This window comes from Marinimicrobium sp. C2-29, assembly GCF_038419845.1.
GTDB lineage: Bacteria > Pseudomonadota > Gammaproteobacteria > Pseudomonadales > Cellvibrionaceae > Marinimicrobium.
In genome coordinates, this window is the sequence record NZ_JBCAQT010000010.1 from 57,009 (window position 1) to 114,679 (window position 57,671).

Consider the following 57,671-nt stretch of genomic DNA (forward strand, 5'->3'; position numbering starts at 1 on the left):
GTGTTAATTACTGCAAAGATCGCGGCGACCACCCCCACCAACAAAAGGCTGTAATCGCTGGTCAGACCCAGCCAATAGGCCACCAGCCCCGCCTTGAATGACCACACCAGCGGCAGAACCCAGAGTAGCCAGTGTGCCCGGACACGCAGCAACAGAGCGAAAGTGACCACCACGGTGGGACCGGGTGCCGTGCCAAACCAGCGCGCCGCCGACAGTGCCGCAGGCCATTCCTGCCCTGCATTCAACTGGGCCACAAAATCCCACAGCGGCAACCCCAGCAACCCGATACAACACATTACCCCGGACAACCAGGCCGAGCCGGGGGCCCGAAAGGCGGCGCCAGATCGCAAGCCCCAGCCACCGGCCCACAGAAGCCCCAGCGTCTGTGCGAAGAACAGCCAGGCCTCGTAGCGGGCGAGAAAATCATAGTCGAGAAACGTCTTCACGAAAAACAATTGCCCGACGAGTGCCCAGGCGAGAGCGAGCACCCACAGCGCCCAGAATCGGGCCACGGGCCCCGGTGCCGCGCGGATCAACCACCAGAGTCCGGGAAGCAGCCCGAGGTAGAACAACACAATGAGCCAGCCATAGGAGGACTGGTAACTCTGAAAGACTGAAAACAGTATTTCTCGACTGTAAGGCAGCATTACAGGCTCTGAACGTACTGGGCCATGCGTTCACGCTGGCGGGCATCCGGTATCACACCGCGCATGGCCGCCATATTCTCACGCATGTGTTCCACCTGTGTGGTGGCGGGAATGGCGCAGGTGAGTGCGGGATGGGAGATGATGAATTTCAGGAAAAAGTCCGCCCAGGTTGTGCAACCCACCTCATCGGCCCAGTCGGGCAGTGGCTCGCTCTGGTAACGATGAAACAGCTGTTTCTGCCGATAGGGCCGGTTGGCGATGACCGCAACACCCCGATCCTGAGCCAGAGGTAGCAGCCGGTCTTCGGCTTCCCGGTCAACGATGTTATAGGTCAGTTGGACAAAATCCAGCGGCTCTTCTTTCAGGATTTCCTCCAACTCCCCGTGACGTCGCCCATGAGAGGTGGTCACCCCGATGTAGCGCACCTGCCCCGCTTCTTTCATATCGCGCAAGAGCGCCAGATGCTCGCGCCAGTTGACCAGATTGTGAACCTGAAGCAGATCAAACGCTTCCAGCCCCCACAGATCCAGGGAGTCGCGGATCTGCGGCCGACCTTCATCGCGGGTCCAGACCTTGGTGGCGGAAAACAGCGAAGACTCCTGCTCCGGCAATTGCTCCATAAAATAGCCCATCACCGCTTCGGCGGTCCCGTACATGGGCGAGGAATCCACCAACTGCCCACCGAGTTCAAAAAAGGTTTTCAGCACCTCCAGGCGAGCCTTGCGCAGGGTCTCATTTTCCCCGACATTGAAGGTGATCCAGGTGCCCATGCCGACACTGGGCACCGACTCTTCGCCACCGGGAATGGTTTTGGAGAGAAAACGATCGTCCTGCGCCAGTAGCGATGAAGCTCCGAGGCTCAGGCCGGAAAAGGCCCCCAGCCGAGCTATGGCCCCGCCGGCCACAAGATTGCGGCAGTGGGAGAGAAAGCGTCGACGTGCCCGGGATGATTCATTGACCATGGGGACCTCCAGTTGCGCTTTGTTACCTGCACTCGGTTGCATTCACTCGATCGTGACGGGCTGCCTCAGGGTCACGAACTCCTCGGCCAGCGTGGGGTGAATCCCGATGGTCCGGTCAAAGTCGGCTTTGGTGGCACCGGCGGTGAGCGCTACGCCCAGCCCCTGCATGATCTCCGCCGCCTCCGGGCCCACCATATGGCAACCTACCACCCGATCGGTTGCCCGATCCACAAGCAGTTTGACCAGAGCCCGCTCGTCCAGATCCGTCAGCGAATACTGCATGGGTCTGAAGGCGCTCCGATACACATCAATCTCGGTATATTCTTCCCGCGCCTCCCGCTCCGTCAAACCGACCGTCGCCATCGGCGGCTGACTGAAGACGGCTGTGGGAATATCCCGGTAGCTGATCGGCCGGTCATCACCGGAAAACAGATTGCGCGCCATAGCCATGCCCTGGGCCAGGGCCACCGGCGTCAGCTCCATCGGACCGGTCACATCACCCAGCGCGTAGATCGAGGGCTCGGCGGTCTGAAAATGCCCGTTCACCGACAGGTGGCCGTCATCGGCGATGTCCACCGCGGTGTTCTCCAGCCCCAGCCCCTCGGTTTTGGGCTTGCGACCGGTGGCGTACATCACCAGATCGGTATTCCAGGGCGCGCCCTCCTTGGGCGTCACCCGATAGTCACCCGCCCCGGTCTGTTCCACCGCACTGATGTCGGTGTTGAAGTGCAGATGAACGCCTTTTTTGGGCATCTCACTGGCCAGATGATCCCGCAGATCCTGATCGAAACCCCGCAGAAACAGATCCCCCCGATAACACAGATGGGTTTCAACGCCCAACCCATTGAAGATACCGGCAAACTCCACGGCAATGTAGCCGCCCCCGACGATCACCATCCGCTGGGGCAACTCGTCCAGATAAAAAGCCTCATTGGAAGTGATCACATGCTCGCGCCCGGGAATATCCGGCACCCAGGGCCAGCCACCGACCGCAATCAGAATCCGCTCGGCACTGATTTCACGCTCCCCGACACTCACCCGATGCGGCCCGAGCAGACGTGCGCTGCCATCGATGATCTCCACCCCGGCCTTGTTCAACATCCGCTCGTAAATACCGTTGAGCCGCTCGATTTCGCGATCCTTGTTCCGACGAAGCTCGCTCCAGTCGAATTTGATCGAGCCGGCGTGCCAGCCGTGACCCAGAGCGGCGTGGAAAGCCTCGCGGTAGTGGGAGGCGTAGACAAAAAGTTTCTTGGGCACACAGCCGACATTGACGCAGGTGCCGCCCAGGTAGCGCTCTTCCACCACCGCGACCTTCGCCCCGAGTTGCGCGGCAATACGGCTGGCCCGCACCCCACCGGAGCCGGCGCCGATGACCAGAAGGTCGTAGTCGTAATCAGCCATTGTTGTGTCTGCTCCCAGTGTTGTTTGTTGCGTTAGATGTAGTTGTGCGGCATCCGTGTAGTTTTCTTGCCTTGTTCAAGTCGGATGCGCCTTAGGCTTATCCGACCTACAAGGTCGCACAGTGGTTTCTACAAAGTGCAGAGGACCGCTTCGGGGTGGACGTTATGCCACCACTCGAGTCACTCCTGCCAACTGGTTGATTCCTCCTCTGAGAAAGCCTCCTCCAGCGATACCTGCAACTGTTCTCTGACCCAGCTTACCAGAGCATCCTGGTGTTTTGGCTGCCACCGGTCCTGCTGCAACAGCTTGGCCCAACTGAGCAACTGCACCTGCTGATTGCGCCGCCACTGAGCCGCCTCCGCCCGCAGCGCAATCGCACTGCGCTCGGCATGAGGCTTGAGCCATAACTGCCGGGTGAAGGTCAACGCCCGGGCCATGACCACCAGCGGAAAATTGGGGTGCTTCACCGGCCCCAACACTTGTTGCTCGTACGCCAAGGGTAACCACCCCAGACGCCTGCCCGGCAACTGGCGGGACGCCAGCCAGCCCCCCACCGAACCCAGCACCCCACCCCCGAGCGCACCCGCAAACAGCGAACTGCCCCCCAGGCCCAGATCCACCATCAGACCCGTGGCGGCGCCGGCACTGCCGCTGACCACCAACAGATCCCGCTGCTTCAGGCCCCATAGATACCAGGTTTGAGTATTCATCAGACTGTCCGTGTCCAGCTCCCACTGGGCATCGCGCTGCAGCTCGCTGGCGGTGTGCCCCCATTCCTCTCGCAGGCGCTGGAAATAATCCGACTCCCGCGCATCCAGAGCCGCCTGTAGGCGCTCCTGGGCGCGCTGACGACCAATAGCCCCAGGGACCCTGACCGACTCAGACTGAAGCAGCTGCTCGCACCAGTAGGCCGCCAGCGCCTCGCTGACGCTGTCCAGGCGTGCCCGGTCGCGCCGCTCCAGCCCCTCGATCAACTCGCGGACCGGCGCACTCCAGCCCGGCTCCAGCTCACCCAACGCCCGCAACAGCGCCCGCCGGGCGGGCATGGTCGCCGTCAGCGGGTTGAATACCCGCACCCACTGAAAAAACTGCCCCAGCGTACGCTGCCAGGATTCGCGTTGGCCCTGGTCGTCCATGGGGTTGATCAGCGCCAGGCGGGGCTGACCGGTCCAGCGCAGAATCTCCATTTCCGCCTCGTCCAGCGGCGAGGGAGGCTGGGCGCCATCGACAACGTACAGGATGCCCGCCCCATCCATGATCGGGGCGAGCAGCGCGAGTTCGTCGGGAAAGCGCTCCCTGTGACCCGGCTGGTCGAGAAAGGCCCGGACCCGGGCGGGCCGGTCGCCGGGGCTGACCTCTTCGGCCTCCAGCCAGGCCAGCACCTGACGCGCCCGCTGAAAGCCCGGCGTATCGACCAGGGTCAGCAGAACGCGACCGTTCAGGGCGAATTCAAAGGCATCCGCATGCCGGGTGGTGCCGGACTCGGGACTGATACGGACGCTGTCGTTTTCCGTCAGGGTGGAGACAATGGAGGATTTGCCCCGATTGGGGTGGCCCACGACGCAGAGCTTGGGGGCAACGGCGGCTCGGGTCATGGCGTCACCCAGGTGAGCTGGTGCTGTTGAGCGAAGCGGCGCCAGCTGGCCAGATGACGCTCGGTTTGAGTCTGGCGGTCGGTCAGGGCGAGAAGGCCCTGCTCCACCACATCATTCTGGCGGGCCCGCTCGATCAGGTCGGCCATCTCCCCGACCGGCGAGCGATTGGCACTCACACGCCAGAGCAGACGCTCGGGAGCAGCGACCAGAAGCTCGTCCAGCGCCCGTTTATCGTCCTCCCAGGAGGCGCGGCCGAATTGGGGACCACTGACGTGAGATTCAAGCTCCCAGTCGGCGGTCACGGCCGCCTCCCAGGCGTGCAGAGGCGTTTCTTTCAGCGGCGTTTCAGTGCCCGCCCGGACCGGTGTCATCGGCGGCGCGGTCACACTGGGTGCCCGTGCGGCCCGGGCCAGGCGCCACCAGCGCCCGTAGCTCAAGCCGGCCAGCAGCGCCCGGGGCAGCAGGTTGTAGCACAGGAGGCTCGCCATCAAGAATGGCCACCAGTCGCCCGCACGCTCTGTCGCCGTCGCCTCGGGGTCAATGCGCCGGTAGCGGGTGGCTTCCATCAGGCCGCTGTCGGGAACGGCTGCGGGCCAGAGGTTCTCCCAGGGACGGGCGCTGGTCTCGAGGATCGATAGCAGCGTGTGCTCACCGCTCAGCAGGGTCGAGCTCCAGCCAAAGGCCAGATCGGTGAACAGCAGCAACACCAGAAAGCCCAGCAGAATCCCGGCGCCGAGCCAGAGCCAGAAGGCCTGGAGCAGCCAGAGCATGTGCCAGCGCTGTGTGCGGTTGGGGTACCAGTGCAGTCGCTGGTGGCGCCAGCGAAACAGCCAGGGGCGGTCACGGCCCCACAACAGGAAGGCCACCGAAACCAGCGAGCCCAGCAGCGGCAGGCCGGCCCAGAGCAACCAGAGCCAGAGCACGTTGAGCCGCCCGCCCGGCGCGTAGCCAAGAGACCCGGCCGCCACCAGCACACCGACCAGCAATGCCAGAGGCCAGACATAAAACGGCAGTTGCACTCGCGCGCTGGGGGCTCCGGCAGGGGTATCAGTCATTAAGGTCCGTCATCATCCCGAGTCAATGGTTGAGCGTCAGGGGGCCGCGTGGCCCACGAGCTCGGCAAGGGACGATTTAACCATATTCGGGCATCAGACTTCGATATCAATCTTGCGCCGCTGGCGACGATCCTCTGAACGCATCTCTACCAGAGGTTTGCGACGGTGTCTGCGCCGGTCGGCCCGGCGGCGTTCGCGAATGGGGGCCACCGGCGTGGTGTCGAACACCTGCTCGCTCACCGGCAGGGTCTGATCATGGGCGCGGGTGGTATTGATTTTGGTGCGCGCGCTGGGCGGTAGAGTACTGGTAGGACCTATGTACGTCATATCGACCTCCAAATAGAGCCGCCGCAACGCGACGTTATTACTCTCTATATCGGAGTTTGACCGGAAAACTTGACGTTTTATCCCCTTTTTGTGGATCAGGTCTCGTTATCGTCAATTTTTTGGGCATTTGGGCGGTCGGGCGAGAACCAGGCCAGTTGACGGTGCAACCGCACCACCTCCCCCACGATCAGCAGGGTCGGCCCGTGTACATCATTGGCGGCGACCAGCTCGGCCATGGTCTCGAGCGTCCCAACCAGTACCCGTTGATCCTGGGTGGTGCCCTTCTCGACCAGAGCAACCGGGGTTTCCGGGTTGCGGCCGTTCTGGATCAGGGTCTGGCAAATACCCTCCAGACCGACCAGGCTCATGTAAAACACGAGCGTCTGTCCCGGAAGCGCCAGCTCCGGCCAGACCAGGTTGATGTCATCCGACTTCAGGTGCCCGGTAACGAAGCGCACGGACTGGGCGTGATCCCGGTGGGTCAGCGGGATGCCCGCATAGGCCGCGCAGCCGGAGGCGGCGGTGATGCCCGGCACCACCTGAAAGGGAATTCCCTTGGATGCCAGAAGCTCGATTTCCTCGCCTCCGCGACCGAAAATGAACGGGTCGCCCCCTTTGAGCCGCAACACCCGCTTGCCCTCCCGGGCCAGCTTGAGCAGCAGCTCATTGATGTTCTCCTGGGGCATACTGTGGTCACTGCGCCGCTTGCCCACATAAATGCGATCCGCGTCCCGGCGCACCAGATCCATCACCTGAGGCGAGACCAGCCGGTCATAGAGCACCACATCCGCCTGCTGCATCAGACGCAGGGCTCGCAGAGTGAGTAGTTCGGGGTCGCCGGGGCCGCCGCCCACCAGATAGACTTCGCCCTCTTTGTCGACGTACTGCGGATTGGCCAGATCTTTCTCGATCGCCTTTTCCGCTTTGTCTTCCTGGCCGGTAAAAACCAGTTCGGCAATCGGCCCCTGCAGTACCTTCTCCCAGAACCGGCGCCGATACTCCTCGGGAAACGCCTGCTTGACCCGCTCGCGCCAGCGACTGGCCAGCTGCGCCAGCCGGCCGTAAGTGGCGGGCACCAGAGTCTCGAGCTTGGCGCGCACCATGCGCGCCAACACCGGTGCCTCACCGCCACTGGAAATGGCAATCACCAGAGGCGAGCGGTCGACAATGGCGGGGGTGATAAAGCTACAGAGCGCGGGGCTGTCCACCACATTGGTGGGCAGATAGCGGGCCTGGGCTTCATGGGAGATACGCTGATTCAACTCGTTATCGTCGGTGGCGGAGCAGACCAGCACCACCTCGTCGAGGTCTTCGCTCTGGTATTCGCGCCAGTGCAGTTCGCCGTCTCCGTCCCGGGCCAGCTGTTGCAGCTCATCGGATATCTCCGGGGCCACAATACACAACCGGGCCCCCGCCCGGGCCAACAGCCGACCCTTGCGGGTGGCGATATCGCCGCCGCCCACCAGCAGACAGCGGCGCTGTTTCAGATCGAGAAAGACGGGAAAGTAATCCATAACAGGCGACCCTACCCCGGACGGTTAATTAAAACCGAGAAATTTGGTTCCGCCCATATACGGCTGCAGCACCTCGGGAATGGTGATGCTGCCATCTTCCTGTTGATAGTTTTCCAGCACCGCCAGGAGCGTGCGACCGATCGCCAGACCGGAACCATTGAGCGTGTGCAACAGCTCGGGCTTGCCGGTCTCGGGATTGCGGTAGCGCGCCTTCATCCGCCGGGCCTGAAAATCGCGAAAGTTACTGCAGGAAGAGATCTCGCGATACCGTTCCTGGGACGGCACCCAGACTTCGATGTCGTAGGTTTTGGCGGCGGAAAAACCCAGATCGCCGCCACACAGAATCACGGTGCGGTACGGCAGACCCAGCTTCTGCAGAATGGCTTCGGCGTGACCGGTCAATGCTTCCAAAGTCTCTTCAGACTCTTCCGGGCGCACAAACTGCACCAGTTCCACTTTTTCAAACTGATGCTGACGAATCAGACCACGGGTGTCCTTGCCGTGAGCGCCCGCCTCACTGCGGAAACAGGGCGTGTGGCTGACAAAGCGCATGGGCAACTGCTCCGCGCCGTCCAGCAGGACATTGCGTAGAATATTGGTCACCGGCACTTCGGCCGTGGGAATCAGATAAAAACAGCGCTCATCGCTGAGCTTGAACAGATCCTCTTCAAATTTGGGCAACTGACCCGTGCCGGTGAGCGAGTCCGCGTTGACGATAAAGGGAACATTCACCTCCTCGTAACCGTGCTCCTCAATATGCGTGTTCAACATGAACTGCGCCAGAGCCCGATGCAGGCGGGCAATCCCCGAACGCATCAACGCGAAGCGCGCACCGGTCAATTTGCTCGCCGTATCAAAATCCAGCCCACCCAGACGCGCGCCCAGATCCACATGATCGGCAATGGGAAAATCAAACTCACGCGGCGTCCCCCAGCGGCGGACCTCGACGTTGTCATCCTCGGTCGCCCCTTCGGGCACCTCGTCCGCCGGGATATTGGGAATGCCACTGAGAATATCGTCCAGCTCCGCCTGAATCTCATCCAGCTGCGCCTCCGCTTCACCCAGCTGCTGCTTCAATTGACCGACCTCGGCCAACAACGGCTCCACATCCTCGCCCCGGCCCTTGGCCTGACCGATGGATTTGGCACTGGCATTGCGCTCCTTCTGCAGATTCTCGGTCTTCACCTGCACCTCGCGCCGCCGCTCTTCCAGCGACGTCAGACGCGCAACATCCAGCTCATAACCGCGCACTTTCAGCGCCTTGGCCACTGTCTCGGGATTGGTACGAACAAGTTTTGGATCCAGCATAAAAAGTCTTATTGATTTCCGAATGAATTGATTGAAAAAGGACTCAATGCCCCTCTATTCCAGTTATTCCTAAATTCCTAATTTCTCAAATCTACCAGTATGGCACCGGGCCTGAAGGGGTATCCCTGTCAGGAACTGTAGGAGGCAGGACGCCGACTCCAAGCGTACACGGACGTATTAACAGCGTGTTCCTGACAGGGATACCCCTTCAGGCCACTTTAATAAAACCACCAAGCGACAATTAACTCCAACAAAACCACTAAACAGCAAGCGCAACCCGAGCCAAATAAACAGCCGCAACAACAGCCAACAAACAACCCACCAACGTCAGCAACCCATACACCACCGCCATCGTCGGATACCCATTCTCCCACAACAACAACGCATCCAGAGAAAACGTCGAAAAGGTCGTGAGCGCCCCAAGAAAACCGGTCATCACCAGCGGCCGAAACTCCGGCGCCAACAACCCCCGCTCAACAATCAGCACATACACCAGGCCGATCAAAAAACAACCCACCAGATTGGCCACCAGCGTTCCCAACGGAAACTTCGGCCCCAACACCGGAAACAACCAGGTTGTAAACGCAAACCGCCCCATTGCACCCAAAGCACCGCCGAGGGCCACCGCTAACCATTGCATTGACTATTGAATACCCCGTGTTTGCTGCATCACGCACGGTCCGCTTCGGGGTGGAGTGTTCCCAGACACGTGGCAAGCACTTCCCTGTAACTCGTCAACACTAGTCCCGCGGTTGACGGTCTGGGAACACTCCACCCCAAAGCGGCCCTAAGTGCTTCGTATAACCCAAACAGTTAACGATAACGCTTGATCGGACTCTTCTCGTCCAGCTCGCGAAAATACGCCAGTTTCTCCCGAATGCGCTGCTCCAGTCCCCGATCCACCGGCTCGTAGAAACGCCTGTCGGCCAGCTCCGGGGGCAGATAACTCTCGCCCGCCGCGTAGGCACCCGGTTCGTCGTGCGCGTACCGATACTCGGCACCGTAATCCATTGACTTCATCAACTTGGTGGGTGCGTTGCGCAAATGCACCGGCACTTCATAACCCGGATGCTCTCGCACCAGCGCCATCATTTCGTTGAAGGCATTATACACAGCATTGCTTTTGGGTGCTGCCGCCAGGTAGACCAGCGCCTGGGCGATGGCCAGTTCGCCCTCGGGGCTGCCCAGCCGCTCCTGGGTCTCCCAGGCGGCGAGCGCCAGGGGCAATGCCCTGGGGTCGGCGTTGCCGATATCCTCGCTGGCAATGCGCACCACCCGGCGGGCCACGTAGAGCGGATCGCAGCCGCCGTCGAGCATCCGGGCCATCCAGTACAGGGCGCCATCGGGGGAGGAGCCGCGCACCGACTTGTGCAGCGCTGAAATCTGCTCGTAAAACAGATCGCCGCCCTTGTCGAAGCGGCGGATGTCGCCGGCCAGCACTTGAGTGAGCACCGCCTTGTCGATCACCTTGACGCCGTTGCCCTCCTCGGCCAGATCGGCGGCGATCTCCAGCAGGTTGAGCGACTTGCGGGCGTCGCCATCGGCGGCCCGGGCCAGAGTATCCAGCCACTCGTCATCGATCTCGATTGGCTCCGCACCCAGCCCGCGCTCCCTGTCATCCAGCGCCTGGCGCAAGACCTGACGCACATGGTCCAGCTCCAGCCCGCGCAGCACGTACACCCGGCAGCGGGACAGCAGGGCGTTGTTGAGTTCAAAAGAGGGGTTTTCGGTGGTCGCCCCGATAAAAATCAGGGTGCCGTCTTCCACGTAGGGAAGAAAGGCATCCTGCTGGGCCTTGTTGAACCGGTGCACCTCGTCCACAAACAGGATCGTCTTGCGCCCGCGCGAGGCGCGCTCCTGCTCGGCCACCGAGACCGCCGCCCGGATGTCCTTCACCCCGGACAGAACCGCCGACAGGGTCTGGAAGCGGGCGTCGGCCTGCTCGGCGAACAGCCGGGCGAGCGTGGTCTTGCCCACCCCGGGCGGCCCCCAGAGGATCATCGAATGCAGATGGCCGCGCTCAATGGCATCACGCAGCGGCTTGCCGGGCGCCAGCAGGTGTTCCTGGCCGATATAATCAGCCAGCGAACGCGGCCGCATCCGCGCGGCCAGTGGCTGGTACGCGGGCGGACTGTCGAAAAGATCGTCGGCCATCAGTCGCGCAGCACATCCACGCCCTCGGGCGGCTCAAAGGTGAAGCGGGAATCGTCCACATCCACATTGCGCTCAAGATCACGGAGCTCGAAGTAGGACACCTGATCGAGGTTGTCGTACATCCGGATCTCCCGCAACAGCCTGCCATCAAACACCAGAGACAGCGACCGGAACAGGCCCTCGTCCTCGCGCGGCTTCAGGGAAAAAACATCCAGCCCGGCCTCACTCTCCGTATGGGTCACCTCAAACCGTTCGCTCAGCTCAGTCAGCTCATCACTCAGAATCAGAGCGGGCGTCTCCTGCAGCTCTCGATTATAGTCACGCACCGTGACCTGCATCAGATCCGGATCGTAAAGCCAGATGGTCTCGTTATCGGACACTAGCCTTTGCTCAAATGGCTCCGTCGTCTGCCAGTCAAACTTGCCGGGACGGGCCATCACAAAATGCCCCTTACTCTCCTCCAGCACCATACCGTCGGCATCGGTCAAAGTCTGAGTAAACTCCCCCTGCAGACTGGTCATATCATCCAGCCGCTCCCGCAGATCGGCCGCCACATCACGGTTGTCTTGCGCGCACAGGGGCAGGCTCAGCAAAAGTAGTGTTGTGAGCGCCAGTAACTTGTTTTTGACCATAGTGATATCCATTGCTGATTGTCGCGAAATCGTAGTCTCGGGCCCGCACGGAATACCTACGATGTGCAGAGGCCCGATCTGGGGTAAGTGCTTCCCGGACCGTCACCGACAGGATGTCGGTGGAGAGGCCCCAGGGATGGGTTCACGCCGTGTCCGGGAAGCACTTACCCCTGAGCGGGCCGGCCGTGAAGCCCTACATAAAATACCTACAACAAACTGTCTCTCTAATTCTTAGGCACCAAAACCTCTCTATTACCATTGTGGCCAGCTTCGGACACCACGCCCGCCGCCTCCATTGTATCGATCAACCGCGCCGCCCGGTTATAACCGATGCGCAACTTGCGCTGCACACCCGAAATCGACGCCTTGCGCGAATCGATCACATGCGCCACCGCCTGATCGTAGAGCGCATCGCCCTCACCGGCATCATCGCCCTCCTCCCCGCCGGGCATCCCGGGAACAGGAATATTACTGGTCGTGCTCTCATCCGTAATGCCCTCCAGATAATTGGGCTCACCGCGCTTCTTCCAGTCGGCCACCACCTTGTGCACCTCATGATCATCCACAAACGCCCCGTGAACGCGCTCGGGCATACTCTTGCCCGGCGGCAGATAGAGCATATCGCCATGCCCCAGCAACTGCTCCGCCCCACCCTGGTCCAGAATCGTGCGCGAATCCACCTTGGACGACACCTGAAATGCAATCCGGGTGGGAACGTTGGCCTTGATCAGGCCGGTAATCACATCCACTGACGGTCTTTGAGTCGCCAGAATCAAATGAATTCCCGCCGCCCGCGCTTTTTGTGCAATCCGGGCAATCAGCTGCTCAACCTTCTTGCCCACGATCATCATCATGTCGGCAAACTCATCGATCACCACCACGATCGAGGGCAGGTGCTCCAGCTCCGGCGGCGAGGCCTCGGCCTCCCCCGCCTCGTAATGCTCATCGGGCTTCCAGAGCGGGTCGGTCAGGGGCTCTCCGGCCTTGCGGGCCTCCTCCACCTTGCGGTTGTAGCCGGCCAGGTTACGCACACCCATAGCCGCCATCAGCTTGTAGCGCCGCTCCATCTCACCCACACACCAGCGCAGGCCGTTGGCGGCGTCTTTCATATCGGTAATCACCGGGGTCAGCAGGTGCGGTATGCCCTCGTACACAGACAGCTCCAGCATCTTCGGGTCCACCAGCATCAAGCGCACTTCTTCCGGCGAGGACTTGTACAGCATGCTGAGCAGCATGACGTTGACGCCCACGGACTTACCCGACCCGGTGGTGCCCGCCACCAGCAGGTGCGGCATCTTCGCCAGATCCGCCACAATGGGTTCGCCCGCAATGTTATGGCCCAGCACCATGGTCAGCACCGAGCGGGACTTGCTGTAAACCTCGGAGGCCAGCACTTCGCTCAGACGCACGATCTCGCGATGCTCGTTGGGGATCTCGATCCCCACCACGGATTTGCCGGGGATGACCTCCACCACCCGGACGCTGATGACCGCCAGCGAGCGGGCGAGATCCTTGGCCAGATTGGTGATGCGGCTGGCCTTGACCCCGGGAGCGGGCTGAATCTCAAAGCGGGTGACCACCGGCCCGGGCTGGACCGACTCGACTTCCACCTCGATGCCGAAATCCTTGAGCTTGAGCTCCAGCAGGCGCGACATGGCCTCCAGCGACTCCTTGGAGTAGGACTTGTCGCTGTGCGGGTCGGCCGGGTCCAGCAGCTCGATAGAGGGCAGATCCCCCTCCGGCGGTGTGGTGTCTTTGGGCTCGAACAGCGAGGCCTGGCGGGCGGGCTTGGCGACCGGCTTGGGTGGCGATTTTTTGACCGGCTCGGAAATGGTGGGGGGTACCCGCTTGGCCTCCTTCTCCACCTGTTTGGCCACGGCTTCGCGCCGGTGTTTCTGGGACTCCCGGGCCGACTTGCGCTCGGCCCGCTGGCGCTGCCAGTGCTGAAAGCCAGACCGGACCCGCTCCACGGTCAGCAGCGTGAGCCGCCCGGTTTCATCCATGAGCGCCAGCCAGGAAAGATCCGTGAAGATGGTCAGGCCAAACAGAAAGATGGCGAGTAATACCAGGGTACCGCCGGTGTAACTGAAGGCGCCCTCCACTCCCTCGGCCACGGACGCGCCCAGAAGTCCGCCGTTGGAGAAAGGCAGACCGGTGCCCTCGGGGTAATGCATGCTGGCGATACCGGTACCGGCCACCATCACCAACAACAGGCCCACCACACGCAGGCTGATCAGCAGCCAGTCAAAGCCGGGTTGACGGTCCCGGTCGCGGAAGACCTGCCAGGCACGATAACCCAGCATGACCGGAAACAGGTAGGCCAGATACCCGAACAGCGACAGGAACACATCGGCCAGCCAGGCACCCGCCGGACCACCGGCGTTATGCACGCGGCTGTTCTCCCCGGTGTGCGACCAGCCCGGATCACCCGGGTCATAGGTCACCAGGGCCAGCATCAGGTAAACACTGACCGCCACCAGGCCGATCAGCGCCCCTTCTTTGATGATCCGCACCAGCACACCATCCGCATGAGCGGTGGTTGGGGCGGTTTGACTGGCTTTGCTGGTCTTCAAAACAAATGGTTCCCGTGTTGAGCGCCGTGGTTGCGCGCTATTCTATCGACCCACTGCGCTTTTGCAAAAGAAGCCGTCGCGCAATCGGAAAAGAAGTCGCCAGATTACCATTAAAGAAAGCAATGCCTGGCATTGGTTCATACTATTTTGCGCCTCGCGGACGATTCACTTATGATGAGCGCCGTTTATTCACCCCTCCATTTTTTCAATCGCAATCTAAAGGACGTCAGATCATGAGCGACGCACAGCACCATCGCCTGATTATTCTCGGTTCTGGTCCCGCTGGCTACACAGCGGCCATTTACGCCGCCCGCGCCAACCTCAACCCCGTGCTGATCACCGGCATGCAACAGGGCGGTCAGCTGACCACGACCACCGACGTGGAAAACTGGCCCGGTGGTATCAGCGAGCTGCAGGGACCCGACCTCATGGTGCAGATGCAGGAGCACGCCGAACGGTTTGACACCAAAATCATATTTGATCACATCGACAAAACCGATCTGAGCGAGCGCCCCTTCACTCTGACGGGCAGCGAAACCTACACCTGTGACGCTCTTATCATCGCCACCGGCGCCTCGGCCCAGTACATCGGCCTGCCCTCAGAAGAAGCCTTCATGGGCAAAGGCGTGAGCGCCTGCGCCACCTGCGACGGCTTTTTCTATCGCGATCAGAAGGTCGCCGTGGTCGGCGGTGGCAATACCGCTGTGGAAGAGGCGCTGTACCTGTCCAACATTGCCAGTGAAGTCACCCTGATCCACCGTCGAGACAAGCTCCGGGCGGAGAAGATCCTGCAGGACAAGCTCTTCGCCAAGGCGGAAAACGGCAATGTCCGGATCATCTGGGACCACACCCTGGATGAGGTGCTGGGTGATGAACAGGGCGTGACGGGCGCCCGTCTGCGCAGTATGCTCAACGAAAGCACAGAGGAAATCGACGTTCAGGGCGTGTTCATTGCCATCGGCCACAAGCCCAATACCGATATTTTCGAAGGCCAGCTGGATATGAAAGGCGGCTACATCAAGGTCAAAAGCGGCCTCAACGGCAACGCCACAGCGACCAGCGTCCCCGGCGTTTACGCCGCTGGCGATGTCTCGGACTACGTCTACCGCCAGGCGATCACCTCGGCCGGTACGGGCTGCATGGCCGCTCTGGACGCCGAGAAGTATCTCGACGAGCACGAGGGCTGATGGCGGAAAATGGATTGTCGGGGGCTTCGCGTTCGCCTGAGCGCTGCCCCTGAGTGATACGCCCCGGCCTTCGGTCCGCGCGACGGCCGGGGCCGCTCCTTCACGGAGGTAGCCCATGATTACCCTTCCCTGGATCGACCCCAACCGCCTGGAGTTTCCCGACACCAGCGAAGCGCTGGATGAGCCCAACGGGTTACTTGCCGGAGGCGGCGATCTCTCCACTGAGCGTCTCCTGCACGCCTACCGTCGCGGCATTTTCCCCTGGTTCGAAGACGGTCAACCCATTCTCTGGTGGAGTCCGGACCCACGTGCGGTCCTGTTTCCCGAACGCCTGCATGTGTCCCGTTCCCTGCGCAAAGTGCTGCGCAAGGGCGAGTTCGTGGTCACCGCCGATCACGCCTTCGAGTCGGTCATGCGGGCCTGTGCGGCGCCCCGCGCCGGAGCGGTGGGCACCTGGATTACCGACGAGATGCTGGCGGCCTACACCGAACTGCACCACCGGGGGTTCGCGCACTCGATCGAGGTCTGGCGCGACCAGGAGCTGGTTGGCGGCCTCTACGGCCTGGGACTCGGACGGGTCTTTTTCGGCGAATCCATGTTCAGTTGGGCCGACAACGCCTCCAAGGTGGGGTTCGTCCACCTGGTGGCCCAGTTGCGGGCCTGGCAATTCCGGCTGCTGGACTGCCAGGTCAGCAGTGGCCACCTCTTCAGTCTGGGCGCCGAAGAGATCGCCCGTAAAGACTTTGAAAAAATCCTGCTAGACTGTGCTTATCTGCCGTCCATCAGCGGCCCCTGGCAACTGAACGCGCCGGTGACCTGAGCGCTCGCTTCCGGAGTGAAGAGGAGGATGTCGTGACCGATCTGTCAAACCTCAAGCTGTTTGCCACCCAGCCGCACCCCTGCAGCTATCTGGATGACGAAGAAGCGACCACCCTGTTTATCGACCCGAGCGCGCCGGTCGATCAGGGGCTGTATACCCAGCTGTCACAAATCGGCTTTCGTCGCAGTGGTTCGCACCTCTACCGGCCGCACTGCGCCAGTTGCCGGGCCTGTATTTCCTGTCGAATCCCCGTGGCCGACTTTGCTCCCAACCGCACTCAGCGCCGCTGTTGGCGCCGAAACAGCGACCTGGAGCTCGGGTTTGTCGACCACATCGACACCGATGAGCACTACAACCTCTACGCCGACTATATCGAGACCCGGCATCGGGACGGCGACATGTACCCCCCGTCCCAGGCCCAGTACAACGCCTTTCTCAGCAGCGAATGGGGCCTGACCCGCTACCTGGAATTCCGCTTGCAGGGACGACTGCTGGGGGTCGCGGTATGCGATCGGCTGAACGACGGCCTGTCGGCGGTTTACACCTTTTTCGACAGCCGCGAATCGCGTCGGAGCCTCGGGGTCTTTGGTATTCTTGCCCAGGTCGAACAGGCGAAAGCATTGGGGCTGAGTCACCTGTATCTGGGCTACTGGATCAAGCAGTGCCATAAAATGGACTACAAAACCCAATACCGCCCCCTGGAAATGCTGGTCAACCGTCGCTGGGTTCGCCTCAAATAGCGAAATTACCGCCATTTACCCTTTTCCCCTTGGCCTTTCGGCACAATTCAGGCACAATTCACGCCTATTTTCACGCCCACCCGGGCGAAACGTTCAGACTCAACGCACTGAACCCGGTCGGTCACAGCTTGACCGACAGTTCCGGGGGCAGTGCACAGCAAGCTGAGGAAAAGGCCGAATGGCGAAAGAAGACAATATTGAATTTGAAGGCGAGATCATCGATACCCTGCCCAACACCACCTTCCGCGTCAAGCTGGAGAACGGGCACGTGGTCACCGCTCACATCTCGGGCAAGATGCGCAAGAACTACATCCGCATCCTGACCGGCGACAAGGTCAAGGTGGAAATGACCCCTTACGACCTGACCAAAGGTCGAATCACCTACCGCTCGCGCTAACGCCCTTCCGGGGCGTTCCGCCCCGCCTCCAATGCCGATGCCATATTGCAGTTCGCTGCACATCCTTGTGCTCACGTATATGACCGCCAGGGATGGCGGAAATGCCGAAATGGCAGGAGCATATTTCGGCCCGTTCATCCTGAACATAAAAAAACCCGCCAACTCTTGAGCTGGCGGGTTTTGGTGCTGCACGGGATTACTGGCGACTGATCTAATCCTTGCCGCTGATATCCAGCGTCAGCTCGTCTTTCGCCGGGTCCACATCGACAAAGATGGAGCCACCGCCTTCCGACAGGGTGCCAAACAGCACGGCCTCGGCCAACGGCTTTTTGACCTTCTCCTGGATCAGGCGAGCCATGGGGCGAGCGCCCATCTTCTCGTCGTAGCCGTGTTCGGCCAACCAGTTGCGGGCGCCATCGGACACTTCCAGTGACACTTTCTTGTCGTCCAGCTGAGACTGCAGCTCCACCAGGAACTTGTCCACCACCGTTTTGATCACCTCTTTGCTCAATGCACCGAACTGGACCGTAGCGTCCAGACGGTTACGGAACTCGGGGGTGAACATCTTCTTGATGGCCTCTTTGCCATCCAGGGTGTGGTCCTGTTTGGTGAAACCAATGGAGGGCCGGCTCATATCCTCCGCCCCGGCGTTGGTGGTCATGATCAGGATCACATTGCGGAAATCCGCCTTGCGACCGTTATTGTCGGTCAGGGTGCCGTGATCCATGACCTGCAGCAGCAGGTTGAACACTTCCGGGTGCGCCTTCTCGATCTCGTCCAGCAACACCACACTGTGCGGATGCTTGGTCACCGCGTCGGTCAACAGACCGCCCTGGTCGAAGCCGACATAGCCCGGAGGCGCACCGATCAGACGCGAGACGGTGTGCCGCTCCATGTACTCGGACATGTCAAAGCGGATCAGTTCGACCCCCATGCACTTGGCCAGCTGCCGCGAGACCTCGGTTTTACCGACACCCGTGGGACCGGCAAACAGGAAGGAGCCGATGGGCTTCTCACCCGTGCTCAGGCCCGCCCGGGACAGCTTGATCGAGGTGGACAGGGTATCGATCGCCTCATCCTGACCAAAGACGGTCATCTTGAGGTTGTCATCAAGCTTGCGCAGCTGCTCCTTGTCGGAGGAGGACACGCTCTTGGGCGGAATCCGGGCAATCTTGGCCACCACCGCCTCGATATCCGAGACGCTCACGGTCTTCTTGCGCTTGCTGGGCGCCTGCAGTTGCTGGTAGGCACCCGCCTCGTCGATCACGTCGATGGCCTTGTCCGGCAGGAAGCGGTCGTTGATGTACCGCTCGGACAGCTCGGCGGCCGTACGCAACGCCGGATCGGTGTAGCGCAGCTTGTGATGCTTCTCAAAGCGGCTTTTGAGCCCCTTGAGGATCTGGTAGGTTTCATCCACCGTGGGCTCTTTCACATCGACCTTCTGGAACCGGCGCGACAGCGCCCGATCCTTTTCGAACACGCCCCGGTACTCCTGATAGGTAGTGGAACCCAGGCAGCGCAGCTCACCCGAGGAGAGCATGGGCTTGAGCAGGTTGGAGGCGTCCATCACCCCGCCGGAGGCTGCACCCGCACCGATGATGGTGTGAATCTCGTCGATGAACAGAATCGCATTGTCCTGCTTCTTGAGCTCGCCCAGCAGGCCTTTGAAGCGCTTCTCGAAGTCACCCCGGTACTTGGTACCGGCGAGCAGTGCGCCCATATCCAGCGAATAGACCACACTGTCGGCCAGAGCATCCGGGACAGCCCCGTCGACAATGCGCTTGGCCAGGCCTTCGGCGATGGCGGTTTTACCCACACCGGATTCACCCACCAGGAGGGGATTGTTCTTGCGCCGGCGCGACAGAATCTGGCTGACCCGCTCCACTTCGTACTCACGACCGACCAGCGGATCGATCCGGCCCTGCATGGCCTGCTCGTTCAGGTTGGCGGCAAAGCTCTCCAGAGGGCTCTGGGCCGGGGCCTCGCCCCCGACCGACTCTTCGTCATGCTGCTCCTGGGCGCCATCGTTGCCGTGGTCGGACTGACCCGCGACCTTGTGGATGCCGTGCGTGATGTAGTTGACCACATCAATGCGCGCCACACTCTGCTGTTTGAGGTAGTAAACGGCCTGACTTTCCTGCTCGCTGAAGATCGCCACCAGAACGTTGGCGCCCGTCACTTCCTGTTTGCCGGAGGACTGGACGTGGAATACCGCCCGCTGCAACACCCGCTGGAAGCCCAGCGTGGGCTGGGTTTCGCGCTCGGTGTCGTCCTCCGGGATCAGGGGCGTTGTCGAATCGACAAACTCGATCAGCTCCTTGCGCAGCTGACTCAGGTCGGCGCCGCAGGCACGCAGCACATTGGCCGCCGACTCGTTATCAATCAACGCCAGCAGCAGGTGCTCTACCGTCATGAATTCGTGCCGCTTGGAGCGGGCACCCTTGAACGCCAGGTTCAAGGTAATTTCCAGGTCTTTACTTAGCATCGCTGATAACCTCTAACAACAGTATCACCTGTCTTCGTCTTCCACTGCTTCGATTTCACACATCAGTGGATGTTCACTTTCCTCGGCATACTGGTTCACCTGGGCCGCCTTGGTTTCCGCGATATCCCGGGTGTAAATGCCACACACCGCTTTGCCCTGAGTATGCACTTTGATCATCACTTGCGTCGCTTTCTCCCGGTTCATGGAAAAAAAAGTTTCCAGAACCTCCACTACAAACTCCATCGGAGTGTAGTCATCGTTGAGCATGACCACCTTGTACATGGACGGGCGGCGCAGCTTCGGTTTGTCCTCCTGTACTGCGACACTGCCGTCGTCAACGTGATCCTGATCCGGGTCTTTATTTAAGGTTAGATGATAGATTGCCATTTTTCCTATCGGTGTCGTGTACAAAAAAGAAAAAATCCGCATTTCCCATGGGACTCGACTCAATATACGGTTTATTGTACCGGATCGATGCCCCCTCCTCCTACTCCCGGAGACAGACCTTTACTTGACATGGCCATAAAACTTCGATACAAAAGCTAAGTTGGTCAAAAAAGCACCAAAAAGTGGCACCCTTAGCGCTTTTGGATATAGCCTTTTGATATGGTCCAACAGACTCTAATAACGAAACTCCCGTGGAGGTGCCTCACCTCACGGCAACAGAAGGATTCCCACCATGCCTACAGGTACAGTCAAATGGTTCAATAACGCCAAGGGCTATGGCTTCATCTTACCGGAAGAAGGGGGTGAAGATCTGTTTGCCCACTACTCCGCGATCCAGATGGAGGGTTACAAGACCCTCAAGGCCGGCCAGATGGTGGCGTTTGACGTCACCAAAGGCGACAAGGGCTATCACGCCACCAATATCATTTCTTCGGACTCACCGAATGCTGAACGCCATCAGGCCAGCGATCAACGCGAGTACCGGTCGGCGAGCGAGAGCGCTGAGGCCAGCCAGGAGTCCAGTGCGCGCATGACCACTCACTGACAGTGATCAGTCAGCAATAAAAACCCCCCGCCACTGCAGCAGTGACGGGGGGTTCAGGGCAGTCGGGCGGAAACCCGCCGACCTCTCACCCATCACACGCTAGGCGTTCTTCAGGGCCTCGAGAGCGCTGTTGAGTGTGGTGCTTGGGCGCATCACCTCGGTCAGTTTGGCCCGATCCGGGCGGTAGTAACCGCCGGCATCCACGGGCTTGCCCTGGGCGCCGTTCAGCTCTCCGACAATCCTGTCTTCCTCGGCCAGGAGGGTTTTGGACAGCTGGGTGAAGCGCTGTTTCAGCTCGGCGTCGTCGTCCTGAGCCGCCAGCTCCTGCGCCCAGTAGAGGGCCAGGTAGAAATGGCTGCCCCGGTTGTCCAGCTCACCCACTTTGCGCGACGGCGACTTGTTGTGCTCCAGGAACTGGGCATTGGCCCGGTCCAGCGCATCGGCCAGCACACCCGCTTTGGTATTGCCGGTGGTTTTACCAAAGTGACGCAGGGACTCCACCAGCGCCAGAAACTCACCCAGCGAATCCCAGCGCAGATGGTTCTCCTCCAGCAGTTGCTGCACATGCTTGGGAGCGGAACCGCCCGCGCCGGTTTCAAAGAGGCCGCCGCCGTTCATCAGGGGCACAATGGACAACATCTTGGCACTGGTGCCGAGCTCCATAATGGGGAACAGATCGGTCAGATAGTCCCGCAGCACGTTGCCGGTCACCGAGATGGTGTCCTTGCCCTGGCGGATGCGATCCAGGGAGAAACGCATGGCGTCCACCGGGGTCATGATGTGGATCTCCAGACCGGTGGTATCGTGGTCCTTGAGGTACTGCTCGACCTTTTTCATCACTTCGGCGTCATGGGCCCGCTTGGAGTCCAGCCAGAACACCGCCGGATCACCGCTCTCACGGGCCCGGTTGACGGCCAACTTGACCCAGTCGCGAATGGGGGCGTCTTTCACCTGGCACATGCGCCAGATATCGCCCGCCTCGACCTCCTGCTCCAGCAGAACGTTGCCCTGAGCATCGAGCACCTGAACCTTGCCAGCGGCCGGGACTTCAAAGGTCTTATCGTGAGAGCCGTATTCCTCGGCTTTCTGGGCCATCAGACCGACGTTGGAGACACTGCCCATCGTGGTGGGATCGAACGCCCCGTTGACTTTACAGTCTTCGATCACCGCCTGGTAAATGCTGGCGTAGCAGCGATCCGGAATCACCGCCTTGGCGTCATGACGATCGTTGTCCGCTCCCCACATTTTGCCGGAGTCGCGGATCATGGCGGGCATGGAGGCATCGATGATCACGTCGCTGGGGACATGCAGGTTGGTAATGCCTTTATCGGAGTTGACCATGGCCAGGCTGGGACGGTCCTGATACACCGCCTCCACGTCGTTGATGATCGACTCGCGCTCCTGCTCCGGCAGGGACTCAACGCAGGAGTACAGATCACCGATACCGTTGCGAGGATCGAAGCCGGCCTTCTTGAGCGCCGCTTCGTGTTTCTTCAGGGCATCGGCGTAATAGACCGAGACGGCGTGACCGAACAGGATCGGATCGGACACTTTCATCATGGTGGCTTTCAGGTGGAGCGAGAAGAGCACGTCCTGCTTTTTGGCATCTTCGATCTGGGCTTCCAGGAACTCCTGCAATGCCTTTTTGCTCATGACCGCGGTATCGATGATTTCACCATCGAGCAGGGCGGTTTTTTCTTTCAATACCCGGGTCTCACCCTCGCCCGTCACCAACTGAATCTTGACGTCGGTCCCCTTCTCCACCAGCGTGGACTGTTCGCTACCGTAGAAGTCACCGTGTGACATGTGTGCCACATGGGATTTGGACTCAGAGGACCACTTGCCCATTGAGTGCGGATTCTTGCGCGCGTACTGTTTGACCGACGCCGGCGCGCGGCGATCGGAGTTGCCTTCGCGCAGCACCGGGTTGACCGCACTGCCCTTGGTTTTGTCATATTGGGCTTTGATGGCTTTTTCTTCGTCGTTCCTGGGCTCTTCCGGGTAGTCGGGAAGGTCGTAACCCTGGCTCTGCAGCTCCTTGATGGCCGCTTTAAGCTGAGGAACGGAAGCACTGATGTTGGGCAGCTTGACGATGTTCGCCTCTGGCGTCTTGGCCAGTTCACCCAGCTCTCCCAGTTCATCGGCAATGCGCTGATCTTCGGGCAGGCGATCGGAAAACTGAGCAATGATACGCCCGGAAAGCGAAATATCACGGGTTTCAATACCAACGCCGCAGGGTTCGGCAAACGCCCGAACAATGGGCAGCAGCGAATAGGTCGCCAGCGCCGGGGCTTCGTCGGTTTCCGTGTAGATGATTTTGGAATCGGTCATGATAAGCTGTCACTCCATCTTGTCTGGGGGTGTGCCGGTGTGTCAATCGGTCGCATTATACCAGTAATGACCGCGCCCGGCATGAATCGAGGTTTCGTTTTGGCCAGTCTGTTGTTGTTCAATAAGCCCTTTGGGGTACTCTCGCAGTTTACCGACACCGAGGGTCGGGAAACGCTATCGGCGTTTATCAACCGCCCGGGCGTCTATCCCGCCGGCCGGCTGGATCGTGACTCCGAGGGTCTGCTGTTGCTCACCGACGATGGTCAGGTGCAGCACCAGATCGCCCACCCGCTCCACAAGTTGCCCAAGGTCTATTGGGTGCAGGTGGAGGGCGAGCCAGACAAGGCGGCCCTGCAGGCGCTGCGCCAGGGGGTGCGACTGAACGACGGACTCACCCGACCGGCCAAAGCCCGGGTGATCCCGGAACCGGCCCTGTGGGAGCGCCATCCGCCGGTGCGCGAGCGCAAGTCGGTGCCCACGACCTGGCTGGAGCTGACCATCACCGAGGGCCGCAACCGCCAGGTACGCCGGATGACAGCCGCCGTCGGCCACCCTACCCTGCGCCTGATCCGCGCCCGGATCGGCACCTGGTCCCTGGGAGAGCTCCAGCCCGGCCAATATCGCACCGAACCGCTGCACCTCCCCAAACCCAAACCAACGCCGAAACGTCCCCGTAGGGCACGGTAAGCGTCAAGCGCACCTGCCGTTGCCTCGCCCTCTGTCTCTGCGTCACGTCCGGCCCGCTCAGGGGTAGGGTCTTCCCGGACACGGCGTGAACCCATCCCTGGGGCCTCTCCACTGACATCCTGTCAGTGACGGTCCGGGAAGACCCTACCCCAGATCGGTCCTCCTCACGCTGTAGAGCCCACCGTGCGTTCCTGTAGGGCTGGTAAGCGACAGCGCACCTGCCGCAGAGGTAATCAATTTCCAACAATCTTTCTGGAAGGGTTGTATCTACAAGGCTCCGAGGACCGATTTGAGGTGGACTGTTTCAAGACCGTCAACCGCGGGACTAGTGTTGACGAGTTACAGGGACGTACTTGCCACGTGTCTTGAAACAGTCCACCTCAAAGCGGTCCGGACGTGAAGCAATCACGGAAGTTTCATTTGACCTACACCTTCCCGCAGCACAACAATGCGAAGTACCAAAACATGACGGCAGGTGCGCTTGACGCTTACCGTGCCCTACACAAAAGCTGTGGCCGGCCGAAATAAGTGGCAACAACAGACATAAAAAAAGGCGGCCCGAGGGCCGCCTTTTTAGTCTGAAAGATTTACCAGCCTGTGGCTTCTTTCAGGGCCTCGCCGATATCGGCCAGGCTGCGGACGGTCTTGACGCCCGCATCTTCCAGCGCGGCGAACTTCTCATCCGCCGTGCCCTTGCCGCCGGCAATGATGGCGCCCGCGTGGCCCATGCGCTTGCCCGGAGGCGCGGTCACGCCCGCGATGTAGGAAACCACCGGCTTGGTCACATTGGCCTTGATGTAGGCCGCCGCTTCTTCCTCGGCGCTGCCACCGATTTCGCCGATCATCACAATGGCTTCGGTCTTCGGATCGTTCTGGAACATCTCCAGGATATCGATGAAGTTGGAACCCGGAATCGGGTCACCGCCGATGCCCACACAGGTGGACTGGCCGAAACCGTGATCGGTGGTCTGCTTGACCGCTTCATAGGTCAGAGTGCCTGAGCGCGACACAATACCGACTTTACCGGCCTTGTGAATGTGGCCCGGCATGATGCCGATCTTGCACTCGTCCGGCGTGATCACACCCGGGCAGTTCGGACCAATCAGGCGCACGCCCAACTCGTCGCACTTGACCTTGGCATCGAGCATATCCAGCGTGGGGATACCTTCGGTGATGCACACGATCAGCTTGATGCCGGCGTTGGCCGCTTCCAGGATGGAATCCTTACAGAAGGGGGCGGGCACATAGATGACAGAGGCCTCAGCGCCGGTTTCTTCCACCGCCTGCGCCACTGTGTTGAAAACCGGCAGACCCAGGTGAGTCTGGCCGCCTTTACCCGGGGTCACACCGCCGACCATCTTGGTGCCATAGGCAATGGCCTGCTCGGAGTGGAAGGTGCCCTGTGCGCCAGTAAAACCCTGGCAGATGACTTTGGTGTCTTTGTTGATCAGAATGCTCATTATTTACCCTCCGCTGCTTTAACCACTTGCTGAGCAGCGTCAGTCAAGCTGGTCGCGGCGATGATGTTCAAACCGCTGTCCGCCAATACCTTGGCACCCAGTTCGGCGTTATTGCCTTCCAGACGCACGACAACCGGCACTTTAACGCCCACTTCCTCCACGGCGCCAATCACGCCCTCGGCGATCAGGTCGCAGCGGACGATACCACCAAAGATATTGATCAGTACCGCCTGGACGTTTTCGTCGGACAAGATGATTTTGAACGCTTCGACCACGCGCTCTTTGGTCGCGCCGCCGCCCACGTCAAGGAAGTTGGCGGGACGACCACCGTGCAGCTTGACGATGTCCATGGTGCCCATGGCCAGACCGGCACCGTTGACCATGCAGCCGATGTTGCCGTCGAGTGCCACGTAGTTCAGCTCCCACTTGGCCGCGCGCGCTTCGCGTTCATCTTCCTGGGAGGGATCGTGCATCTCGTGCAGATCGTCGTGACGATAGAGCGCGTTGCCGTCGATGGCCACTTTGGCATCCAGGCAGTGCAGGTCGCCCTGGGTGGTGATGACCAGCGGATTGACCTCGATCAGCGCGATGTCTTTTTCCTTGAACAGCTTGGCCAGACCCAGAAAGATCTGAACAAACTGCTTGATCTGCTTGCCTTCCAGACCCAGCTTGAATGCCAGATCACGGCCCTGATAGGGCTGAGCACCGACCAGTGGGTCGATGGTAGCCTTGAGGATCTTCTCCGGTGTCGCTTCCGCCACCTTCTCGATTTCAACGCCACCCTCAGTGGAGGCCATGAACACGATACGACGGCTGGCGCGGTCAACCACGGCGCCCAGGTACAATTCCTGGTCGATATCGGTGCAGGTTTCCACCAGAATCCGGCTGACCGGCTGGCCCTTTTCGTCGGTCTGGTAGGTCACCAGGTTCTTACCCAGCCACTCTTTGGCAAAGGCTTCGATCTCGGCTTTGCTCTTGACCAGCTTCACACCGCCAGCCTTGCCACGGCCACCCGCGTGCACCTGAGCCTTGACCACAAAAGCGTCACCACCAATGGTGTCGGCGGCAGCTACGGCTTCAGCGGGAGTTTGTGCCGCGACGCCCTTGGAGACGGGCAGTCCATATTGAGCAAACAGCTGTTTACCCTGATACTCATGCAAATTCATGATGCGGTTCCACATGTCTGTTGTCGATTCTGTGCCTCTCTCGGGCGATGCAATCGACAGAAAATGACCAATGACAGGCCGCCCAATGCGGCCTGCCCCCTGGGTGAGTTCACTAACTCATTGTCATTTGTATTTATTATTAACGCTTCTTCTTGTTGGCAACATGGATCGCATGACCATGCACTGCCAACGCTGCTTCATGCACTGCCTCGGACAGAGTCGGGTGACCAAACACCATCAGACCCAGATCCTCGGCACTACTGCCGAACTCCATTGCAATTGCCACCTGCTGAATCAGATCGGCGGCGCTGGGGCCGACAATATGGGCACCGAGAATACGGTCGGTGTCAGCATGGGCAATGATTTTGACCAGACCATCGGTATCATTGGCCGCCATCGCGCGGCCGCTGGCCGCGAACGGGAAGGTACCCACCTTGTAGGGCTCACCGTCGGCCTTGATCTGCTCTTCGGTGCGACCGACTGAGGCCACTTCCGGGTGGGTGTAAATGACATTGGGGATCACGTCGTAGTTGATCGCCGTCTTCTGACCGGCGATACGCTCCACCACCATCACACCCTCTTCCGAGCCCTTGTGTGCCAGCATCGGGCCACGAACCACGTCACCCACGGCCCAGACACCCGGCGCGTCGGTCGCGCAGAAATCATCCACGTAAACAAAGCCGCGCTCGTCCAGGTTCACGCCACTGTCCTCGGCCAGCAGACCTTCGGTGTAGGGACGACGACCGACACTGACGATCAGCTTGTCGAAGGTTTCCTGCTGGTCATTGCCGTCTTTGTCAGTATAGGTAACCGTGACCTTCTTGCCTTTGGTCTCGGAGCCGGTGACCCGACAGTTCAGACGGATATCCAGCCCCTGCTTGGTCAGAATCTTCTGTGTTTCTTTGGCAATCTGCTGATCCATGATCGCCAGGAATTTTTCCATTGCTTCGATCACGACCACTTCAGAGCCCAGGCGCTTCCAGACACTGCCCAGCTCCAGACCGATCACGCCGCCACCGATCACACCCAACCGCTTGGGCACAGAATCGAACTCCAGAGCGCCGGTGGAATCAACGATCAGGTCGTTGTCCACTTTGGCCGGGGGAATATCGATGGGCGTGGAACCGGAGGCCAGAATCACATTGTCGGCTTCCAGAGTCTGGGTTTTGCCGTTGCTGTCGGTCACTTCCACCTTGCGGTTGGCCAGCAGTTTGCCGGTGCCGAATACCGAGGTTACGCCATTGGCTTTGAACAACGACGAGATGCCGCCGGTCAGCTGCTTAACGATTTTATCCTTGCGCTCCATCATGGAGGGCACATCGATGGATACGCCCTTGGCGGTGATCCCGTGGGTCTTGAAGTGATCGTTGGCTTCGTAGAATTTGTGCGAGCTGTCCAGCAGCGCTTTGGAGGGGATGCACCCGACGTTCAGACAGGTGCCGCCATTGACGCCCTTGCCCTCTTTATTCTGCCATTTTTCCACGCAAGCGGTCTTCAGGCCCAGTTGCGCCGCGCGGATCGCCGCGACATAACCAGCGGGACCGGACCCAATCACAATTACATCAAACTTGTCAGACATATTTCTTTTCCCGAGTTTGCACGGTGTGTCGACCTCGAACTGCCCGGGTCGACGACGTTAATGCGGTGGTTTTAATTCGATCGAAGGATGGCAAAGCGGGCAGCCATGCTGCCCGCCATCACCCTAGACTTCCAGCAGGATCCGCGCCGGATCTTCCAGCAGGTCTTTGATGGTGACCAGGAACTGCACGGCCTCCTTCCCGTCGAGCAGACGGTGATCGTAGGACAGTGCCAGGTACATCATCGGCTGAATCTTGACTTCACCATTGACCGCCATGGGCCGTTCCTGGATTTTGTGCATGCCCAGAATGGCCGACTGCGGCATATTCAGGATCGGAGTCGACAGCAACGAACCGAACACACCGCCATTGGTGATGGTGAAGGTGCCACCAGTCATCTCTTCGATGCCCAGCTTACCGGTCTGAGCGCGCTTGCCGTAGTCGCGAATCGTGCTCTCAACGTCCGCCAGCCCCATGGTTTCCGCATTGCGCAGCACCGGTACCACGAGTCCCTTGTCAGTGGACACGGCAACACCGATATCCTGGTAGCCATGATAGACAACATCGTTGTTGTCGATCGAGGCGTTGACCGCCGGGAACCGACGCAGTGCTTCAACAGAGGCTTTGACAAAGAAGCCCATGAAACCCAGGCGTGTGCCGTCGTGGGTTTTCTCGAACTTGTCTTTATACCGGGCGCGCAAGTCCATGATCGGCCCCATGTTCACTTCGTTGAACGTGGTCAGCATGGCCGTGGTATTGGACGCTTCCAGCAGGCGCTCGGCAATGCGCTTGCGCAGGCGGGTCATGGGCACGCGCTTCTCCGGGCGGTCACCCTGCGGCGCTTCAACCGGCGCTTCGCCCGCCTTGGAGGCACTGCTTTCAGAGGGCGCTTCGGCGGCGGACTTGTCACCACCAGACTCGTTACCTCCGGACTTGACGTGATTGGCCACATCTTCTTTGGTGACGCGACCATCTTTGCCGGTGCCTTTGATGGAATTGGGGTCAATGTTGTTCTCTTCCGCCATTTTGCGCGCGGCCGGGCTCAGGAGCTTTTCGCCGTCGTCGGAACCCTTGCCCTCGTCGGCCGAGCTCTGGTCAGAGGCGCTCTCCTGCTTGGCGGGAGCGTCTTCTTTCTTCCCCTCATCTTTGGATTCGCTCTTGTCCGCGGATTTCCCGGCGGCACCCTCTTCAAATTTGGCGATCACCTCATTGCTCTGGACGGTATCGCCCTCCTCTTTGAGGATCTCCGACAGACTGCCATCGGCCGGAGCGACCACTTCAAGCACGACTTTATCGGTCTCGATATCGACAATCAGCTCATCGCGTGAGACCGATTCACCGGGCTTTTTATGCCAGGTGGCGATACTCCCATCCTGTACGGATTCGGGGAAAGTCGGGGCTTTAATATCAATACTCATTCTTTGTCCTTAGCAATCGCTGTGGATTCTTTGTCGAACACTGGCGCTGGCTTAAACGCTGAGCGCCTCGTTAATGAAACGTTTCTGCTCCTCCAGGTGCACCGACGCATACCCGGCCGCTGGTGCCGCTGATGGGTCGCGCCCCACATAGCTGAGGAACAGCTTGGGGTTATGGTCGTATACCACACGCCGCATGTGGTGCTGACTGCTATACCAGGCCCCCTGGTTCATGGGCTCTTCTTGACACCAAACCACATCTTTCAGGTTCTTGAACGGTGCCAGTGCCTTCTTTAATTCTTCTTCCGGGAAGGGATAGAGCTGCTCGAGGCGGACCAATGCCACATCCTCCTGTTTGCGCTCCATCCGCTCTTCCAACAGATGGTAGTAGACCTTGCCGGCGCACAACACCACCCGCTTGACCTTCTTCGGGTCCACATCCTCATCGGTGATCACATTGTGGAAGTAGCCATTGGCCAGATCTTCCAGGCTGGAGGTGGCCAGCTTGTGACGCAGGATCCACTTCGGACTCATCACCACCAGCGGACGGCGCATGGGGCGAATCACCTGCCGGCGCAGCATGTGGAACACCTGAGCCGGTGTGGTCGGGATACAGACCTGGATATTGTGCTCGGCGCACAGTTGCAGGAACCGCTCCAGACGGGCCGAGGAGTGTTCCGGACCCTGGCCTTCATAACCGTGAGGCAGCAGCATGGTCAGGCCACACAACCGCCCCCACTTGTGCTCACCACTGGTGATGAACTGGTCAATGACCACCTGGGCGCCGTTGGCAAAGTCGCCAAATTGCGCCTCCCAGATGACCAGCCCCTGAGGGGTCGTGGTGGCATAACCGTATTCAAAAGCCAACACGGCTTCTTCCGACAGGAAGGAGTCGTACAGATCAAAGGACGGTTGGTCGTCTTTCAGGTGCCGCAGGGGAATGTAGGACGAACCGTCTTTCTGGCTGTGCACGACCGCGTGGCGGTGGGAGAAAGTGCCCCGGCCGGTGTCCTGGCCGGTCAGCCGGACGCCGTAGCCTTCATCCAGCAACGTGGCATAAGCCAGGGTCTCGGCCATACCCCAGTTGATGGGGAGTGCGCCGCCCGCCATCTTGCGACGATCGTCATAAATTTTACCCACCTGCTTCTGGACCACAACGCCATCGGGAATCTCGCACATCTTGTGCCCCAGCTCCTGCAGGCGCTTGAGCTCAACACTGGTATCGCCGGGCGTGTTCCAGTCGTGACCGATATACGGGGTCCAGTCGACAAACAGGGAGCGGTCGGGCTCACTCACCAGTCCATTGGCGACGTTGTCGCCACGGTCCAGGGAGGCGCGATAACTGTCCATCATCTCCTGAACCTGCTCGGACGTGACCACACCCGCCTCGATCAACTTGTCGGCATAGAGCGCGCGGGTGGTCTTGTGCTTGCGAATCAGCTGGTACATCAGAGGCTGGGTCGCGGAGGGATCGTCCGCCTCGTTGTGACCGCGACGCCGGTAACAGACCAGGTCGATCACCACGTCCTTTTTGAACTCATACCGATAATCGGTCGCCAGCTGGGCCGCGAACAGCACCGCGTCGGGATCGTCGCCATTGATGTGGAAGATCGGTGCCTCCACCATCTTGGCCACATCAGTGCAGTACTCGGTGGAGCGCATGTCTTCACGCTTGCTGGTGGTGAAGCCCACCTGGTTGTTGATCACCAGTCGCACGGTCCCACCGGTCGCATAGGCTCGGGTCTGGGACATCTGGAAGGTTTCCATCACCACGCCCTGGCCGGCAAAGGCCGCATCGCCGTGCACGGTAATGGGCAGGACATTGGCGCCGATGGGGTCTTCCCGACGATCCTGGCGGGCGCGCACCGACCCCTCCACCACCGGAGAGACAATCTCCAGGTGCGAGGGGTTGAAGGCCATGGCCATGTGCAGCTCGCCGCCGGGGGTCATGATGTTGGAGGAGAAGCCCTGGTGATATTTCACATCGCCCGAGGTATCGACCAGACGTTTGGTGCCCTCGAACTCACCAAACAGCTCGGCCGGGCTTTTGCCGTAGATGTTGACCAGGGTGTTGAGCCGGCCCCGGTGAGCCATACCCAGGACAATTTCTTTGGCACCGTAGCCACCCGCCCGGTTGACGATGGCGTCGACCAGGGGAATGAAGCTCTCCCCGCCCTCCAGGCCAAAGCGCTTGGTCCCGGGGTATTTACTGTCAAGGTGACGCTCCAGTCCTTCGGCGGCGGTCAGCCGATCGAGCACGGCCAGGCGCTGCTCATTGCTGAAATCGGGCTTGGAGCGGACACTCTCCAGCCGCTGCTGCAACCACTGCTTTTCGGCAAGGTTGGTGATGTGCATGATTTCCGGGCCGACATGGCCACAGTAGGTCTGCTCGAGCGCATCGACTATGTCTCTCAGCGGCGCCTCTTCCTTGCCGATAAACAGGTTGCCGGTGTTGAAGACTGTATCCAGGTCCGCTTCGGTCAGGCCGTGGAAGCCCAGTTCGAGATCCGGCACCCGCTCACGATCCATCAGATCCAGGGGGTCTAACTGCGCTTTCTGGTGACCGCGGAATCGATAGGAGCTGATGAGTTGAAGAACTTTGACCTGTTTGCGCTCGTGTTCGAGTGAAACCGAACCCGCTGCGGTAACAGAGGCGGTCGCCGAGCGGGTTTTGGCGAGGCGTTCAAACTGCTCGCGTACCACAGAGTGCGGAACGTCCTGGGTCACCACGCCATTGACGCGCGGCAACTGCTCAAAATAGTTGCGCCACTCCTGCGGCACGGCATTGGGATCGTGTAGATATGTGTCGTAGAGCGATTCGACGTAGGCGGCATTGCCCCCCGAAATATGGGAACTGCGCCAGAAGTGCTCCATGATGCTGTCTTGCATTACACCCACCTTGTCATGGGGGTTCGCCCACCGCTGGCCGATCAACTCAGTTGATGTGCGGTCGGATCGGGTGTTACCCGATGCTCCCCTTGCTAGTCACTAGCCGTTAGCTACATAACGCCTTCCGCTTGTGGCAGAAAGCGCCGCTCAATGTTCCGGTCAAACCGTCAGGTGTGGCCGTCAGAGCGCCTTGGGCGCTCCCTACAAAGCCGGGCACTAAGTGCCCGGCAAGTCGCCGGCCCGAGCCGGCGGTGGTAATACTTCAATCTCTGCCTCAGGTCGCACTCTGTAAGAGCATGGTGCGAATGTGTCCGATTGCCCGGGTGGGGTTCAGCCCCTTGGGGCAGACGGCGACACAGTTCTGAATGCCGTGACAACGGAACACACTGAAGGGGTCATCCAGATTGGACAAGCGCTTTTCGGTGGCCAGGTCACGGCTGTCCGCCAGGAAGCGGTAGGCCTGAAGCAGACCGGCCGGGCCGATGAACTTGTCCGGATTCCACCAGAAAGAGGGGCAGGCCGTCGAGCAGCAGGCGCATAGAATGCACTCATACAGCCCGTCCAGCTTGGCCCGGTCCTCGGGAGATTGTAACCGCTCAATGGCCGGAGCGGGGGTATCGTTTTGCAAATAGGGCTCGATTTTCTTGTATTGCTCGTAGAACTGGCTCATATCGATGACCAGATCCCGGATGACCGGCAGACCCGGCAGCGGTCGCACCACCAGTTTGTTGTTTTTAACGCACTCGGAGAGTGGCGTCACACAGGCCAGGCCGTTGACGCCGTTGATATTCATGCCATCGGAGCCACACACCCCCTCCCGGCAGGAGCGACGAAACGCCAGAGTGGTGTCCTCGGCTTTCAGTTTCTCCAGCACGTCCAGCACCATCAAGTCCTTGCCCTGGGTATCCAGCTCATAGGACTTCATGTAAGGCGCTTTGTCGGTTTCGGGGTTATAACGATAAACTTCTACCTTCAACATAACGCGGCTACCCCTCAGTAAGTGCGTATCTTGGGTTCAAACGGCTCCATGGTGGTCGGCTCCAGATTGACCTTGCGCTTGGCGAGCCGCTTGTCGAGCGGATAGTACATGGAGTGACACAACCAGTTCTTGTCATCGCGCTCCTGATAATCGTCGCGGGCGTGAGCACCACGGGATTCGGTGCGCAAGTTCGCCGCAATCGCGGTGGCCTCGGCCACTTCCAGCAGGTTCTGCAGCTCCAGCGCTTCGATTCGGGCCGTATTGAAGGCGAGACTTTTGTCTTCCAGCGTGACATTGCCAATGCGTTCACGCAATCCCTCAAGCTTTTTGATGCCCTCTTCCATGAATTCGCCCTTGCGGAAGACGCCGAAGTAGTTCTGCATCACGTCCTGCAGCTCCGCACGCAAGCCGGCGGTGGTCTCGCCACCGCTCGACTCGTTCAGGCGGTCGAGACGGGCAGTCGCGGCTTTGAGATCGTCTTCCGAGGGCTCGCGATGCTCGATGCCTTCGCGCAGCGCCTTTTCGATATAGAGGCCGGACGCCCGGCCGAACACCACCAGATCCAGCAGCGAATTGCCGCCCAGGCGGTTGGCGCCGTGAACCGACACACAGGCCGCTTCACCACAGGCAAACAGGCCTTCAATGGGCTTGTCGTTGCCGTCTTCGTCCATGGTCAGCGCCTGGCCGTGAATATTGGTGGGAATACCGCCCATCATATAGTGGCAGGTGGGCACGACGGGAATGGGCTCTTTCACCGGATCCACATGGGCGAAGGTGCGCGATAGCTCAAGGATACCCGGCAGGCGACTCTCAAGCACCTCTTCACCCAGGTGATCGAGCTTGAGCAGGACATGATCGCCTTTCTCGCCACAGCCGCGACCTTCGAGAATCTCCAGCACCATGGAGCGGGCTACCACATCGCGACCCGCCAGATCTTTGGCATTGGGGGCATAACGCTCCATGAAACGCTCGCCATCCTTGTTGATCAGGTAGCCACCCTCACCCCGACAACCCTCGGTCACCAGTGTACCCGCACCGGCGATACCGGTGGGGTGGAACTGCCACATCTCGATGTCCTGTACCGGATAGCCGGCCCGCAGCACCATACCAACGCCGTCGCCGGTATTGATATGGGCATTGGTGGTAGAGGCGTAGATGCGGCCAGCACCCCCGGTGGCCATCACTGTGGCCTTGGAGCGGACAAAAACCGTCTCACCGTCCTCAATATTGATGGCAATGACGCCCACGACAACGCCGTCCTGGTTCTTTACCAGGTCCACGGCGTACCACTCGTTCAGGAAAACGGTGTTGCTTTTGATATTGCCCTGATACAGCGTGTGCAGCAGCGCGTGTCCGGTACGGTCCGCTGCCGCGCAGGTGCGTGCCGCCTGGCCACCGCGGCCATAATCCTTGGATTGGCCACCGAAGGGGCGCTGATAGATCCGGCCCTCTTCGGTCCGGGAGAACGGCAGACCCATGTGCTCCAGCTCAAATACTGCCTCTGGACCCACCGAGCACATATACTCGATGGCATCCTGATCGCCGATATAGTCAGAACCCTTGACCGTATCGTACATGTGCCAGCGCCAGTCGTCGTTCGGATCAGAGCTGGCAATGGCACAGGTAATCCCGCCCTGGGCAGACACTGTGTGCGAACGGGTTGGAAAAACCTTGGTAATCACCGCTGTTTTGTAGCCGGAACTGGCCAGCTGCAAAGCGGCGCGCATACCCGCGCCACCACCACCGACAACGATGCCGTCAAAGGAAATTGTGCGCATTGATCAGACCCCCCAAATAATTTCGACACCCCAGAGGGTGTAAGTGATGGCAACAACCGCCAACAGCGCCTGCGCCAACAGACGCAGAACCGTGGCCTTGCCACCCATCAGCCGCTCGGTCAGATAGTCGGTCAGGACGGCCCACAGACCGATCCAGGCGTGCGTCACTATCGAGAGCAGCGTCATCAGAGTGAACACCCGCATCCACAACTGACCGAACAGAGCTTGCCATTGTGCGTAGTCCAGCTCGGGGGTTATCAGGATGTACGCCACGATGAAAATCGTGTAAAGCGCCATGACCACAGCGCTCGCGCGCTGGATCAGCCAGTCGTAAACACCGCTACGACCCAGGTTCGTTACTGCCGTTACCATACCCAGACTCCTGCCAGTACAATCAGTATTAGGGCCACGATCAGGCCGATTTGAGCGCCCAACCGCCCTCCTTTATAGCTCTCGCCCACGCCGCAATCCATGATGAGGTGACGGACACCCAGCACCAGGTGATAGGCCAGCGCGGCCAGAACCGCCCAGATGACAATCTGCCAGATGGGACTGGTAAGCGTTTCCTGCAGCGCGACGAAGTGCTCTTCAGAGGCCAGACTCGCATCGAGAAGCCACAGAAGTACCGCCACTCCGGCGAAAAGGAAAACGCCGGACAGCCGGTGCAGAATGGAAACGACGGCAGTAATGGGAAGTTTGATGGTAGATATTTCGAGATTGACAGGTCTTTGGTTTTTCACGGTTGATAGTCACCTTCTAGCCCGGGATTAAGTGGGGCAGGTTAGCGAAAAGCGCCAGGCGCATCTCTCCAGCTGCGGGACGATTGCCAGGTTGATTTGGTTTTTCGCCGGATGGCACAGGGTAGCCGGTCCGGCGTTTGGCTCTCGTTCAGGGACCCGCAGGTCGCGCCGTATTATAGAGAGTCAAACCGTGAAACACAAACGCAAACCTGTCGCGAAAGTCAGCCATAATGCACGATTGATGTGCATCGAGGCTCTCTCCGTGCGCTGAATTGGCGCACCCAAATGATCGATCCTACGCGCAGCGCTTACTGGGTCCATAAAAGGCCATCGAAACGCAATAAGCCGGGGTTTCGTCCCCCGAGGTACGATTTCCGGGTTACAGCGTTTCTCAGCCACAGGTAATAACGACGGGCGTGGCGCTTTCGATCAATAGCGGGCGACAACAAGAGGCCTACATTCGCCTTATTTGCCACACTTTGCGTTCAGGCTCTACCCTCTGCCGCCCCTGTCCTCTATAATGCCGCCTCCCATCAACCCGTGGGCCGTGGGTCAATTGACAATCCCACACCGGGGCTTATAGTGACAGCCCGATTCTGACCCGGTCTGGCCATCCTGCCATTCCTGGAAGCCTTAAAAAGTCTGTAACCACAGGAGTCCGTAATGACTGACAGAAAAGCACGGTTAACGGTCGACGGCCTGGATGCGCCCATAGATCTGCCCGTTCACCCCAGCACTGCCGGCCCTGACGTCATCGACGTTTCAAGCCTGACCAAGAAAGGGTTTTTCACCTACGACCCGGGCTTCATGTCCACGGCACCCTGCGAATCCAAAATTACTTATATTGACGGCGCCAAAGGGGTACTACTGCATCGGGGATACCCCATCGATCAACTGGCCGAACACTCCGACTACATGGAAACCTGCTACCTGCTGCTCAACGGAGAGTTGCCGGACGACCAGCAGAAACGGGACTTCAGCCAGCAGGTCAAAGAGCATTCGGAAGTCGACCCCTCAGTCGCCAGAATCATCGAAGGCTTCAACCGCGAAGCGCATCCCATGGCCATCCTGGGCAGCGCCGTCGGCGCCCTCGCTTCGGTCTACCATGAGCAGACCGACATCACCAAAGAGGAAGATCGCCGCGTCACCGGCTATCGCCTGATCGGGCAGATGCCCACGCTCGCCGCCATGGTCCACAAGCACCGCACCGGAGAGGCGTTCATCGCTCCCGACAAGGCACTGGAATACGCTGAGAACTACCTGAACATGACCTTCGGCACCGCCGGACAGGCACCCAAGGTCAACCAGATACTGGCCAAGGCAATGGACCGGATCTTCCTGCTCCATGCCGACCACGAACAGAACGCCTCAACCTCCACCGTCCGCCTGTCCGGCTCCTCCGGCACCAACCCTTTCGCCGCCATCGCCGCGGGCATTGCCACCCTCTGGGGGCCCGCTCACGGCGGTGCCAACGAGGCCGTACTGCGCATGCTGGAGGAAATTGGCAGCGTCGACAACATCGACACCTACGTTGCCAAAGCCAAAGACAAGAGCGACCCCTTCCGTCTGATGGGCTTTGGACACCGGGTCTACAAAAACTTTGATCCCCGTGCCAAGGTGATGAAGGAAGCCGCTGACGAGGTTCTCTCGGAACTGGGGCTGGAGAATGATCCGCTACTGGCCATCGCCAAGCGGCTGGAGAAAATCGCTCTGGAGGACGACTACTTCGTCGAGAAGAAGCTCTACCCCAATGTCGACTTCTACTCCGGCATCATCATGAAGGCCATCGGGATTCCCTCAGAGGCCTTTACCGTGATTTTCGCCACCGGCCGGGCCGTGGGCTGGTACGCTCACTGGCAGGAAATGGTCAGCGCGCCCTACAAAATCGGGCGTCCACGCCAGCTCTACACCGGCTATACCAAGCGGGATTATCCGGCCTGAGACGGCAACAAAGGTATGAGAGGGCTCTCCTGATGGAAAGCCCGGATTCCAGAGAAGCGGGGCCGCGGGTAGCGGTCCCGCTTCTTTGCTTTCGGGCCCCGCCCCGGAACTTTCCGGACTTCCGGAGGCTCAAACATCAGACCAGCCCCACTCGAAACGGGCCGTTGTATGGCCAAGAATCGACGGCTATAGTAGTATGAGAAACGTTTTTATCGCACCTGACGCCGCCTGCTTACTCCCTTAAAGCAGTGATTTTGACGTCATAGCAGGATTTGAATCTATGCTGAATGTTAAGAAGTTCCTGCGCAGCAGCCCCGCCCTGCTCGTTACCCTGTTTGTCAGTTCCTTTGTCTGGGCCTCGACTCCCGAGCCACTGACAATCAGTGACGACCAGCGAAAAGCGACCGCCAGCATCGTCAAACAGCTGGACAAGCAGCACTATCGCGACCAGACGTTTGATGACGACCTCTCCTCCCGGTACCTTGATAACTACCTGGAGGTACTGGATCCCTCCAAGAGCTTCTTTTTTCAGGCGGATATCGACTCTTTTGACAAGCACCGCAAACAGTTCGATGACTGGCTGGCGGACGGCAACCTCAAAGAAGCGTTCAACATCTTCGATGTTTACCGCCAGCGCCTGACAACCCGGCTCGAGTCGGTCATCGCTCAACTCGAGAGCGAAGAGGTAGAATATGACTTTGACACTGACGACACCTGGGTTGTAGATCGCGAGAAGGCCGAGTGGCCGAAAGACAAAAAGACCGCCGACGAGCATTGGTACAAGCGCATCAAATCCAGCCTGCTGGACCTGAAGCTGGCCGGCAAGAGCCTGGAAGAGAGCAAGGAAATTCTACACCAGCGTTTTACCAACCAGTTGCGCCGCGTGCGCCAACAGGAGAGCGCCGACGCTTTTGAGATTGTCATCAATGCCCTGACAACACTGTATGACCCCCATACCAACTACCTGTCGCCGCGCACACTGGAAAACTTCAATATCAATATGTCGCTGTCACTGGAAGGCATTGGTGCCGTGCTGCAAAGCGAGGACGAATACACCAAGGTCATGCGACTCGTTCCGGCCGGCCCTGCCGACAAGCAGGGCGACCTGCGCCCGGCCGATCGTATTATTGCCGTAGGCCAGGGCGACGAGGGCGAAATGACCGATGTCGTCGGGTGGCGCCTGGATGAGGTGGTCGACCAGATCCGTGGTAAAAAAGACACCATAGTCCGACTCGAAGTCCTCCCCGGAAAGGCGGCCGCCGACAGCACTACACGCATCATCAGCATCAAACGCGATATGGTGAAACTCGAAGAGCAGGCGGCACAGCAGAAAGTCTTCGAGATCAACAGTGGCCGCGAACGGTTCAAGCTCGGCGTGATCAAAGTCCCCACTTTCTACATGGACTTTGAGGCCTACCGGCAACGCGACCCCAACTACAAAAGCACCACACGGGATGTCAGAAAGCTGCTGAAAGAGCTCGACAAAGAGAACGTTGACGGCATCATCCTCGATTTGCGCGGCAACGGAGGCGGCTCGCTGCAAGAAGCGACCATGCTGACCGATCTGTTCATCGATCGCGGCCCGGTCGTCCAGATTCGACAGACCAACGAACTGATATCCCGCAACTACCAGTCTCACTCCCGTGCCACCTACCGGGGCCCGATTGTGGTGCTGATCGACCGCTTGAGCGCCTCGGCTTCTGAGATTTTTGCCGGTGCCATCCAGGACTATGGGCGCGGTGTCATCATCGGCACCCAGAGCTTTGGCAAGGGCTCGGTCCAATCCCTGGTTCCGGTTGAGCAGGGCCAGCTGAAGCTGACCGAGTCCAAGTTCTACCGGGTCTCCGGTGAGAGCACGCAGCACCGCGGCGTTGTGCCCGACATCGATCTGCCCAGCCTGATCGACGTGTCTGAAGTGGGCGAAAGCACCTACGACAACGCCCTGCCCTGGGACAAGATTCACGCGGTGCCTCACTCACGCTATTTTGATATTGCGGCACTTTTGCCCACCCTGATCGAGAAGCACGATACCCGGCTGGCCAACAGTCCGGACTTCACTTTCCTGCAACAGCAGACCGAGCTGATGGAGGAGAATCAGAATCGGACTGAAGTCTCGCTCAACAAAGACAAGCGTCAGGCACAACAGAAGGAACTGGAACAGAAAATGCTGCGACTGGAAAACCAGCGCCGCAAAGCCAAGGGCCTGGATACCTACGAAAGCTATGACGACATCAGCCGGGCTGAACCGGGCGATTCCGGAGAAGAAGAGGCCGAAGACACCGAAAAAGGCAGTGAACAGGCCTCAGAGGAAGACGAGCCAGAGAATGAAAATGACCTGGTCAACTTCTCCGCCCAGAGTCACGGGGAAATCGATCCGGAAAAGGACCCCTTCCTCAGCGAAGCGGGCTATATCCTGGTCGATTTCATCGAACAACTTGAAGCCATGGACAAGGAAGAGCGCGATAAAGTTGCCAACTGGTAAACAGCGCCTCCCATAAAATTCGCAACGTGGTGTACCCGAAAGGCGTCACCACGTTTTTTATTGTCACCAGAAAATTGCTGACCCGGGACCAGACACCATGCACGCCGTTTCTTTCAATGTGAACAGCATTCGCACTCGTTTACACCAGCTGCAGGCTGTGATCGACAAGTACCAGCCCGACTTCATTGGTCTGCAGGAGACCAAGGTCACCGATACCGACTTCCCCGAGGAAACAATCAAGGAGATGGGGTATCACGTTGTCTACTATGGGCAGAAAACCCACTACGGTGTCGCCCTACTCTCCCGCCACCCGTTCAAGCAGGTGATCAAGGGCTTCCCGGGCGATCTGGAAGAGTCACAGCGACGCTTTATCGGTGGAGTCTTCGACTTACCGGACCTGGGGGAAGTCAGCGTGTTCAACGGCTATTTTCCCCAGGGAGAAAACCGGGAACACCCGGTGAAGTTTCCCGCCAAACGGCGGTTCTACGCCGACTTGATGGATTACCTCAAGACCCAGTGCGATCCCCAAAAGCCAATGCTGGTCATGGGCGACATGAACATCTCTCACACCGACCGGGATATCGGGATCGGGGAACAGAACCGCAAGCGCTGGTTACGCGAAGGTAAAACCAGCTTTCTGCCGGAAGAACGGGAGTGGCTGGAAGACCTGCTGGCCTGGGGGCTGGGCGACACCTTTCGCAAGCACTTCCCGGACGAGGAGCGGACTTTCAGCTGGTTCGATTATCGCAGCAAGGGGTTTGACGCGGATCCCAAACGGGGTCTGCGCATTGACCTGATTCTGGCGACCGAACCGCTGTTAAAGCGCTGCTCAGCGGTCGGGGTCGACTACGACATACGGGCAATGGAGCGCCCTTCCGATCACTGCCCGGTCTGGGCCAAATTTGACTAAGCGCCTATCGCACACTCATACACTCAGAGCCAGTCTCTAACTCACAGATTGAATTATCGGTTCAAGAAACAAAAAACGCCCGAACAGGATTGTTACGGGCGTCAACGGATCAGCATTGAAAAGTGGCTTCCCTGCCACCAGTTTTTTTTGTTAAAAGTTGGCTCTCAACGTCAATGCATAGCGTGTGTCGTTCAGGAAATAAGACGCATAATGATCACCCGCCGCATTCTGCTTCATAATAGTCCGGGTTTCGGAATTGAGTATATTATTGATCTCCAACCCCACAGACAAGGAGTCAGTAATGTCGTAGAACACGGAACCGTCCATCTGGCCATAGTCATCGTTATAGACCGGTAAGCGCCATGTAGTACCGCGATCCGTTCCATTGAATCCATTTGGTCCCACCGACATCAGAAACTCACTGCGCCAGTTGTAGGCTAAACGAATCGAAAGCGGCCCTTTTTCATACATCCCAACGAGGTTGTAGGAATTCTCCGACAGACCTTCGAACGGCATACTGCCATACTCACTACCATCGGTATCGACCGGGTCGGCGCCCTCGTCATTTGGAACATCCGTATCACTTTCTATATACGTATAGTTCGCCTGCATACCCAGGCCATCAAACGGTTCCGGCAACTGATCAAAGAATTGGCTCCAGCCGACTTCCAGGCCACGAATATCGGCCGAGCCTGTGTTCACAGGCCGTGTCACGGAGTACTCCCACCCACCATGATCTTCCAGGACCGTCTGGTTACGAATGAAGCCTTCAATGTCTTTGGTAAACAGGTTTGCGTGAACCATACCGCCAGCATCATCAAAGTACCATTCCAGAGACAGGTCAAACTGAACAGCTTCAATGGGTTCCAGCATCGGGTTTCCGCCTGTCTCGGAAGTCAGGCGAAATTCTTCGGGCGGTACATACTCCCCTTCACCGGCACCTTCTGGGCGGTTCGCACTCAAGGTCTGATAAGCCTGCATCTGATTGTAGGCCGGCCGAGCAATACCCTTGGAAGCCGCAAAGCGCAGGAACAGGTCATCTCTCAACGATAACCGTACATTCAAATTGGGAAGGACGTTGGTATAGGAGTTTTCAGCAACAATCTCTTGCGGCTCTTGATACCAGGGCTGCGTCTCTGTTTCTTCATCCTCGCCCAGAACCACTGTTTCGGGGTAGCGAAGCATGCCATCCGCTGCATTTTCCGTCCGTACCACCCTGACACCCACATTGCCATCTACCGGTACGGCCAGATCATCCATCCCAAACCCAAGAAGGAAATAGGCCGCTGTCGTCTGCTCTTCCTGCTCGTTAATACGGCTGGGATCATCCATTGTGGCCGGAGTATAGTCATCACAGCACAGATAGTTCTCTGAAGCATCAGCATGGAGTTGATCAAAGCTCTCCGGGTACCCTTCAATGAGGGAAATATGGGGCGCATAAACCACACCCGGACGAGGCGCTTTGCCACGGAAGAAGTTGTCAAATTCATTCAGGGACATCTGGCTGACATCTTCGACCGGTGGCATCGGTTCGTCAGCAGGCAGTTTCCAACCTCGCATCCAGGGCTGATAGATCGCTTGCCAGTGGTAACCACTGTTGATATTGGTCGCTTCCCGCTCACTGTAGCGTACCCCCGATTTCACGTACCGGATAACGTCATTATTATCGAAGTTGTACTTGATATCGGCTCGCCACGCGAATTGATCAGCTTCGTTATCCTCTATGAAAGGCATCGTGAAGCCCCAATAGTAATTGGAGGGATCGGCCAGATAATCATTATCAGCCTGAATATCGGGCCGCTTGCCTGAAAGATTAATACTGATGTATGGAAGGTCTATGCCAGTGGCGATTGTTGCATCAAGCGCCTCAGTGGTAGCCTTGGTATACTGAAAGTCTGTTGTGATCTCAAGCCGATCGTCTGGCATCCACTTATAGCCACCGGAGAAGTCGGAAGTAACAGACTCACGATTGGAAACCCGGATGTCAGCCCCAAACGGAATACCGCCAGGCTGACTTAACCGGCCGGAGACGAACACATCGTTGCTATCAACAACGAACTCTTCGCCTGCTGCCGGCTGGGTAGCATAGGCGTCATTCTGAACAAAAATGGCGTCCTCATCCCACTGCATGTCGTATTGACTGCGAAAGGCCTGAAAGTAGAATTCAGAGGTATCGTTGGGACGCCATTGAGCGGCCAGATAGCTCCCCAATCGTTCACGATTGAAGTCCATGGAACGCCAGTCGGCACCACGGGGTACCTGAATGGTACGGCCTTCAAAGCCTTGCAGGTCATCACGCGGGAAAAAAGGACGACTGAAAATGCCATCGGTACGCGTCGAAATCTCGGAGAATGCCAAATCTACCAGAAGTCCGAACTCGCCAGCATCTGTATCCCAACGATCGCTGTATAGTGCCGAAACCGAGGGGTCGGCCTCCTTGATAAAGTCCCCATAGTTGACACTCGCGGTAGCGGCAACAATCCGGTCGTCACTGTCAAAGGGCATACGCGTACGCAAATTGACAGTCCCGCCCAAACCACCCTCAATCATGTCGGCCGAGGGGTTTTTATACACATCAACACCCGCCATCAATTCGGCAGGCACATCTTCAAAGCTCAGACTGCGTCCACCATTCGCACTGAAGCTGTCTCGCCCGTTCAGCTCACTGCGTACTTGTGTCAGGCCGCGAACTGCAACACCGCTACCTTCTGCTGAAAAGTGTTCGGGATCACCAAGCGACATGAAGTGGTCAATTGTCACCCCCGGGATTCGCTGCAGGGTTTCAGTCACTGAGCGATCAGGCAATTTGCCTATGTCATCGGCGACAATAGAGTCAACAATCTGCTCTGAAGTCTGTTTGATCAACTGAGCCGACTGGACGCTCCCCCGCTGCCCGGAGACCACTATTTCTTCCAGTGCTTGTTGTACCTCTGCAGATGTCGAGCTGTCCTGGGCCAGGGCGGGTGCAGCCCAACCAATCGCCCCTGTCAGTAGCAGGCCCGATCCCAACCTCACCGCATTACACAGTATGTGGCGGTTAAATTGACTGGGATTGCTACCGGCTGTAGTCCAGTTAGATGTGTCTTTGACTATTCTCATTTCACGATCACTCCAATGCCCGTTGGGTAAGTTACAGATTATTGTTTTACTGGTTGCATTTCATAGCAGCGCCAATGATGAAATCGACATCGCATCTGAGGCACCTCCGTCTTCGTTGGAAACCACCTGTCTATCCTGGCGATTCCGCGCAGTCTTACTTCTCAGCAAGCTCCTTCATCAGTCAGCCGCCGTTAAGGCTGATTGAAATCGATAAACCTTGTCTCCCTGCATAGACACTCGCCGTCGTGAATTCCTTCCCTCCACTTTGACGATGTCTTCACCGCTCACCTCCTGTGTAAAATCACTCTCGAACAGCGTGGAGACCAGAGCTATTTCAGCAGGCTCCCCACTGACAACTTCAAACCAGACGAGCCTGCCATCCTTCCATTTCATATTGAGCGTAAAATCCCCCCGGGCCCGCAACCCGCTGACGCTCCCCTCTGACCAGGCCGAAGGTAACGCCGGCAGTAAATGGATCGCATCCCCATGGCTCTGTAACAACATTTCCGCCATGCCGGCCGTCGCGCCAAAGTTGCCATCGATCTGAAACGGCGGGTGGGTATCCCACAGATTGGGCAGGGTGCTGTCGCGCAGCTGGTCCGAGAGCAGCTTATGGGCCCGCTCGCCATCTTTCAGTCGGGCCCAGAGATTGATCTTCCATGCCTGCGCCCAACCGGTGCCGCCATCGCCCCGGGCCTCAAGACTGGTCCGCGCGGCCGAGAGCAGTTCAGGCTGCTCCAGGGAAATCTGCCGCCCCGGGTGCAAAGCAAAAAGGTGAGAGACATGGCGATGATCGCTCTCGGGATCATCCCTGTCTTCGCGCCACTCCTGCAGCTGGCCCCAGGAGCCGATGCGCAGGCCCGGGTCCAGCGCCTGCAGCGCTTCGTGAATCTGTCGGGCGACCTTGTCCTCTCCCAATTCCCGGGCCGCGTTACGGGTGTTGCGCAGCAGGTCGTACACCAGCTGCTGAGACATGGCGGCCGCCTCGGTGAAATCACCGTGCTCGGGAGAATAGCTGGGTGTGACAATCAGCTTGCCCGTCTGCGGATCTTCCACCAGGGCATCCAGCCAGAAGTGCGCCGTCTCGAGCATCAGCGGATAGGCGCGCTCCGCCAGAAACTTCCGGTCCCGGTTGAACAGGTAGTGTTCATAATAATGCTGGGCCAACCAGGCATTGGCTTCGGGCTGCCAGAACGCCGTGGGCCAATCGATCACACCGGTAAAGCCCCAGACATTGGTGTTGAGAAACAGCGTCCAGCCCCGGGCGCCGAAAAACTTCTGCGCGGACTGACGGCCCGGCGCCACCAATGCATCGACAAAATCGAACAGCGGACCGGTGGTTTCGGCCAGGTTGGTGATTTCGGCGGGCCAGTAATTCATCTGTAAATTGATATTGGCGTGATAGTCCGCGTTCCAGGGCGGCGTCCTGGAATTGTTCCACACACCCTGCAGATTCGCCGGGAGTGATCCCGCCCGGGAAGAGCTGATCAGCAGATAACGTCCAAACTGAAAATACAGTGATTCGAGTAGGCGATCCTCCTCCGGGCGATTGCTGTCACTGTAGTCCGACAATAATGCGGGTGTGGACTTCCCGGAGGCTTCCTGGCCAATGTCCAGGCTCACCCTCTGGAACAGGTGTTGGTAATCCTGCCGGTGACGCTCGCGCAGCTGTTGAAAATCCAGGTTGGCGGCACGCTTCATCCGGGTGTCGACCTGCGGTTCAGGTGAATCTCCCCGGTAATCGGGATACGCAAGCCGGTAGTCAGTGGCCGCCGTCAGGCGCACCGTGACGGCATCGGCTTCCCGGACCTCCAACTGATGGCCGTTCTCCGAAGCACTGGATTCCCCACCTTCAACCTGCACATCGAGTCGGGTCGCATAGCGCAGGCCGTTGTCTTTCAGGGCACCCACGACCCGCATTTGATCGTCTTGCACCCGGCGCGCGACGGAGCGATTGTCCGGTACTTCCAACGCCAGATCGAACGCGATTTTGCCGGGCTGATCCGCGCTGAGACGCACGACGACCATCTGGTCCGGATAGCTGACGAAGTAGTCCCGCCGGTATTGAACACCCTGATGCTCAAAACGGACACTGGCTTCGCCCTGCTCAAGATCCAGAAGGCGGCGGTAGCCGCTCACAGCGCCATCCAGCCCCCGGTGATCGAAGACCAGGGCACCAAAGCTCTGATAGTTGCCGTAGTGCCGGGCCGCGCGACCGAGTTGCTTGACCACCCGTTCCGGGTCCAGCGCGCCCTCCTCGCGCAACTGTTGTCTGACCTCGGCCAGACGATCCGTATATGACGGCTCCGGTACGCCGTAGTCATACGCCTCACCCGCGCCGGGGCCGCCAGTCCAGAGGGTTTTTTCATTGAACTGCAGTCGGTCGCGCTCGACGCCACCCTGGACCGTTGCTCCCAGCGCTCCATTGCCGATCGGCAGGCTCTCGCGCTCCCAGTCGCTTGACGGCTCGTCAAAGCGCAGCTGCAGAAGCTCGCTGGCCTGCGCAGGCAACAGCGACAGCCACAGCAGCAGCGACAGCACTGGCAGACGCCCCGCCCCGCCAAGACGCTGAAGCGCCTGAAATGATGTGGACTTTCTCTCCAAGCAAATCACCCGTAATCTGTTATCTTTATCGGTCAAGGGGACAGTCGCTCAGTCAGTCGGACAACCTTGATGGTTCTTGTGGATCCGCGAACTGACCGGAGTGTGTCATTTATAGCCGTTTTTTTTCATTGGTGCAACTATTTTTCTATATGATACCGTCGAGTAACCAGGTGTCATTTATTACCACCGGCAATATGGGCTCCCTGGCGGACGCAGGGCAAGGAATAGAAAAACGGTACGACCTCATCACACAGACTGACCGGAGACTCGTCACGTATGGCAGAACATGACCCCCAATCCGAGCCAGCCTCTTCCGTCGAGCACCTTGAGGGCCTGGCGGACTTCAAGAGCGCTGTCGATTCAATCTGTGCGAGAGCGCGACGCGACCTGGCCCTTTTCAGCCCGGACCTGGACGCCCCGCTGTTTGACCGCGACGAACTGGCCGATGCGCTCTCGGCTCTGGCCCGACGCCACCGCCAGACCCGGGTGCGTCTGCTCGTGCGAGACACACGACCCTTGATCGAGCGCGGCCACGGACTGGTGCGCCTGGCGCAACGACTGCCCAGCAAGATCAGCGTGCGCCGGCTGACCAACGAGATCGAAACCCGGGCTCACAGCTTTCTGCTCTGTGACCGGGACCAGCTGTTGTACCGGAATGATCCTGAGGAATACCGCGGATTCGTGGATCGCAAAGGCGCGGCGGAAGTCAGAAATCTGCGGGAAATTTTTGACAGGGCCTGGGAAAGTGCGGAGGAAGACCCCCGTCTGCGGCAATTATTCGTCTAAAATGGGCATCGTGGCCACTTTTTGGTTGCTGATCGGGATTTAATCCTTTATATATAGGCCCGGAACGATTAAAGGTTGAGTTCAGCCTTTATATAAAGCGTTTGTCCGATTACCATTCAACCGTTACCATTCAAGAAGCACACACAACCCATAAGGATTACACTATGGCTGCTCGCAAAACCACCGCAAAAAAAGCCCCCGCCAAGAAAGCACCGGCAAAGAAGACCGCCACCAAACAGCCGGCTACCAAGGTAAAGGCGATCTCCGAGCGCTACAACAAGACCCAGATTCTCAACCAGATCGCCGAGAATACCGAGCTGAGCAAGAAGCAGGTGCAGTCGGTTCTCGATGAGCTTTCCGACATCATTGAAGGACACGTGAAAAAGCGTGGCTGTGGCGAGTTCGTTCTGCCCGGACTGATGAAAATCACAACCGTCAAAAAGCCCGCCACCAAGGCGCGCAAGGGCATCAACCCCTTTACCGGCGAAGAGACCGTATTCAAGGCAAAACCCGCCAGCACGGCCATCAAGGTTCGCCCCCTGAAGAAACTCAAAGAAATGGCGCTCTGATTGCCACCAGTGCATTCACAGCCCAAGCTGTAAAAAAGCCCCGCCGAGCGGGGCTTTTTTATGGCCGGTTGTTGTGGCCGGTAGTACACCTGAGCGTCAATCGACCGTAAAGTCTTCTCCGACCAGCGCCGCTCTGAGGTGTTCCAGGCGGTCCTCCAGCTGCTCCGGAGAGTACTGACTGGCCGGTTTGGCCCCCCAGATGGGTTGTGGCCAGGCAGGGTCTGTCTCAAACCGCGCAATGTGGTGCAGGTGCAGCGGTCGCACCTGGTTCCCCAACGCCGCCACATTCATTTTGTCGGCATCAAAAACACTGGTCATGACTTCCGCCAGACGGCAGGACTCGCGCATCAACTGTTGCTGGTCGTCCTCCGACAGATGGTGAATCTCGAACACATCCTCACGCTGCGGAATCAGAATGCACCAGGGGTAATTGGCATCTTTGCTCAACCGTAACAGAGACAGGGGAAAGCGCCCGACGGGCACGGTATCCTCCGCCAGGCGCGGGTGCAGCTCAAACATGGTTCTCTCCTCGTCCTGAATTCGCGAATTTGCGGATGCCGTCCGACGTTCGAGTCTGTACCCGAACCGCCAAGCACCGTAGAATATCGACTTTCAAATCCTATTATAGCCATTAAGAAGCCCGAGTATGAGATCCAGTCGTTTTCTGATAGCCACACTGAAAGAAACTCCCTCCGATGCGGAGGTCATCAGCCATCAACTGATGCTGCGCGCCGGCATGATCCGCAAGCTGGCCTCCGGTCTGTACACCTGGATGCCCCTCGGCCTGCGGGTACTGCGCAAGGTCGAGCGCATCATCCGCGAGGAAATGGACAAATCCGGGGCGCAAGAGGTTCTGATGCCGGTGGTACAGCCCGCTGAGCTCTGGGAAGAATCCGGGCGCTGGCAGGAATACGGACCGGAACTGCTGCGCATCAACGACCGGCACCAGCGGGCTTTTTGCCTGGGTCCCACCCACGAAGAGGTGATAACCGACCTCGTCGGCGGGGAAATCAACAGCTACAAACAGCTGCCGGCCAACTTCTATCAGATTCAGACCAAATTCCGCGACGAAATCCGCCCCCGCTTTGGTGTGATGCGCGCGCGCGAATTCACCATGAAGGATGCCTACTCCTTCCACCTCACCCAGGAATCGCTGCAGGAAACCTACGGGGTGATGCACGCCACCTACTGTTCAATTTTTGATCGGATCGGCCTGAACTATCGTCCTGTGCTGGCCGATACGGGCGCCATCGGCGGAGCTTTCTCCCATGAGTTTCACGTGCTCGCCAATAGTGGTGAAGACGACATCGTGTTCAGCGACCAGAGTGACTATGCGGCCAACATCGAAAAAGCCGAAGCGCTGACGCCCACACTCGATCGTCCTCACCCGAGCGAAGCGATGACCGAAGTTGCCACACCGGGACAGGAGACCATTCTCCAGGTCGCAGAGTACCTCAAAGTGCCCGCGGAGCAGACGGTCAAGACCCTGATTGTGCTGGGCGAGCCGCCCGAAGACGGCCCCCAACCGCTGGTGGCAATGGTCGTACGCGGCGATCACGAGCTCAATGACGTCAAAGCGGAAAAACTGCCGGGCATCGCCGCCCCGCTGACCTTCGCCCCCGAAGAGCGCATCCGCGCCGAACTGGGCGCCGGAGTGGGCTCGCTCGGGCCCGTCGGGCTGGACATTCCGGTGCTGGTTGATCGCGCGGCGGCCAAACTGGCGGATTTTGTCTGTGGTGCCAACAAAGACGGCTACCACCTGACCGGCGTCAACTGGGAGCGCGATCTGCCCGAGGGCGACATCCACGACCTCCGGAACGTGGTCGCCGGCGATCCGAGTCCGGACGGTCAGGGACAGCTGGAGATCAAGCGCGGCATCGAAGTGGGGCATATTTTCCAGCTTGGCACCAAGTACAGCGAAGCCATGAACGCCAGGGTTCTGGATGAGAACGGCAAAGAACAACCCATGATCATGGGCTGCTATGGTATCGGGGTCTCCCGGGTAGTGGCGGCGGCCATCGAGCAGAATCACGATGACCAGGGCATTATCTGGCCGCTCAATATCGCCCCTTTCCAACTGGCGCTGGTACCGATTAACGCCCACAAGTCGCCCGCCGTGGCGGAAAAGTGCGAACAACTGTATCGGGAGCTGACCGACCTGGGGATCGACGTTCTCTATATGGACGAGGAAAAGGCCCGCCTGGGTGTGATGCTGGCCAATACCGATTTGATGGGTATTCCGCATCGGCTGGTGGTCGGTGACCGGGGGCTCGACAAGGGAACCATCGAGTATAAAGGGCGCCGGGACGAAAGCGCTCAGGATCTGCCCCTCGATGAACTCACCGGGTTCCTGCAAGAGCGCCTCGCGCTCTGACCCGGCGGAACCATGACGGTGTCAGCAAGCATCACCTCACGAGTCACCCGCCTTCATGTGGGCGCTCTGGTTATGGGCGTTCTGGTGCTGCTGGTCGCCCTGCCCGGCAGCGCCCGGGATGAAGCATCCGGGCCCGCCCAGCTCGCCTACATCACGCCTGAACCCGATATGGATCAGGCGCTGCGGCGCAAATTGCTGGAAAACGTGAACGCGGCCGACAGCTTTGACGACCGTTTTGATGCCGAAGCCTGGCTGCTGTTGATGTCCGGCCGACTGGAGCGGTACGTGCCCGACACCGATCAACGTCTGGCCCTGCTGCGCAAAGTCCACAGTGCGGCGCGTCAGATGGAGCTGCAGCCCGCGCTGGTGCTGGCGGTTATCGAGGTGGAAAGCCACTTCAACCACTACGCCGTCTCCCCCGTGGGGGCCCAGGGAATCATGCAGGTCATGCCGTTCTGGAAGAATGAAATCGGTCGGCCGGACGACAACCTGATTGATCTGGATACCAACCTTCGCTACGGCTGTACCATTCTCAAACACTATATCGAGCGCTCGGATGGGCGTCTGGCCGAGGCGTTGGCCCGCTACAATGGCAGCTATGGCAGTTATCGTTACGCGGCGAAAGTGATGGATGCCTGGGACCGTTGGCGTTAACCGGAGCGCTGGCGTTAATTCTGGCGTTAACCCTGGTGTTAACTAAAGGACCTCTCATCCATGGCCGAGCGAATCTGCTCGTGAGTGAACCCCCGATACTGTAAAAACCGCTGCTGTTTGGCGCGATCGCGCCGAGACTCGACCGGCTCGGAACCGAACCGCTTCTGGCGGACGTCCCGGGCCAGTTCGCACCAGGTGTCTTCGTCGAGCTGACCGAGGTAAGTGGCAATCAGACCGTCCGCCACCCCCTTCTGGCGCAACTCCTGATCAATACGCATGGGACCTTTACCCTGGCGCTGGCGCATGGTGACAAAGGCCTCGGCAAAGCGCTCATCGCTCTGAAGGTTGTCGCGGGCCAGCCCCGCCAGAGCCTCGTCCAGACGCTCCGCAACGGGCGGATCTTCACCAAAACGCCGGACGAGTTTCTCTCGCAACTCCAGAGCCGAATGCTCCCGCCGCGCCAGAAGGTTCATGGCCGCCAGGCGAAGATCGGCACGGGTGGGGGCAGCGGGGTCAGAGCCGGGGTCGGCGTCGGAGTCGGACATAGAGCCCCGATTAATTCACCGGTGGGAATTTTGACAGGATATCGGCCACGGAAGACGATAGCCGCTGGCGCTGCTCCTGCGGGGTCTGGCTTTCGTACAACCGTTGCTCGGAGACACCTCGCCATAGCGGCTTGTTGTCTTCACCACGGACCACATCGACAATCAGACTGCCCTGACGGTAGATTCTGGGGCTGGGCTGCACCACATAAGGGTACCGATAGAAGGGACCGTAGCCGTAGTAACCAAATCCGTAGCGCTGGTCGTAACTGCGCACATCCAGGCGATCTTCCACCACGATGTGGTAACGCACCACGAAATCGGGGGTCTGGGCTTCCGTCGCCGGCGCATAGCGCTCGGCCAGGTTATCCTCAATGACGCGCTGTAAATGGCTCAGGGTAAAGGGTGATATCAACAGGCTTTTGTCATCGTCCTGCCGAGTCGGCTCCACTTCAAACGTCTTCAGTTGCGAAAACTCATACCCGGTATCGTAGTCTGTCACGACCCTTGGGGAGGTGCTGCAGCCCACTAGAAACAGCAGCGCAATCGAAGCCAAAAAAACCGTTTTTTTCATACAGACCTCACCCTACACAGCTCGTCCGGCTACCGACTGGTAGCCTCTCAGTATTGGATCCCGAAAAGGAGTCAAGAATTAGACCCTGACGGGACCCGCGGGTTCCTTCCCGCGCCCCACTGTTCAAACTTCGGACTGTTCCTTCGTCTGTTCTTTTTCAGGCGCTTTCTCGTCTTCTTTTACGGGGACGTTGAGCAGCTCGTCTCTGACCCGCTTTTCCATCTCCTGGGCGATGTCGGTGTTTTCCTGCAAAAACTTCACAACATTGTTCTTGCCCTGACCGATCTTGTCGCCCTTGTAGCTGTACCAGGCGCCCGCCTTGTCGACGATGCCCAACTTCACACCGAAGTCGATCACCTCACCCAGACGGTTGATGCCCGTGCCGTACAGAATCTGGAACTCGGTCTGCTTGAACGGCGGAGCCACCTTGTTTTTCACCACTTTGACACGGGTCTCATTACCAACTACCTCGTCGCCCTCTTTGACCGAGCCGATGCGACGGATGTCCAGGCGGACCGAAGAGTAGAATTTGAGCGCATTACCGCCGGTGGTGGTTTCGGGGCTGCCGAACATGACCCCGATCTTCATCCGGATCTGGTTAATGAAAATGACCAGGCAGTTGGCGTTTTTGATGTTGCCCGAAATCTTGCGCAGTGCCTGGGACATCAGCCTGGCCTGCAGACCCATGTGCTGGTCGCCCATCTCGCCTTCGATTTCCGCACGCGGCGTCAGAGCGGCTACAGAGTCCACAACCAGAACGTCCACTGCACCGGAGCGCACCAGCATATCGCTCACTTCCAGCGCCTGCTCACCGGTGTCCGGCTGGGAGATGATCAGATCATCAACATTGACGCCCAGCTTCTCGGCGTAAATGGGGTCCAGGGCGTGCTCGGCGTCGATGAAGGCACAGGTACCGCCCTTGCGCTGGGCTTCGGCGATCACCTGCAATGTCAGTGTGGTCTTGCCCGAGGATTCCGGACCGTAGATTTCAACGACTCGTCCACGGGGAAGGCCGCCAATGCCCAGAGCGACGTCCAGACCCAGTGAGCCGGTGGAAATCGCGGGAATAGCCACCCGCTCCTTATCCCCCATGCGCATGACGGTTCCCTTGCCAAACTGCCGCTCAATCTGTCCCAGCGCTGCGCTCAGCGCCTTCTCTTTATTCGCATCCATCCGACACCTCGATCAATATTCTGAAAAATGTAACTGTCAACTGACGAACTCATCAGCTCGTGATTTTACAACTGCCCACAGGATACACCAAAAACCTGTATACGCAAACAGCTATCGATATCTATACAGTACTTTCCGCCGCCCCCTGGGACTCGGGAAACCGCTCGGTCAGCGCGAGCAATTGCTCCAGCGCCGCGACCACGGTCTGGCCGCGTACGGCGGCCCGATCCCCGTCAAAATGACAGCACCTGGCCCCGGACTCGACACCGCCGTCACCGCAGCGACTCCAACCCAGCCAGACCGTGCCCACGGGTTTCTCGGGCGAGCCGCCCCCGGGACCGGCCACCCCACTGACGGCCACCGCCAGGTCGGCTTCCGCCAACGAGAGCGCACCCCGCGCCATTTGCCGGACCACCGCCTCACTCACCGCGCCCTCGGCCTCAAGCGTTTCGGCCGAGACGCCCAGCAGACGCTGTTTGGCGCCGTTGGCATAGGTCACCAGACCGTACTCAAACCAGGCCGAACTGCCCGCCACCTCGGTGATGGCGGCGGCGATGCCACCCCCGGTGCAGGACTCCGCCGTGGCCACCCGCCAGCCACGCGCCTCCAGCGCCTGCCCCAGACGCTGGGCCAACGCCACCGCCCGGTTGCGATGGTCGTCGTCCGGGCTCGAAGGGGAAGAAAAGGTAGAGTCAAACTCGTCGGTCATGAGGCAACGGTATGCCAGGCGAAGAGCAAGTGCAAGCCCGGGATGATTTACGTAGAATAGCGCAGCTCGATCACATTCCAACCGCAACCAGACACCCGACTTTATGGCCAATACCGCCGACGTACAGAGCACCCATACCCCCATGATGCAGCAGTACCTGCGCATCAAAGCCGAGCACCCTCAGGAGCTGGTCTTCTACCGCATGGGCGACTTCTATGAGCTCTTTTACGAGGATGCCAAGCGCGCCGCCGAACTGTTGGATGTGACCCTCACCGCCCGGGGCAAATCCAACGGCGAGCCCATTCCCATGGCCGGCGTGCCCTTTCACGCCGCCGACGGCTACCTGGCCAAGCTGGTCCGGGCCGGCGTGTCGGTGGCCATCTGCGAGCAGATCGGCGACCCCAACACCACCAAGGGACCGGTGGAGCGCAAGGTGGTGCGCATTGTCACCCCCGGCACCATCAGCGACGAGGCGCTGCTCGATTCGGGCAAGGACAACCTGCTGGTGGCCCTGCACCAGAACGGCGACACCTACGGCCTGGCTTCACTGGATATTGCCAGCGGTCGCTTTCTGGTGCTGGAAGTCCAGGGGCTGGACGCCGCACTGGGTGAGCTGCAGCGTCTGCAACCGGCCGAGCTGCTGGTCAGTGACGAGATCACCACGCCCGAGCTGGTCGAGAACCGCCGCGGCCTGCGCCGGCGCGGGCCCTGGGAATTCGAGTTGGACACCGCCCGGCGCCTGCTGACCCAGCAATTCGGCACCCAGGATCTGGGCGGATTTGGCTGCGACCACCTCGACAACGCCATTGCCGCTGCCGGCTGTCTGCTCAACTACGCCCGGGAAACCCAGCGCGCCGCCCTGCCCCATGTACGCGGCCTGAGCCATGAGAATCGCGAACAGGCGGTGATCATGGACGCCGCCACCCGGCGCAACCTGGAACTGGACATCAACCTGGGCGGCAACGAAGAGAACACCCTGTTCAGTGTGCTCAACCGCTGCGCCACCGCCATGGGCTCGCGCCTGCTGCGCCGCTGGCTCAACCGTCCCCTGCGCGACCTGCCCGTACTTGAGGCGCGCCAGACCGCGGTCACCGCGCTCACCGACAATTACCGGTTTGAAATCATCCACCGCCTCCTCAAGCGCGTGGGGGACATGGAGCGCATTCTGGGTCGACTGGCCCTGCGCTCGGCTCGCCCCCGGGATCTATCCCGCCTGCAGGCCTCGCTGGCCTGCTACCCGGAGCTGCAGTCGGAACTCAGACAGATCCAGTCTCCACACCTGGCCGAATTGGCTGAACAGATGGGTGAATTCCCCCAGCGCGTCGACCTCCTGGATCGCGCTCTGGTGGAGAATCCGCCGGTGGTGATGCGCGACGGCGGCGTGATTGCCGAGGGCTACGACCAGGAGCTGGCCGAGCTGCGCGATATCAGCAGCAATGCGGGCCAGTACCTCGTGGACCTGGAGACCCGGGAGCGAGAGCGCACCGGCATCTCCACCCTGAAAGTGGGCTACAACCGCGTGCACGGCTACTACATCGAGCTGAGCCGGGCCCAGGCCGAACAGGCGCCGGCGGACTATATCCGACGCCAGACTCTCAAGAACGCCGAGCGCTATATCACGCCAGAGCTCAAAGGTTTTGAAGACAAGGCGCTCTCCGCCAAGAGCCGCGCGCTGGCACGGGAGAAAATTCTCTACGAAGAGCTGCTGGATATTCTCAACGACGACCTGATCGAACTGCAGACCTCCGCCTCCGCCGTGGCCGAGCTGGACCTGCTGACCAACCTGGCCGAACGGGCCGAGCAACTGGGCTGGGCGCGCCCCGAGCTGAAGGCCGAACCGGGCATCGAAATCGAAGCCGGTCGCCATCCGGTGGTGGAACAGGTCAGCGAGGCCCCTTTTGTCCCCAACGATCTGAGCTTCGGCGACCAGCGCCATATGCTGGTGGTCACCGGCCCCAACATGGGCGGTAAATCCACCTATATGCGCCAGGCCGCCCTGATCGTGGTCCTGGCTCACATCGGCAGCTTTGTACCCGCCGCCAGCGCCCGCATCGGCATGCTGGACCGGATTTTCACCCGCATCGGCTCCTCGGATGATCTGGCCGGGGGTCGATCGACCTTCATGGTGGAGATGACCGAGACCGCCAACATTCTGCACAATGCCACGCCCCGCAGCCTGGTATTGATGGACGAAATCGGCCGGGGCACCAGCACCTTTGACGGCCTCGCTCTGGCCTGGGCCTGCGCCCGCCATCTCGCCGAGCAGGTCAAGGCCTACACCCTGTTTGCCACCCACTACTTTGAGCTGACCCGTCTGCCGGACGAATTGCCGGGGATTGCCAACGTTCACCTCAATGCCACCGAGCATCACGACAGCATCGTCTTTCTGCACAAGGTGCAGGAGGGCCCGGCCAGCAAGAGTTACGGGCTGCAGGTCGCCAAGCTGGCGGGCATTCCGGAGGGCGTGCTGGCCCGCGCCCGAACGCAACTGCAACAGCTGGAAGGAGAGCGGGACAGGGAAGGAGAGCGGAACAAGTCAGAGCCGGCACCGGCGCAACCGGAGAGCTCACCCAAAGCTCCCACTCCCGAGACACCAATCCAGGGGGGACTGTTTGATGTCGGCCCCCACCCGGCTGTGGAAGCGCTGGGCGCACTGCAACCGGATGAAATGACACCCCGTCAGGCCCTGGAGCAGCTCTACGCCCTGCGCGAACTGATCAAGGGCTAGCAAAACCGGGGCTAGCAAAAAACAGGAATGCTGATAGAATATCGCCCCTATTCGAAACCGTGTTAGCTGGAGTCCGCGCTATGACCTTTGTTGTTGGGGAAAACTGCATTAAATGCAAGCACACAGACTGCGTGGAAGTGTGCCCCGTTGACTGCTTTTATGAAGGCCCCAATTTCCTCGTGATTCACCCGGACGAGTGCATCGACTGTGCCCTGTGTGAGCCCGAGTGCCCCGTGGATGCGATCTTCTCCGAAGACGAGCTGCCCGAAGGCCAGGAAGTGTTCCTGGAGCTGAACGAAGAGCTCGCTGAGGTGTGGCCCGTGATCACTGAAAAGAAAGACGCCCTGCCCGATGCCGACGAATGGGACGGTGTTGAGGGCAAGCTGCAGTATCTGGAGCGCTAACGCCCGAGAGCGGTGACGCCACCAAAAAAAGCCGCCCCCGTTTCCGGAGGCGGCTTTTTTTATCGCCAGAGTGAGGAGCGTGTCCTCAATACAGATAGCGCCAGGCGCTGACAAATATGGAACGCCAGGCAAATACTACACGCTGAAAAGGGCCTCGCTGTTCAGTCCCTGTTTCTCGATAATATCGCGCAAGCGCTTGAGCGCTTCCACCTGAATCTGGCGGACCCGCTCGCGGGTCAGACCGATTTCACGCCCGACTTCTTCCAGGGTGCACACCTCGTGACCCCGCAAGCCAAACCGGCGCGCCAG

At 59.4% G+C, this 57,671-nt stretch carries 47 protein-coding genes (2 of these 47 cut by a window edge); 15 read left to right on the forward strand and 32 right to left on the reverse strand.

What is annotated here, in order from left to right; all coding sequences use genetic code 11:
* From AAE484_RS11090 to AAE484_RS11145, 12 genes are all read right to left on the reverse strand, one after another.
* On the reverse strand, positions 1-647 hold the 5' portion of the coding sequence (locus AAE484_RS11090) for a DUF6064 family protein (protein WP_341938456.1). Its footprint begins 52 nt before the window's first position; 647 of the gene's 699 nt are visible here — the first part of the coding sequence; it begins with the start codon at positions 645-647; the stop codon falls past the left edge of the window.
* Entirely contained in the window at positions 647-1,609 is a 963-nt protein-coding gene (locus tag AAE484_RS11095; protein ID WP_341938457.1) for an aldo/keto reductase, read from the reverse strand. Before AAE484_RS11095 ends, AAE484_RS11090 begins: the two co-directional genes overlap by 1 nt.
* 42 nt (positions 1,610-1,651) lie before the next feature.
* Entirely contained in the window at positions 1,652-3,013 is a 1,362-nt protein-coding gene (gene gorA, locus AAE484_RS11100) for a glutathione-disulfide reductase (RefSeq protein WP_341938458.1), read from the reverse strand.
* 179 nt (positions 3,014-3,192) lie between these two features.
* Positions 3,193-4,608 (reverse strand): DUF3482 domain-containing protein, encoded by a 1,416-nt coding sequence (locus AAE484_RS11105; protein ID WP_341938459.1) that lies wholly within the window; start codon positions 4,606-4,608, stop codon positions 3,193-3,195.
* Positions 4,605-5,663 carry a DUF2868 domain-containing protein gene (locus tag AAE484_RS11110; protein WP_341938460.1) on the reverse strand — a complete coding sequence of 353 codons (1,059 nt, stop codon included), beginning with the start codon at positions 5,661-5,663 and terminating at the stop codon, positions 4,605-4,607. Before AAE484_RS11110 ends, AAE484_RS11105 begins: the two co-directional genes overlap by 4 nt.
* A 93-nt stretch (positions 5,664-5,756) precedes the next feature.
* Complete coding sequence (locus AAE484_RS11115; protein WP_341938461.1) at positions 5,757-5,990, reverse strand: hypothetical protein; 234 nt, start codon at positions 5,988-5,990, stop codon at positions 5,757-5,759.
* Positions 5,991-6,085: 95 nt separating this feature from the next.
* On the reverse strand, positions 6,086-7,504 hold the full coding sequence (gene cysG / locus AAE484_RS11120) for a siroheme synthase CysG (protein ID WP_341938462.1): 1,419 nt from the start codon (positions 7,502-7,504) through the stop codon (positions 6,086-6,088).
* 24 nt (positions 7,505-7,528) lie between these two features.
* Positions 7,529-8,812 (reverse strand): serine--tRNA ligase, encoded by a 1,284-nt coding sequence (gene serS, locus AAE484_RS11125; RefSeq protein ID WP_341938463.1) that lies wholly within the window; start codon positions 8,810-8,812, stop codon positions 7,529-7,531.
* Between the two features lie 259 nt (positions 8,813-9,071).
* Complete coding sequence (crcB, locus tag AAE484_RS11130) at positions 9,072-9,452, reverse strand: fluoride efflux transporter CrcB (RefSeq protein WP_341938464.1); 381 nt, start codon at positions 9,450-9,452, stop codon at positions 9,072-9,074.
* A 173-nt stretch (positions 9,453-9,625) separates the two neighbouring features.
* Entirely contained in the window at positions 9,626-10,966 is a 1,341-nt protein-coding gene (locus tag AAE484_RS11135; RefSeq protein WP_341938465.1) for a replication-associated recombination protein A, read from the reverse strand.
* On the reverse strand, positions 10,966-11,598 hold the full coding sequence (lolA, locus tag AAE484_RS11140) for an outer membrane lipoprotein chaperone LolA (protein ID WP_341938466.1): 633 nt from the start codon (positions 11,596-11,598) through the stop codon (positions 10,966-10,968). Before lolA ends, AAE484_RS11135 begins: the two co-directional genes overlap by 1 nt.
* A gap of 224 nt (positions 11,599-11,822) precedes the next feature.
* Positions 11,823-14,171 (reverse strand): DNA translocase FtsK, encoded by a 2,349-nt coding sequence (locus tag AAE484_RS11145; RefSeq protein ID WP_341938468.1) that lies wholly within the window; start codon positions 14,169-14,171, stop codon positions 11,823-11,825.
* Positions 14,172-14,404: 233 nt separating this feature from the next.
* Between AAE484_RS11145 and trxB the strand changes: the two genes are divergently transcribed.
* The 4 genes from trxB to infA all read left to right on the forward strand — a co-directional run bounded on the left by trxB (position 14,405) and on the right by infA (position 17,315).
* Positions 14,405-15,358: a thioredoxin-disulfide reductase gene (trxB, locus tag AAE484_RS11150; protein WP_341938469.1), complete on the forward strand. Its 954-nt coding sequence runs from the start codon at positions 14,405-14,407 to the stop codon at positions 15,356-15,358.
* A 115-nt stretch (positions 15,359-15,473) separates the two neighbouring features.
* On the forward strand, positions 15,474-16,178 hold the full coding sequence (gene aat / locus AAE484_RS11155; RefSeq protein ID WP_341938470.1) for a leucyl/phenylalanyl-tRNA--protein transferase: 705 nt from the start codon (positions 15,474-15,476) through the stop codon (positions 16,176-16,178).
* Positions 16,179-16,210: 32 nt separating this feature from the next.
* Positions 16,211-16,918 (forward strand): arginyltransferase, encoded by a 708-nt coding sequence (locus AAE484_RS11160; RefSeq protein WP_341938471.1) that lies wholly within the window; start codon positions 16,211-16,213, stop codon positions 16,916-16,918.
* 178 nt (positions 16,919-17,096) lie between these two features.
* On the forward strand, positions 17,097-17,315 hold the full coding sequence (gene infA, locus AAE484_RS11165) for a translation initiation factor IF-1 (RefSeq protein WP_341938472.1): 219 nt from the start codon (positions 17,097-17,099) through the stop codon (positions 17,313-17,315).
* A 211-nt stretch (positions 17,316-17,526) separates the two neighbouring features.
* On the opposite strand, the gene clpA is transcribed toward infA, so the two are convergent.
* Both clpA and clpS read right to left on the reverse strand, forming a co-directional pair.
* The gene (gene clpA / locus AAE484_RS11170) at positions 17,527-19,800 is read right to left on the reverse strand and encodes an ATP-dependent Clp protease ATP-binding subunit ClpA (protein WP_341938473.1); all 2,274 of its coding nucleotides are present in this window, start codon (positions 19,798-19,800) and stop codon (positions 17,527-17,529) included.
* A gap of 24 nt (positions 19,801-19,824) precedes the next feature.
* Complete coding sequence (gene clpS, locus AAE484_RS11175; protein WP_341938474.1) at positions 19,825-20,187, reverse strand: ATP-dependent Clp protease adapter ClpS; 363 nt, start codon at positions 20,185-20,187, stop codon at positions 19,825-19,827.
* 292 nt (positions 20,188-20,479) lie between these two features.
* On the opposite strand from clpS, the gene cspD reads away from it, so the two are divergent.
* Entirely contained in the window at positions 20,480-20,791 is a 312-nt protein-coding gene (gene cspD / locus AAE484_RS11180) for a cold shock domain-containing protein CspD (protein WP_341938475.1), read from the forward strand.
* A gap of 99 nt (positions 20,792-20,890) precedes the next feature.
* Here cspD and AAE484_RS11185 read toward each other — a convergent pair whose 3' ends face one another.
* Complete coding sequence (locus tag AAE484_RS11185; RefSeq protein ID WP_445928853.1) at positions 20,891-23,122, reverse strand: NADP-dependent isocitrate dehydrogenase; 2,232 nt, start codon at positions 23,120-23,122, stop codon at positions 20,891-20,893.
* 99 nt (positions 23,123-23,221) lie between these two features.
* On the opposite strand from AAE484_RS11185, the gene AAE484_RS11190 reads away from it, so the two are divergent.
* The gene (locus AAE484_RS11190) at positions 23,222-23,809 is read left to right on the forward strand and encodes a pseudouridine synthase (RefSeq protein WP_341938555.1); all 588 of its coding nucleotides are present in this window, start codon (positions 23,222-23,224) and stop codon (positions 23,807-23,809) included.
* A gap of 587 nt (positions 23,810-24,396) precedes the next feature.
* Here the strand turns inward: AAE484_RS11190 and sucD are convergent.
* The 9 genes from sucD to sdhC form a co-directional block, all read right to left on the reverse strand.
* Complete coding sequence (gene sucD, locus AAE484_RS11195) at positions 24,397-25,269, reverse strand: succinate--CoA ligase subunit alpha (protein ID WP_341938476.1); 873 nt, start codon at positions 25,267-25,269, stop codon at positions 24,397-24,399.
* Entirely contained in the window at positions 25,269-26,435 is a 1,167-nt protein-coding gene (gene sucC, locus AAE484_RS11200) for an ADP-forming succinate--CoA ligase subunit beta (protein WP_341938477.1), read from the reverse strand. The genes sucD and sucC overlap by 1 nt, the downstream gene beginning before the upstream one ends.
* A gap of 139 nt (positions 26,436-26,574) precedes the next feature.
* Entirely contained in the window at positions 26,575-28,014 is a 1,440-nt protein-coding gene (gene lpdA / locus AAE484_RS11205; protein WP_341938478.1) for a dihydrolipoyl dehydrogenase, read from the reverse strand.
* Between the two features lie 123 nt (positions 28,015-28,137).
* Positions 28,138-29,430: a 2-oxoglutarate dehydrogenase complex dihydrolipoyllysine-residue succinyltransferase gene (odhB, locus tag AAE484_RS11210; protein WP_341938479.1), complete on the reverse strand. Its 1,293-nt coding sequence runs from the start codon at positions 29,428-29,430 to the stop codon at positions 28,138-28,140.
* 51 nt (positions 29,431-29,481) lie between these two features.
* Positions 29,482-32,316 (reverse strand): 2-oxoglutarate dehydrogenase E1 component, encoded by a 2,835-nt coding sequence (locus AAE484_RS11215; RefSeq protein WP_341938480.1) that lies wholly within the window; start codon positions 32,314-32,316, stop codon positions 29,482-29,484.
* 274 nt (positions 32,317-32,590) lie between these two features.
* A complete protein-coding gene (locus tag AAE484_RS11220; protein WP_341938481.1) occupies positions 32,591-33,295 on the reverse strand; it encodes a succinate dehydrogenase iron-sulfur subunit in 705 nt (234 codons plus the stop codon).
* A gap of 14 nt (positions 33,296-33,309) precedes the next feature.
* Complete coding sequence (gene sdhA / locus AAE484_RS11225) at positions 33,310-35,073, reverse strand: succinate dehydrogenase flavoprotein subunit (protein ID WP_341938482.1); 1,764 nt, start codon at positions 35,071-35,073, stop codon at positions 33,310-33,312.
* Positions 35,074-35,076: 3 nt separating this feature from the next.
* Positions 35,077-35,445: a succinate dehydrogenase, hydrophobic membrane anchor protein gene (gene sdhD, locus AAE484_RS11230; protein ID WP_341938483.1), complete on the reverse strand. Its 369-nt coding sequence runs from the start codon at positions 35,443-35,445 to the stop codon at positions 35,077-35,079.
* A complete protein-coding gene (sdhC, locus tag AAE484_RS11235) occupies positions 35,439-35,813 on the reverse strand; it encodes a succinate dehydrogenase, cytochrome b556 subunit (protein ID WP_341938484.1) in 375 nt (124 codons plus the stop codon). The genes sdhD and sdhC overlap by 7 nt, the downstream gene beginning before the upstream one ends.
* A 663-nt stretch (positions 35,814-36,476) precedes the next feature.
* Here sdhC and AAE484_RS11240 point away from each other — a divergent pair.
* The 3 genes from AAE484_RS11240 (at position 36,477) to xthA (ending at position 41,146) form a co-directional block, all read left to right on the forward strand.
* A complete protein-coding gene (locus AAE484_RS11240; protein ID WP_341938485.1) occupies positions 36,477-37,754 on the forward strand; it encodes a citrate synthase in 1,278 nt (425 codons plus the stop codon).
* A gap of 280 nt (positions 37,755-38,034) precedes the next feature.
* Entirely contained in the window at positions 38,035-40,236 is a 2,202-nt protein-coding gene (locus AAE484_RS11245) for a carboxy terminal-processing peptidase (RefSeq protein WP_341938486.1), read from the forward strand.
* Positions 40,237-40,333: 97 nt separating this feature from the next.
* Positions 40,334-41,146: an exodeoxyribonuclease III gene (xthA, locus tag AAE484_RS11250; protein ID WP_341938487.1), complete on the forward strand. Its 813-nt coding sequence runs from the start codon at positions 40,334-40,336 to the stop codon at positions 41,144-41,146.
* Between the two features lie 150 nt (positions 41,147-41,296).
* Here xthA and AAE484_RS11255 read toward each other — a convergent pair whose 3' ends face one another.
* Positions 41,297-44,245 carry a TonB-dependent receptor gene (locus tag AAE484_RS11255; protein ID WP_341938488.1) on the reverse strand — a complete coding sequence of 983 codons (2,949 nt, stop codon included), beginning with the start codon at positions 44,243-44,245 and terminating at the stop codon, positions 41,297-41,299.
* A 177-nt stretch (positions 44,246-44,422) separates the two neighbouring features.
* Complete coding sequence (locus AAE484_RS11260) at positions 44,423-46,849, reverse strand: glycoside hydrolase family 95 protein (protein ID WP_341938489.1); 2,427 nt, start codon at positions 46,847-46,849, stop codon at positions 44,423-44,425.
* Between the two features lie 276 nt (positions 46,850-47,125).
* Here AAE484_RS11260 and AAE484_RS11265 point away from each other — a divergent pair, with 276 nt between their 5' ends.
* Positions 47,126-47,635, forward strand: coding sequence for a DUF7931 domain-containing protein (locus AAE484_RS11265; protein ID WP_341938490.1), 510 nt, complete (start codon positions 47,126-47,128; stop codon positions 47,633-47,635).
* Positions 47,636-47,799: 164 nt separating this feature from the next.
* Complete coding sequence (locus AAE484_RS11270; protein ID WP_341938491.1) at positions 47,800-48,204, forward strand: HU family DNA-binding protein; 405 nt, start codon at positions 47,800-47,802, stop codon at positions 48,202-48,204.
* A gap of 96 nt (positions 48,205-48,300) precedes the next feature.
* Here the strand turns inward: AAE484_RS11270 and AAE484_RS11275 are convergent, their stop codons facing one another.
* Entirely contained in the window at positions 48,301-48,723 is a 423-nt protein-coding gene (locus AAE484_RS11275) for an HIT family protein (protein ID WP_341938492.1), read from the reverse strand.
* A gap of 127 nt (positions 48,724-48,850) precedes the next feature.
* Between AAE484_RS11275 and AAE484_RS11280 the strand changes: the two genes are divergently transcribed.
* Together AAE484_RS11280 and AAE484_RS11285 are read left to right on the forward strand one after the other, a co-directional pair.
* A complete protein-coding gene (locus AAE484_RS11280; protein WP_341938493.1) occupies positions 48,851-50,578 on the forward strand; it encodes a proline--tRNA ligase in 1,728 nt (575 codons plus the stop codon).
* A 12-nt stretch (positions 50,579-50,590) separates the two neighbouring features.
* Complete coding sequence (locus AAE484_RS11285; protein WP_341938494.1) at positions 50,591-51,232, forward strand: lytic transglycosylase domain-containing protein; 642 nt, start codon at positions 50,591-50,593, stop codon at positions 51,230-51,232.
* A 38-nt stretch (positions 51,233-51,270) separates the two neighbouring features.
* Here AAE484_RS11285 and AAE484_RS11290 read toward each other — a convergent pair whose 3' ends face one another.
* From AAE484_RS11290 to AAE484_RS11305, 4 genes are all read right to left on the reverse strand, one after another.
* Entirely contained in the window at positions 51,271-51,777 is a 507-nt protein-coding gene (locus AAE484_RS11290) for a regulatory protein RecX (protein WP_341938495.1), read from the reverse strand.
* A 10-nt stretch (positions 51,778-51,787) separates the two neighbouring features.
* Positions 51,788-52,348 carry a DUF4136 domain-containing protein gene (locus tag AAE484_RS11295; RefSeq protein WP_341938496.1) on the reverse strand — a complete coding sequence of 187 codons (561 nt, stop codon included), beginning with the start codon at positions 52,346-52,348 and terminating at the stop codon, positions 51,788-51,790.
* A 123-nt stretch (positions 52,349-52,471) separates the two neighbouring features.
* Positions 52,472-53,521, reverse strand: coding sequence for a recombinase RecA (gene recA, locus AAE484_RS11300; protein WP_341938498.1), 1,050 nt, complete (start codon positions 53,519-53,521; stop codon positions 52,472-52,474).
* 121 nt (positions 53,522-53,642) lie between these two features.
* Positions 53,643-54,230, reverse strand: coding sequence for a CinA family protein (locus tag AAE484_RS11305; RefSeq protein ID WP_341938499.1), 588 nt, complete (start codon positions 54,228-54,230; stop codon positions 53,643-53,645).
* A gap of 103 nt (positions 54,231-54,333) precedes the next feature.
* On the opposite strand from AAE484_RS11305, the gene mutS reads away from it, so the two are divergent.
* Together mutS and fdxA are read left to right on the forward strand one after the other, a co-directional pair.
* The gene (gene mutS, locus AAE484_RS11310; protein ID WP_341938500.1) at positions 54,334-56,958 is read left to right on the forward strand and encodes a DNA mismatch repair protein MutS; all 2,625 of its coding nucleotides are present in this window, start codon (positions 54,334-54,336) and stop codon (positions 56,956-56,958) included.
* Between the two features lie 80 nt (positions 56,959-57,038).
* Positions 57,039-57,362, forward strand: a complete 324-nt coding sequence (fdxA, locus tag AAE484_RS11315; protein WP_341938501.1) for a ferredoxin FdxA — start codon at positions 57,039-57,041, stop codon at positions 57,360-57,362.
* A 135-nt stretch (positions 57,363-57,497) separates the two neighbouring features.
* Here fdxA and rpoS read toward each other — a convergent pair whose 3' ends face one another.
* Positions 57,498-57,671 carry the final stretch of an RNA polymerase sigma factor RpoS gene (gene rpoS / locus AAE484_RS11320; protein ID WP_341938502.1) on the reverse strand. It continues 840 nt past the right edge of the window, so the window shows 174 of its 1,014 coding nt (coding positions 841-1,014); the start codon falls outside the window, past its right edge; its stop codon occupies positions 57,498-57,500.

Excerpts from the sequence above, each read along its gene's own strand:
- AAE484_RS11255 (WP_341938488.1), bottom strand. The coding sequence starts at position 44,245 with ATGAGAATAGTCAAAGACACATCTAACTGGACTACAGCCGGTAGCAAT.
- AAE484_RS11285 (WP_341938494.1), top strand. The coding sequence starts at position 50,591 with ATGACGGTGTCAGCAAGCATCACCTCACGAGTCACCCGCCTTCATGTG.
- recA (WP_341938498.1), bottom strand. The coding sequence starts at position 53,521 with ATGGATGCGAATAAAGAGAAGGCGCTGAGCGCAGCGCTGGGACAGATT.
- AAE484_RS11095 (WP_341938457.1), bottom strand. The coding sequence starts at position 1,609 with ATGGTCAATGAATCATCCCGGGCACGTCGACGCTTTCTCTCCCACTGC.
- AAE484_RS11275 (WP_341938492.1), bottom strand. The coding sequence starts at position 48,723 with ATGTTTGAGCTGCACCCGCGCCTGGCGGAGGATACCGTGCCCGTCGGG.
- sucC (WP_341938477.1), bottom strand. The coding sequence starts at position 26,435 with ATGAATTTGCATGAGTATCAGGGTAAACAGCTGTTTGCTCAATATGGA.
- AAE484_RS11305 (WP_341938499.1), bottom strand. The coding sequence starts at position 54,230 with ATGACCGACGAGTTTGACTCTACCTTTTCTTCCCCTTCGAGCCCGGAC.
- gorA (WP_341938458.1), bottom strand. The coding sequence starts at position 3,013 with ATGGCTGATTACGACTACGACCTTCTGGTCATCGGCGCCGGCTCCGGT.
- AAE484_RS11295 (WP_341938496.1), bottom strand. The coding sequence starts at position 52,348 with ATGAAAAAAACGGTTTTTTTGGCTTCGATTGCGCTGCTGTTTCTAGTG.
- odhB (WP_341938479.1), bottom strand. The coding sequence starts at position 29,430 with ATGAGTATTGATATTAAAGCCCCGACTTTCCCCGAATCCGTACAGGAT.
- AAE484_RS11220 (WP_341938481.1), bottom strand. The coding sequence starts at position 33,295 with ATGTTGAAGGTAGAAGTTTATCGTTATAACCCCGAAACCGACAAAGCG.
- lolA (WP_341938466.1), bottom strand. The coding sequence starts at position 11,598 with ATGGTCAAAAACAAGTTACTGGCGCTCACAACACTACTTTTGCTGAGC.
- AAE484_RS11270 (WP_341938491.1), top strand. The coding sequence starts at position 47,800 with ATGGCTGCTCGCAAAACCACCGCAAAAAAAGCCCCCGCCAAGAAAGCA.
- cspD (WP_341938475.1), top strand. The coding sequence starts at position 20,480 with ATGCCTACAGGTACAGTCAAATGGTTCAATAACGCCAAGGGCTATGGC.
- infA (WP_341938472.1), top strand. The coding sequence starts at position 17,097 with ATGGCGAAAGAAGACAATATTGAATTTGAAGGCGAGATCATCGATACC.
- AAE484_RS11215 (WP_341938480.1), bottom strand. The coding sequence starts at position 32,316 with ATGCAAGACAGCATCATGGAGCACTTCTGGCGCAGTTCCCATATTTCG.
- clpS (WP_341938474.1), bottom strand. The coding sequence starts at position 20,187 with ATGGCAATCTATCATCTAACCTTAAATAAAGACCCGGATCAGGATCAC.
- sdhD (WP_341938483.1), bottom strand. The coding sequence starts at position 35,445 with ATGGTAACGGCAGTAACGAACCTGGGTCGTAGCGGTGTTTACGACTGG.
- cysG (WP_341938462.1), bottom strand. The coding sequence starts at position 7,504 with ATGGATTACTTTCCCGTCTTTCTCGATCTGAAACAGCGCCGCTGTCTG.
- AAE484_RS11265 (WP_341938490.1), top strand. The coding sequence starts at position 47,126 with ATGGCAGAACATGACCCCCAATCCGAGCCAGCCTCTTCCGTCGAGCAC.
- AAE484_RS11110 (WP_341938460.1), bottom strand. The coding sequence starts at position 5,663 with ATGACTGATACCCCTGCCGGAGCCCCCAGCGCGCGAGTGCAACTGCCG.
- trxB (WP_341938469.1), top strand. The coding sequence starts at position 14,405 with ATGAGCGACGCACAGCACCATCGCCTGATTATTCTCGGTTCTGGTCCC.
- AAE484_RS11280 (WP_341938493.1), top strand. The coding sequence starts at position 48,851 with ATGAGATCCAGTCGTTTTCTGATAGCCACACTGAAAGAAACTCCCTCC.
- clpA (WP_341938473.1), bottom strand. The coding sequence starts at position 19,800 with ATGCTAAGTAAAGACCTGGAAATTACCTTGAACCTGGCGTTCAAGGGT.
- sucD (WP_341938476.1), bottom strand. The coding sequence starts at position 25,269 with ATGAGCATTCTGATCAACAAAGACACCAAAGTCATCTGCCAGGGTTTT.
- AAE484_RS11135 (WP_341938465.1), bottom strand. The coding sequence starts at position 10,966 with ATGGCCGACGATCTTTTCGACAGTCCGCCCGCGTACCAGCCACTGGCC.
- aat (WP_341938470.1), top strand. The coding sequence starts at position 15,474 with ATGATTACCCTTCCCTGGATCGACCCCAACCGCCTGGAGTTTCCCGAC.
- fdxA (WP_341938501.1), top strand. The coding sequence starts at position 57,039 with ATGACCTTTGTTGTTGGGGAAAACTGCATTAAATGCAAGCACACAGAC.
- AAE484_RS11115 (WP_341938461.1), bottom strand. The coding sequence starts at position 5,990 with ATGACGTACATAGGTCCTACCAGTACTCTACCGCCCAGCGCGCGCACC.
- AAE484_RS11240 (WP_341938485.1), top strand. The coding sequence starts at position 36,477 with ATGACTGACAGAAAAGCACGGTTAACGGTCGACGGCCTGGATGCGCCC.
- AAE484_RS11290 (WP_341938495.1), bottom strand. The coding sequence starts at position 51,777 with ATGTCCGACTCCGACGCCGACCCCGGCTCTGACCCCGCTGCCCCCACC.
- lpdA (WP_341938478.1), bottom strand. The coding sequence starts at position 28,014 with ATGTCTGACAAGTTTGATGTAATTGTGATTGGGTCCGGTCCCGCTGGT.
- serS (WP_341938463.1), bottom strand. The coding sequence starts at position 8,812 with ATGCTGGATCCAAAACTTGTTCGTACCAATCCCGAGACAGTGGCCAAG.
- sdhA (WP_341938482.1), bottom strand. The coding sequence starts at position 35,073 with ATGCGCACAATTTCCTTTGACGGCATCGTTGTCGGTGGTGGTGGCGCG.
- mutS (WP_341938500.1), top strand. The coding sequence starts at position 54,334 with ATGGCCAATACCGCCGACGTACAGAGCACCCATACCCCCATGATGCAG.
- crcB (WP_341938464.1), bottom strand. The coding sequence starts at position 9,452 with ATGCAATGGTTAGCGGTGGCCCTCGGCGGTGCTTTGGGTGCAATGGGG.
- xthA (WP_341938487.1), top strand. The coding sequence starts at position 40,334 with ATGCACGCCGTTTCTTTCAATGTGAACAGCATTCGCACTCGTTTACAC.
- AAE484_RS11105 (WP_341938459.1), bottom strand. The coding sequence starts at position 4,608 with ATGACCCGAGCCGCCGTTGCCCCCAAGCTCTGCGTCGTGGGCCACCCC.
- AAE484_RS11185 (WP_445928853.1), bottom strand. The coding sequence starts at position 23,122 with ATGACCGATTCCAAAATCATCTACACGGAAACCGACGAAGCCCCGGCG.
- AAE484_RS11245 (WP_341938486.1), top strand. The coding sequence starts at position 38,035 with ATGCTGAATGTTAAGAAGTTCCTGCGCAGCAGCCCCGCCCTGCTCGTT.